This window comes from Sphingomonas sp. Root720 (assembly GCF_001428605.1).
In the GTDB taxonomy this organism is placed as follows: Bacteria; Pseudomonadota; Alphaproteobacteria; order Sphingomonadales; family Sphingomonadaceae; genus Rhizorhabdus.
In genome coordinates, this window is sequence record NZ_LMID01000015.1 from 56,258 (window position 1) to 111,149 (window position 54,892).

Annotated in this window: 52 protein-coding genes, 1 tRNA gene and 1 other RNA gene (1 of these 54 only partly in view); 19 read left to right on the plus strand and 35 right to left on the minus strand. The window is 68.9% G+C overall.

Annotated features, from left to right (window positions below; genetic code table 11):
• From ASE22_RS22430 to mscL, 3 genes are all read right to left on the minus strand, one after another.
• A protein-coding gene (locus ASE22_RS22430) for a DUF885 domain-containing protein (RefSeq protein WP_056364893.1) crosses the window boundary here: on the minus strand, nt 1-1,778 show its 5' portion. 37 nt of this gene lie to the left of the window's left edge; the window shows 1,778 of its 1,815 coding nt (coding positions 1-1,778); it begins with the start codon at nt 1,776-1,778; its stop codon lies beyond the left edge, outside the window.
• 356 nt (nt 1,779-2,134) lie between these two features.
• Nucleotides 2,135-2,476: a transfer-messenger RNA gene (gene ssrA / locus ASE22_RS26370) on the minus strand.
• Nucleotides 2,477-2,519: 43 nt separating this feature from the next.
• Nucleotides 2,520-2,957, minus strand: coding sequence for a large conductance mechanosensitive channel protein MscL (gene mscL, locus ASE22_RS22435; RefSeq protein ID WP_056364896.1), 438 nt, complete (start codon nt 2,955-2,957; stop codon nt 2,520-2,522).
• 135 nt (nt 2,958-3,092) lie between these two features.
• Here mscL and ASE22_RS22440 point away from each other — a divergent pair, with 135 nt between their 5' ends.
• The 4 genes from ASE22_RS22440 to ASE22_RS22455 are packed head-to-tail and all read left to right on the plus strand — an operon-like array spanning nt 3,093 to nt 5,744.
• Nucleotides 3,093-3,686, plus strand: coding sequence for a LemA family protein (locus ASE22_RS22440; protein ID WP_056364900.1), 594 nt, complete (start codon nt 3,093-3,095; stop codon nt 3,684-3,686).
• A gap of 26 nt (nt 3,687-3,712) precedes the next feature.
• Nucleotides 3,713-4,537 carry a TPM domain-containing protein gene (locus tag ASE22_RS22445; protein WP_082545581.1) on the plus strand — a complete coding sequence of 275 codons (825 nt, stop codon included), beginning with the start codon at nt 3,713-3,715 and terminating at the stop codon, nt 4,535-4,537.
• On the plus strand, nt 4,537-5,217 hold the full coding sequence (locus ASE22_RS22450) for a TPM domain-containing protein (RefSeq protein WP_056364907.1): 681 nt from the start codon (nt 4,537-4,539) through the stop codon (nt 5,215-5,217). Before ASE22_RS22445 ends, ASE22_RS22450 begins: the two co-directional genes overlap by 1 nt.
• A 29-nt stretch (nt 5,218-5,246) precedes the next feature.
• Complete coding sequence (locus ASE22_RS22455) at nt 5,247-5,744, plus strand: NUDIX hydrolase (protein WP_056366101.1); 498 nt, start codon at nt 5,247-5,249, stop codon at nt 5,742-5,744.
• Between the two features lie 64 nt (nt 5,745-5,808).
• On the opposite strand, the gene ASE22_RS22460 is transcribed toward ASE22_RS22455, so the two are convergent.
• From ASE22_RS22460 to ASE22_RS22470, 3 genes are all read right to left on the minus strand, one after another.
• A complete protein-coding gene (locus ASE22_RS22460) occupies nt 5,809-6,108 on the minus strand; it encodes an ETC complex I subunit (protein WP_056364910.1) in 300 nt (99 codons plus the stop codon).
• Between the two features lie 85 nt (nt 6,109-6,193).
• Nucleotides 6,194-8,650 (minus strand): ATP-dependent helicase HrpB, encoded by a 2,457-nt coding sequence (hrpB, locus tag ASE22_RS22465; RefSeq protein WP_056364913.1) that lies wholly within the window; start codon nt 8,648-8,650, stop codon nt 6,194-6,196.
• A 399-nt stretch (nt 8,651-9,049) separates the two neighbouring features.
• On the minus strand, nt 9,050-10,063 hold the full coding sequence (locus tag ASE22_RS22470) for a polyprenyl synthetase family protein (protein ID WP_235536330.1): 1,014 nt from the start codon (nt 10,061-10,063) through the stop codon (nt 9,050-9,052).
• A gap of 171 nt (nt 10,064-10,234) precedes the next feature.
• Between ASE22_RS22470 and ASE22_RS22475 the strand changes: the two genes are divergently transcribed.
• Nucleotides 10,235-10,519 (plus strand): chorismate mutase, encoded by a 285-nt coding sequence (locus ASE22_RS22475; protein ID WP_056364919.1) that lies wholly within the window; start codon nt 10,235-10,237, stop codon nt 10,517-10,519.
• Between the two features lie 268 nt (nt 10,520-10,787).
• On the opposite strand, the gene ASE22_RS22480 is transcribed toward ASE22_RS22475, so the two are convergent.
• Complete coding sequence (locus ASE22_RS22480) at nt 10,788-12,566, minus strand: ABC-F family ATP-binding cassette domain-containing protein (protein WP_056364922.1); 1,779 nt, start codon at nt 12,564-12,566, stop codon at nt 10,788-10,790.
• Between the two features lie 95 nt (nt 12,567-12,661).
• On the opposite strand from ASE22_RS22480, the gene ASE22_RS22485 reads away from it, so the two are divergent.
• From ASE22_RS22485 to ASE22_RS26980, 4 genes are all read left to right on the plus strand, one after another.
• Nucleotides 12,662-12,964 (plus strand): PepSY domain-containing protein, encoded by a 303-nt coding sequence (locus ASE22_RS22485; protein ID WP_235536334.1) that lies wholly within the window; start codon nt 12,662-12,664, stop codon nt 12,962-12,964.
• A gap of 37 nt (nt 12,965-13,001) precedes the next feature.
• Entirely contained in the window at nt 13,002-13,664 is a 663-nt protein-coding gene (locus tag ASE22_RS22490) for a response regulator transcription factor (protein ID WP_056366103.1), read from the plus strand.
• An 82-nt stretch (nt 13,665-13,746) separates the two neighbouring features.
• Nucleotides 13,747-15,081 carry a sensor histidine kinase gene (locus tag ASE22_RS22495; RefSeq protein WP_156397287.1) on the plus strand — a complete coding sequence of 445 codons (1,335 nt, stop codon included), beginning with the start codon at nt 13,747-13,749 and terminating at the stop codon, nt 15,079-15,081.
• Nucleotides 15,082-15,212: 131 nt separating this feature from the next.
• Nucleotides 15,213-16,913, plus strand: a complete 1,701-nt coding sequence (locus ASE22_RS26980; RefSeq protein WP_056364930.1) for a M10 family metallopeptidase — start codon at nt 15,213-15,215, stop codon at nt 16,911-16,913.
• Between the two features lie 2 nt (nt 16,914-16,915).
• Here ASE22_RS26980 and ASE22_RS22505 read toward each other — a convergent pair whose 3' ends face one another.
• From ASE22_RS22505 to ASE22_RS22520, 4 genes are all read right to left on the minus strand, one after another.
• The gene (locus ASE22_RS22505; RefSeq protein WP_056364933.1) at nt 16,916-17,740 is read right to left on the minus strand and encodes an ATP-binding protein; all 825 of its coding nucleotides are present in this window, start codon (nt 17,738-17,740) and stop codon (nt 16,916-16,918) included.
• A 141-nt stretch (nt 17,741-17,881) separates the two neighbouring features.
• On the minus strand, nt 17,882-19,249 hold the full coding sequence (gene prsR / locus ASE22_RS22510; RefSeq protein WP_056364936.1) for a PEP-CTERM-box response regulator transcription factor: 1,368 nt from the start codon (nt 19,247-19,249) through the stop codon (nt 17,882-17,884).
• Nucleotides 19,246-21,396 carry an XrtA/PEP-CTERM system histidine kinase PrsK gene (gene prsK, locus ASE22_RS22515; protein WP_235536335.1) on the minus strand — a complete coding sequence of 717 codons (2,151 nt, stop codon included), beginning with the start codon at nt 21,394-21,396 and terminating at the stop codon, nt 19,246-19,248. Before prsK ends, prsR begins: the two co-directional genes overlap by 4 nt.
• Before the next feature lie 4 nt (nt 21,397-21,400).
• Nucleotides 21,401-22,789 (minus strand): TIGR03013 family XrtA/PEP-CTERM system glycosyltransferase, encoded by a 1,389-nt coding sequence (locus tag ASE22_RS22520; protein WP_056364941.1) that lies wholly within the window; start codon nt 22,787-22,789, stop codon nt 21,401-21,403.
• Between the two features lie 97 nt (nt 22,790-22,886).
• Between ASE22_RS22520 and ASE22_RS22525 the strand changes: the two genes are divergently transcribed.
• Nucleotides 22,887-23,972, plus strand: coding sequence for a mannose-1-phosphate guanylyltransferase/mannose-6-phosphate isomerase (locus ASE22_RS22525; RefSeq protein ID WP_056366108.1), 1,086 nt, complete (start codon nt 22,887-22,889; stop codon nt 23,970-23,972).
• A 25-nt stretch (nt 23,973-23,997) separates the two neighbouring features.
• The gene (locus tag ASE22_RS22530; protein WP_056364947.1) at nt 23,998-24,954 is read left to right on the plus strand and encodes an aldo/keto reductase; all 957 of its coding nucleotides are present in this window, start codon (nt 23,998-24,000) and stop codon (nt 24,952-24,954) included.
• A gap of 144 nt (nt 24,955-25,098) precedes the next feature.
• Here the strand turns inward: ASE22_RS22530 and ASE22_RS22535 are convergent, their stop codons facing one another.
• Nucleotides 25,099-26,490, minus strand: a complete 1,392-nt coding sequence (locus tag ASE22_RS22535) for a helix-turn-helix domain-containing protein (RefSeq protein ID WP_056364950.1) — start codon at nt 26,488-26,490, stop codon at nt 25,099-25,101.
• A gap of 356 nt (nt 26,491-26,846) precedes the next feature.
• Between ASE22_RS22535 and ASE22_RS22540 the strand changes: the two genes are divergently transcribed.
• Nucleotides 26,847-27,212, plus strand: coding sequence for a response regulator (locus ASE22_RS22540; RefSeq protein ID WP_056364953.1), 366 nt, complete (start codon nt 26,847-26,849; stop codon nt 27,210-27,212).
• Nucleotides 27,213-27,421: 209 nt separating this feature from the next.
• On the opposite strand, the gene ASE22_RS22545 is transcribed toward ASE22_RS22540, so the two are convergent.
• The 5 genes from ASE22_RS22545 to ASE22_RS22565 form a co-directional block, all read right to left on the minus strand.
• Complete coding sequence (locus ASE22_RS22545) at nt 27,422-28,708, minus strand: amidohydrolase (protein WP_056364956.1); 1,287 nt, start codon at nt 28,706-28,708, stop codon at nt 27,422-27,424.
• Nucleotides 28,709-28,710: 2 nt separating this feature from the next.
• On the minus strand, nt 28,711-29,343 hold the full coding sequence (locus ASE22_RS22550) for a DUF4893 domain-containing protein (RefSeq protein WP_056364959.1): 633 nt from the start codon (nt 29,341-29,343) through the stop codon (nt 28,711-28,713).
• A 78-nt stretch (nt 29,344-29,421) separates the two neighbouring features.
• Nucleotides 29,422-30,207: a 3-hydroxybutyrate dehydrogenase gene (locus ASE22_RS22555; protein WP_056364962.1), complete on the minus strand. Its 786-nt coding sequence runs from the start codon at nt 30,205-30,207 to the stop codon at nt 29,422-29,424.
• A 20-nt stretch (nt 30,208-30,227) separates the two neighbouring features.
• Nucleotides 30,228-31,364, minus strand: coding sequence for a patatin-like phospholipase family protein (locus ASE22_RS22560; protein ID WP_056364965.1), 1,137 nt, complete (start codon nt 31,362-31,364; stop codon nt 30,228-30,230).
• 137 nt (nt 31,365-31,501) lie between these two features.
• Nucleotides 31,502-32,383 (minus strand): DUF2171 domain-containing protein, encoded by an 882-nt coding sequence (locus ASE22_RS22565; protein ID WP_056364968.1) that lies wholly within the window; start codon nt 32,381-32,383, stop codon nt 31,502-31,504.
• Between the two features lie 239 nt (nt 32,384-32,622).
• On the opposite strand from ASE22_RS22565, the gene ASE22_RS22570 reads away from it, so the two are divergent.
• The 3 genes from ASE22_RS22570 (at nt 32,623) to ASE22_RS22580 (ending at nt 35,301) form a co-directional block, all read left to right on the plus strand.
• Nucleotides 32,623-32,698, plus strand: a tRNA-Ala gene (locus tag ASE22_RS22570).
• A 164-nt stretch (nt 32,699-32,862) separates the two neighbouring features.
• Complete coding sequence (locus ASE22_RS22575) at nt 32,863-34,098, plus strand: 2OG-Fe(II) oxygenase family protein (RefSeq protein WP_056364971.1); 1,236 nt, start codon at nt 32,863-32,865, stop codon at nt 34,096-34,098.
• 21 nt (nt 34,099-34,119) lie between these two features.
• Nucleotides 34,120-35,301 carry a sugar-transfer associated ATP-grasp domain-containing protein gene (locus ASE22_RS22580; RefSeq protein ID WP_156397279.1) on the plus strand — a complete coding sequence of 394 codons (1,182 nt, stop codon included), beginning with the start codon at nt 34,120-34,122 and terminating at the stop codon, nt 35,299-35,301.
• Nucleotides 35,302-35,358: 57 nt separating this feature from the next.
• Here the strand turns inward: ASE22_RS22580 and ASE22_RS22585 are convergent, their stop codons facing one another.
• Genes ASE22_RS22585 through ASE22_RS27200 form a run of 4 tightly spaced genes read right to left on the minus strand, consistent with a single transcriptional unit; the run spans nt 35,359 to nt 37,913 of the window.
• Complete coding sequence (locus ASE22_RS22585; RefSeq protein ID WP_056364977.1) at nt 35,359-35,649, minus strand: PqqD family peptide modification chaperone; 291 nt, start codon at nt 35,647-35,649, stop codon at nt 35,359-35,361.
• A gap of 48 nt (nt 35,650-35,697) precedes the next feature.
• On the minus strand, nt 35,698-36,582 hold the full coding sequence (locus tag ASE22_RS22590) for a sulfotransferase domain-containing protein (protein WP_321163642.1): 885 nt from the start codon (nt 36,580-36,582) through the stop codon (nt 35,698-35,700).
• Complete coding sequence (locus tag ASE22_RS27195) at nt 36,579-37,523, minus strand: hypothetical protein (protein ID WP_056364982.1); 945 nt, start codon at nt 37,521-37,523, stop codon at nt 36,579-36,581. The genes ASE22_RS22590 and ASE22_RS27195 overlap by 4 nt, the downstream gene beginning before the upstream one ends.
• 33 nt (nt 37,524-37,556) lie before the next feature.
• Entirely contained in the window at nt 37,557-37,913 is a 357-nt protein-coding gene (locus ASE22_RS27200) for a hypothetical protein (RefSeq protein ID WP_162248241.1), read from the minus strand.
• Nucleotides 37,914-37,964: 51 nt separating this feature from the next.
• Between ASE22_RS27200 and ASE22_RS27205 the strand changes: the two genes are divergently transcribed.
• Nucleotides 37,965-39,842: an asparagine synthase-related protein gene (locus ASE22_RS27205; protein WP_162248242.1), complete on the plus strand. Its 1,878-nt coding sequence runs from the start codon at nt 37,965-37,967 to the stop codon at nt 39,840-39,842.
• A gap of 22 nt (nt 39,843-39,864) precedes the next feature.
• Here the strand turns inward: ASE22_RS27205 and ASE22_RS22605 are convergent, their stop codons facing one another.
• From ASE22_RS22605 to ASE22_RS22635, 7 genes are all read right to left on the minus strand, one after another.
• Entirely contained in the window at nt 39,865-40,866 is a 1,002-nt protein-coding gene (locus ASE22_RS22605) for a methyltransferase domain-containing protein (RefSeq protein WP_156397280.1), read from the minus strand.
• Nucleotides 40,867-41,020: 154 nt separating this feature from the next.
• The gene (locus tag ASE22_RS22610; protein WP_056364991.1) at nt 41,021-41,497 is read right to left on the minus strand and encodes a lasso peptide biosynthesis B2 protein; all 477 of its coding nucleotides are present in this window, start codon (nt 41,495-41,497) and stop codon (nt 41,021-41,023) included.
• Between the two features lie 165 nt (nt 41,498-41,662).
• Entirely contained in the window at nt 41,663-43,243 is a 1,581-nt protein-coding gene (locus ASE22_RS22615; protein WP_056364995.1) for an FAD-dependent oxidoreductase, read from the minus strand.
• The gene (locus ASE22_RS22620) at nt 43,240-43,785 is read right to left on the minus strand and encodes a hypothetical protein (protein ID WP_056364998.1); all 546 of its coding nucleotides are present in this window, start codon (nt 43,783-43,785) and stop codon (nt 43,240-43,242) included. The genes ASE22_RS22615 and ASE22_RS22620 overlap by 4 nt, the downstream gene beginning before the upstream one ends.
• 108 nt (nt 43,786-43,893) lie before the next feature.
• Nucleotides 43,894-46,443 (minus strand): TonB-dependent receptor, encoded by a 2,550-nt coding sequence (locus ASE22_RS22625; RefSeq protein WP_056365000.1) that lies wholly within the window; start codon nt 46,441-46,443, stop codon nt 43,894-43,896.
• Between the two features lie 22 nt (nt 46,444-46,465).
• On the minus strand, nt 46,466-46,867 hold the full coding sequence (locus ASE22_RS22630) for an EthD domain-containing protein (protein WP_156397281.1): 402 nt from the start codon (nt 46,865-46,867) through the stop codon (nt 46,466-46,468).
• A gap of 3 nt (nt 46,868-46,870) precedes the next feature.
• Nucleotides 46,871-47,959: an aromatic ring-hydroxylating dioxygenase subunit alpha gene (locus tag ASE22_RS22635; protein ID WP_056365004.1), complete on the minus strand. Its 1,089-nt coding sequence runs from the start codon at nt 47,957-47,959 to the stop codon at nt 46,871-46,873.
• Nucleotides 47,960-48,079: 120 nt separating this feature from the next.
• On the opposite strand from ASE22_RS22635, the gene ASE22_RS22640 reads away from it, so the two are divergent.
• Entirely contained in the window at nt 48,080-49,030 is a 951-nt protein-coding gene (locus ASE22_RS22640) for a LysR family transcriptional regulator (protein WP_082545583.1), read from the plus strand.
• 34 nt (nt 49,031-49,064) lie between these two features.
• Here ASE22_RS22640 and ASE22_RS22645 read toward each other — a convergent pair whose 3' ends face one another.
• From ASE22_RS22645 to ASE22_RS22665, 6 genes are all read right to left on the minus strand, one after another.
• Entirely contained in the window at nt 49,065-49,376 is a 312-nt protein-coding gene (locus tag ASE22_RS22645) for a hypothetical protein (protein WP_056365009.1), read from the minus strand.
• Between the two features lie 109 nt (nt 49,377-49,485).
• Complete coding sequence (locus ASE22_RS22650; RefSeq protein WP_056365012.1) at nt 49,486-49,761, minus strand: HU family DNA-binding protein; 276 nt, start codon at nt 49,759-49,761, stop codon at nt 49,486-49,488.
• Nucleotides 49,762-49,959: 198 nt separating this feature from the next.
• A complete protein-coding gene (locus tag ASE22_RS22655) occupies nt 49,960-51,300 on the minus strand; it encodes a hemolysin family protein (protein ID WP_056365014.1) in 1,341 nt (446 codons plus the stop codon).
• Nucleotides 51,301-51,355: 55 nt separating this feature from the next.
• Entirely contained in the window at nt 51,356-51,784 is a 429-nt protein-coding gene (locus tag ASE22_RS22660; RefSeq protein WP_235537452.1) for a nucleoside deaminase, read from the minus strand.
• Nucleotides 51,785-51,842: 58 nt separating this feature from the next.
• A complete protein-coding gene (locus tag ASE22_RS26385) occupies nt 51,843-52,049 on the minus strand; it encodes a YqaE/Pmp3 family membrane protein (protein ID WP_156397282.1) in 207 nt (68 codons plus the stop codon).
• A gap of 2 nt (nt 52,050-52,051) precedes the next feature.
• Nucleotides 52,052-52,372, minus strand: coding sequence for a hypothetical protein (locus tag ASE22_RS22665; RefSeq protein ID WP_235536336.1), 321 nt, complete (start codon nt 52,370-52,372; stop codon nt 52,052-52,054).
• A 151-nt stretch (nt 52,373-52,523) separates the two neighbouring features.
• On the opposite strand from ASE22_RS22665, the gene rpmB reads away from it, so the two are divergent.
• The gene (gene rpmB / locus ASE22_RS22670; RefSeq protein WP_056365021.1) at nt 52,524-52,817 is read left to right on the plus strand and encodes a 50S ribosomal protein L28; all 294 of its coding nucleotides are present in this window, start codon (nt 52,524-52,526) and stop codon (nt 52,815-52,817) included.
• A gap of 157 nt (nt 52,818-52,974) precedes the next feature.
• Here the strand turns inward: rpmB and ASE22_RS22675 are convergent, their stop codons facing one another.
• On the minus strand, nt 52,975-53,964 hold the full coding sequence (locus ASE22_RS22675; protein WP_056365024.1) for an esterase-like activity of phytase family protein: 990 nt from the start codon (nt 53,962-53,964) through the stop codon (nt 52,975-52,977).
• A 212-nt stretch (nt 53,965-54,176) separates the two neighbouring features.
• On the opposite strand from ASE22_RS22675, the gene ASE22_RS22680 reads away from it, so the two are divergent.
• Nucleotides 54,177-54,569 carry a YMGG-like glycine zipper-containing protein gene (locus ASE22_RS22680; RefSeq protein ID WP_056365028.1) on the plus strand — a complete coding sequence of 131 codons (393 nt, stop codon included), beginning with the start codon at nt 54,177-54,179 and terminating at the stop codon, nt 54,567-54,569.
• Nucleotides 54,570-54,892 lie beyond the last annotated feature (323 nt).

Consider the following 54,892-nt stretch of genomic DNA (forward strand, 5'->3'; position numbering starts at 1 on the left):
ATGGTCAGCGGCAGCGCGCCTTCGAGCAGGACCTGGTGGAACTGGCGGAGGTCGAACTTCGCGCCCTGGATCGCCTTCGCCTTCTCGCGCGCCTTGATCCAGCTCATATGGCCGACCTTGTAGCTGCACGCCTGGCCCGGCCAGACGCAGTAGCGATCGACCTCGCGCTGGGTGCGGGGCCGCGCGAAGCCGCTGGCGGCGACCATATAGTCGGTCGCCTGCTCGCGGCTCCACCGCTTGTAGTGGATGCCGGTGTCGGTGACGAGGCGGACCGCGCGGAACAGGAAGCTCTGGAGGAAGCCGACCCGGCCGATCGGGTCCCCGGCATAGACGCCCATCTCGTCGGCGAGCTGCTCGGCATAGAGCGCCCAGCCTTCGACATAGGCGCCGAACGGCGCGATCTTGCGCAGCATCGGCAGGTCCTTGGCCTCCTGGGCGAGGCTGATCTGCAGATGATGGCCGGGGGTACCTTCATGATAGGTGAGGCTGGGCAGGCCGTAGCGCGGCCAGTCCGCCGTATCCTTGAGGTTGATATAGTAGATCGCCCCGCGCGAGCCGTCGAGCGCGGCCGAGTTGTAATAGCCGTTGGGGGCGCCGTCCTGGATGAAGGGCGGCACGCGCTTCACCTCGAGCGGCGCCTTGGGCAGCGTCGCGAAGGCCTGGGGCAGCTTCGCGTCCATCGCCTTCACCAGCCCGTTGATATAGTCGATCAGCTCGGCGCGGCCCGCGTCGGTGTTGGCGAAGAGCTGCTTCGGGTCGTTGTTGAGCGCGGTCAGCCGCTCGCCCACGCTGCCCTTGGTCATGCCCTGCGTCCTGAGGATCGCGTCGATCTGGCCGCTGATCTCGGCGACCTGCTCGAGGCCCATCCTGTGGACCTCTTCGGGCGAGAGGGTCGTGGTCGTCGCGTTCATCAGCGCATCGGCATAATATTCGTCGCCCTTGGGCAGGCGCCAGCAGCCCGCGTCGTGCACGGCCGCCTTGCGCAGCCCGGCGACGAGCGCGATCTGGCGGTCGAGTGCGGGGAACACCTCGGCCGCGACGATCTTCCCCGCCTCGGCGCCCCAGTCGCCGGCAATGTTCTTCTCGCCGGTACGGCGGACGATCGATTCGACCAGGACCGTCCCGGCGGCGGGCTGGTCGCGCAGCGCCCGGAGCTGGCCAAGCGCGAGATCGAGGCAGAAATCGGGCGCGAAGACGCCGAAGCGGACATCGTCCTGCTGGAAGCGGGTGCTTTCGTCGAGCACGCGCGCGAATTCGTGCAGGCGGGCGAGATAGGCGTCCGCATCCGCCCTGGTCTCGATCACATGCTGCGAGTCGAGGAAGTCGGGGATGAAGGAATAGGGACCGCTGAGCTGGCTGATCGCATAGGGGGCAAAATAGCCCCCGGTGCTGCCATAGGAATATTTGGCGCCGCCCTTGGTGCGTTGATCGTACATGTAGACAACGACGTCGTAGTTGAGCTGCGCGCCGGGCGACATCGCGGCGCGGTCGAGCTTGCGGAGGGCGGCGAGCGACAGCTTGTCCTCGGCCAGCGACCTGGCTTGGTCGGCCTTGGTATAGATGTCGAGCCGGGTCTTGCGCGCAGCATGCTCGCCCTTGTCGAGGCCGAGGCTGGTGGCGGTTTCGGGGCTGCGGTCGATCTGCTTGCGGAACAGGTCCTCGACCATGGCGGCGAGTTGCCGGTCGGCGGGGTTTCCGGCGGCGGCCTGGGCCAGCCGGGGCATCATCCCGACGAGCAGGGCGAGACCGGCCCAGCCGATGAATTGACGTCTATCCATGAAATGCTTCTCCCGGAGCGGGTTATGCGCGGGAGACTATCGGGGGATTCTGCAGAGGCAAGACTGTATTAGCTGCAAAATACAGTTGTTCGTTGTGCCTCAAGCGCCGGCGGTCGCATCCGCGACCTTGGCTGTCCTCGCATAAGCTCGGGCGGCCGTTCGGCCTTGCGGGGCGCTGACGCGTCCCGTACCGCCGCAAGAGTTGATCGTCGGAGCCCGCAAGGGCTCCGCGAGCGCGAAGGCGCGCCCGAGCTTATGCGAGGAAGCCAAGCAGGACGGATGTCCTGCGCCCGGCATCTGAGGGCAAAATCAAAGGAAGTGGGGAGCTTCTGTTGCCCGGTGCTCCCCGTACCGCTGGATTCCGCTTCTGTTGCCCGGTGCGGACCGAACCGCGCTAAGCCTAAGTAACTTTGTCCGTGAGGACTAGGTTACGCGGCGATCGCGAGTGCTTCGTTATCGTTAGCACTTGTGAGTTTGAACGGTTTTACGGCTCATTCAGGCCGGGCAAAAACATCGCCTTTGAATACACGTCGATCCTAGTTCGGCCCCGTCATGAAGTCCGAAAACCGGGCTTCGTGGTGGAGCCGCCGGGTACCGCCCCCGGGTCCGCTGCATCTATTTCGCGACATCATTTATCACCATAGCCGGGCAAGCCCGGCACGACCGATATAGGGGCGTGCGCAGCGGATTTGAAGAGGGATAGTCGTCCCTCGACGCATGAGGCCGGTCGAGGCCGGCCCGTCAGCCCTTCTTCTTCAGCTCGGCCAGTATCTCGCGCAGCAGGACGACATCCTCGGGCGGGGCCGCGGGCGCCGCCGGCTTGGCCTGCTCCGCCCGGTTCAGCCGCTGCACGAAACGGACCAGCAGGAACACCACGAAGGCGATGATCAGGAAATTAACCGCGACGGTGACGAACTGTCCGAAGCCGATCAGCGGAACCCCCGCCTTCTTCAGGTCCGCATAGCTGGTGACCGATCCGGCAAAGTCGGCGGGGATCGCGCCGAGCCGGACGAAATGGCTCGAAAAGTCGAGCCCGCCGGTGAGATACCCGATCACCGGCATGATGATGTCGTCGGTCAGCGACGACACGATCTTCCCGAAGGCGGCGCCGATGATCACCGCGACGGCGAGATCGACGACATTGCCCTTGTTGATGAAGGCCTTGAAATCCTGAAACATCCCGGGGTTCCCCATATGCTTGGTCGTGGCGCGATCATCGCGTCCATGCAATAAAGGTCAAGCGGGCCATTGAAGTTCGTTACGCCTCGCTTAGCTAGTCCGCTAATACAGTCGATATCAGGGAAAGATCCGCAGATGACCATCGACCGCCGCTTTTCCGTCGCCCTCCTGGCTCCCGTCGCCGCAATCGCGGTCACCGGGTGCGGCATCAACAGCGTGCCGACCGCGCAGGAGGAGGCCAAGGCGAAATGGGCCGACGTCCAGACCCAGTATCAGCGCCGCGCCGACCTGATCCCCAACCTGGTCAACACGGTGAAGGGCTATGCCGCGCAGGAGAAGACCGTCCTGACCGACGTCACCAACGCCCGCGCCCGCGCGACGGGCATCCAGCTGTCGGGCGACGACCTGCAGGACCCGGCCAAGGTCAAGGCCTTCGCCGACGCGCAGGCCCAGCTCAGCGGATCGCTCGGACGGCTGCTCGCGGTTTCCGAAAACTATCCCGAGCTGAAGTCGAGCGAGCAGTTCCTCGCGCTCCAGAGCCAGATCGAGGGCACCGAGAACCGCATCGCCATCGCGCGGCGCGACTATAACGAGTCGGTGCGCGCCTATAATGTGCTGATCCGCACCTTCCCGACCGCGATCGGCGCCAAGGTCTTCCACGGCGCCCAGCCGATGCAGCCGTTCGAGGCCAGCGCGGGATCCGACAAGGCGCCGACGGTGAATTTCTGAGGATAAGAACCGTGGCGAACGCAGCGATGAGCCCCCGCCCCCTGGCAGGGAGGGGGATATCGGGGTTGTGGCCCCTCGTGCTCGCGGCATTCGTCCTGCTGCTCGCCGTCCCGGCCTTCGCGCAGAACTTCCCGCCGTTGACCGGCCGGGTGGTCGACAATGCCAGCCTGCTCTCCCCCGAGCAGCGGGCCGCGCTCGAGGCCAAGCTGACCCAGCTCGAACGGCAGAGCGGCCGCCAGATGGTCGTCGCGACGGTCCCCAGCCTCGAGGACCAACCGATCGAGGATTATGGCTACAAGCTCGGCCGCGCCTGGGGGCTGGGCGACAAGAAGGCCAATGACGGGCTGCTGCTGCTCGTCGCCCCGAACGAGCGCAAAGTGCGGATCGAGGTGGGTTACGGGCTCGAGCCGATCGTCACCGACGCGCTGTCGAGCGTGATCATCAACCGCCAGATCCTGCCGCATTTCAAGCAGGGCGACATGGCGGGCGGCATCGCCGCGGGCGCCGACGCGCTCGTCCAGCTCCTGCAGCTCCCGCCCGACCAGGCCGAGGCGCAGGCGCAGAAGATCGTCGCGAACGACCGCGAGCAGCGCGAGGGCGGCTTTCCGATCGCGCTGATCTTCTGGATCGTCGTCATCCTGTTCATCGCCGGATCGAGCATCGCCAGCCGCTTCGGCGGCGGCCGGCGCTATCGCGGCGGCGGCGGGCCGATCGTCCTCTGGGGTCCCGGCTGGGGCGGCGGCGGGGGCGGCGGCGACCATTGGGGCGGCGGCTGGGGCGGCGGCGGCGGCGGCGGCTTCTCGGGCGGCGGCGGGTCGTTCGGCGGCGGCGGATCGTCGGGGAGCTGGTGATGGCGCGGACCCCGAGGATCGACGAAGCCGACGTGGCCCGCGTGACCGACGCGGTCACCGCCGCCGAGGCGCGCTCCGACGCCGAGATCGCGACGATCGTCGCCGAGCGCTCGGACAATTACAACGACGTGCCGCTGATCTGGGCGGCGCTGGTCGCGCTGCTCGCGCTCGCGGTCTACGCGGCCTTTCCCGATGGCTATATCGGCCTGCTCGATCGCTTTACCGGCGGCTGGCACGCCTGGACGATGCGCGAGTGGATGACCGTGCTGGTCTTCGCGACGGCGATCAAGTTCCTGGCGACCCGCTATATCGTCGGCTGGTGGCCGCTGCGGATGGCCTTCACCCCCGGCCGGACCAAGACCCGGCGGGTGCGCGCGCGGGCCGTGGCGCTGTTCAAGGCGTCGACCGAGAACCGCACCGCGAGCCGCACCGGCGTGCTCGTCTACCTGTCGCTCGACGAGCACCGCGCCGAGATCGTCGCCGATAGCGCGATCGTCGCCAGGGTCTCCCCCGATGCCTGGGGCGCGGCGATGGCGCTGCTGATCGACGGCTGCAAGGCCGGCCGGCCCGCCGACGGCATGGTCGCCGCGGTCGGCGCGATCGGCGACGTGCTGGCCGAGCATTTCCCGCGCACCGGGACCGACCCCGACGAGATGCCCAACCGGATGATCCGCCTGTGAGCGATCCGGCCGAAAGCCCTGTCGAGCTGATGTGGCAGGGCCGTTTCATAGCGGCCAAGCGCGAGGGAAAATGGGAATATGTCGGCCGCGCGCGCAACATCCGCGCCGCGGTGATCCTCGCGGTAGACGACGGCCACGTCATCCTGGTCGAGCAATATCGCGTGCCGCTGAAGCGCTACTGCATCGAGCTGCCGGCCGGCCTGATCGGCGACGAGACCGAGGGCGAGGCGGTCGAGCTCGCCGCGGCACGCGAGCTGGAGGAGGAAACCGGCTACCGCGCCGCGCGGATCGACGATCTCGGCGAGTTCTCCTCCTCGCCCGGCATGGTGTCGGAGACCTTCACCCTGGTCCGCGCGACCGGGCTGGAGAAGGTGCATGACGGCGGCGGGGTCGAAGGCGAGGATATCATCGTCCACCGGGTGCCGCTCGACGGGGTGACCGAGTTCGTCGCGGAGCAGCGGGCGCTCGGCAAGATGATCGACGTCAGGGTGCTGCTGCTGCTGGCGGGGGATATCCTCAACCCCTGACCGTCATGCCGGCGAGACCCCAGCCTTCGCTGGGGTGACGCGATGGGACGAGGGTGCGCCGGGATCAGAGGTTGATCGGGCCGACCATGAAATTGTCGGCATAGGCCTGGAGCTTGAGCTTCTTCTCCGGACCCGCGACGACATGGGCGGTCAGGCCCGCGCTCTCGGCATAGGCCTTGGCGGCTTCCAGGGTCGGGAAGGTCAGCCTGACCTGGTCGCGCGTGTCGCCCGAGCCGGCCCAGCCGGTCAGCGGATCGGGGCGCTTCGCCTCGGTCGGTTCATGCTCGAGCACCCAGCTGCCGGTCCGCGCGCGGCCCGACTGCATCGCATTCTTGATCTGCTGATAGATACGCGCATGCGCCATGATGACTGTCCCGGAGGCTGAACTTCGCGTTTCGCCATGCCGCAGCGCGGCGACGGTCGTCAAGGCCGCAGCGCGGGAGCCGTCGTCAGGAACGCTGCATCGCCTTCTTGGTCCGCAAGGTCGGGTCGGCCGCCGCCGGATCGTCGGGCCAGGGGTGGCGCGGGTAGCGGCCGCGCATTTCCTTGGCGACGGCGGACCAGCTTCCCTTCCAGAAGCCGGGCAGGTCCCTGGTGGTCTGGATCGGCCGGCCGGCGGGCGAGGTCAGCCGCAGCGTCAGCGGCACCCGCCCGCCCGCGACCATCGGGTGCACCGCGAGGCCGAACAGCGCCTGCGGCCGCACATCGACCGCCGGGCCGCCCTCGGCCGCATAGTCGATCGGGTGGCGGCTGCCCGCCGGCGACTGGAGATGCTCGGGGGCGAGCCGGTCGAGCTCCTGCCGCCCGTCCCAGCCGAGCAGGCCGTAGAGCGCATTGGAGAGGTCGGCCGACGAGATGTCCGACAGGCGGCGCTTGCCCTCGACCAGCGGCGCGAACCAGTCGTCGAGGGTCAGCATCAGCGTGGCGTCCGACAGGTCGGGCAGATCGCCATGGCCGGCGGCGAAGGCGGCGCGGGCGCGCAGGGCCGCGACCCCGTCGGGCCAGGCGAGCAGCCCGAAGCCGCGCGTGCGGACGGCATCGATCAGCGCCGCGCCGATCATCGCCGGGGAGGCGGTCTCGTCGCGGCCCGAGGCGAGCACGATCGCGCCCAGCCGCCGTTCGCGCCGCGCCTCGACCGCGCCGGTCGCCGGATCGAAGCGGGCGGTGCGGCGGATCTCGACCTGGTCGGCGAACAACCTTTCGACCTCGTCGAAGGCGATCGGCGCCGCCGACAGGATGCGTGCGCCCGAGGCGGCGCCCTGGATCTCGGCGACCGCGAGCCATTCGTTGCGCGCCAGCGGCGAGGCCGGATCGAGCCGGAAGCCGCGGCCGCCGCGCGAGATCCAGTCCTCGCCCGAGGCCGAGCGCCGCCGCGCCACCCGGTCGGGATAGGCGAGCGCGACGCAGTCGGCGATCATCGCATCGTCGCGGCCGCCCCTGCCCGCCAGCCGCGTCCAGCGCGCGGCCAGCTGGCGCGCGCCCTCGGCCCGCTTGCCGCGCTCGCCGCGCCAGCGCCGCAGCCGCAGTTCGAGGTCGGCGTCCGATCCGCCGAGCCCACGCTCGGACAGCAGCACCGCCACCTCGGCCGCCGTCTCGGCGAAGCCGCCCTCGGCGGCGCGGATCAGCATATGGCCGAGGCGCGGCGGCAGCGGCAGCGCGGCGATCGCGCGGCCATGCGCGGTCGGACGCCCGTCGGCGTCGACCGCGTCGAGCCGCGCCAGACGCTGCCGCGCCTCGCCGATCGCGGCCTCGGGCGGCGGATCGAGCCAGCGCAGGCTGCCCGGATCGGCGACGCCCCACAGCGCGCAATCGAGCGTCAGCGCCGACAGGTCGGTCTCCAATATCTCGGGCGGGTCATATCGGGGCAGGCCGGCGGTCGCCGCCGCCTCCCACAGCCGGTAGACGATGCCGGGCTGCTGGCGCCCCGCGCGGCCGGCGCGCTGGGTGGCCGCCGCCTGGCTGGCCCGTTCGGTGACGAGCCGGGTCATCCCCGCCGCGCGATCGTAGCGCGGCCGGCGCGCGAGCCCCGAATCGACGACGATGCGCAGGCCGTCGATGGTGATGCTGGTCTCGGCGATCGCGGTGGCGAGGACCAGCTTGCGCTTGCCCGGCGGCGCGGGCGCGATCGCGGCGCGCTGCTCGGCCGGTTCGAGCGATCCGTGCAGCCGGTGCAGCACGACGTCGGCGGGCAGGCCGTCTTCCAGGCGCTCGGCGGTCCGCTCGATCTCGGCGACCCCAGGCAGGAAGGCGAGCAGGCTGCCGCCCTCCTCGGCCAGCGCGCGGCGGATCGTCGCGGCCATGTCGTCCTCGATCCGCTTCTCGGCCGAGCGCGGGGCATGGCGGATCTCGATCGGGAAGCCGCGCCCCTCGCTCTCGACCAGCGGCGCGCCCCCATCGGCTTCGGTGGCCATCAGCGCGGCGAAGCGGCCGCCGTCGAGCGTCGCCGACATGGCGACGAGGCGCAGATCGGGCCGCAGCGCCGCCTGCGCGTCGAGCGCGAGCGCGAGGCCGAAATCGCTGTCGAGGCTGCGCTCGTGCACCTCGTCGAACAGCACCGCCGAGACGCCGGGCAGCTCGGGATCGGCCTGGATGCGGTTGACGAAGATCCCCTCGGTCACGACGAGGATGCGGGTCTGCGGCGACTGGCGCGTGTCGAGCCGGGTCGCATAGCCGATCGTCCGGCCGACCGGCTCGCCCGCCAGCTCGGCCATCCGCTCGGCGGCGGCGCGCGCGGCGAGGCGGCGGGGCGACAGCAGCAATATCTGCCCCGCGCACCAGGGCTGCCCGAGCAGCGCGGGCGCCACCGCCGTGGTCTTGCCCGCGCCCGGCGGCGCGACGAGCACGGCGTTGGGCGCCTCGCGAAGCGCGGCGATCAGATCGGGCAGGACGGCATCGATCGGCAGCATGGGGTGGGGTTTATAGCAACGTCATCGCAGCGAAAGCTGGGATCGCATTTTTCTTCCGGGCCGGACAAGGCAGCGAGATCCCAGCTTTGGCGAGACCTTCGCGTAACAGCCCATCTCCACGCTCTTCATCGTCCTCCCGACGGAAGCCGGCATCTCTCTGCCTTTCCGCCCCTCGAAAGAAAGACGGAGGTGAAGGGAGACCCCAGCCTTCGCTGGGGTGACGGAAAGGGATGGCGGCTGGAGTTTGCGGCCCCTAGTCTCACCCTAAATCGTCATCCCAGCGCAGGCTGGGATCTCGGGCGGTTCCTGCCTCCCGCCCTTCGCCTCTCTCGCGAGACCCCAGCCTTCGCTGGGATGACGGGAAGATCGGAAGCTCAGGGTGACGGAAAGATCGAAAGCTCAATAGGCCCGCGCGACCGCGAACTGGGCGGCTTCGACCAGCGCCGCCTTGGCCAGGCCGTTGGGGAAGCCGGCGAGCGCGTCGACCGCGCGCTGGGCATAGTGGCGCGCGCGTTCGGCGGTGTCGGCGAGCGCGCCGGTGCCGCGCAGGATGCCGGTCGCGCGGGCGAAATCCTCGTCCTCGTTGCGCAGGCCCTCGATCGCCTCGCGCAGGAATTCGCGATCGGCGGGGTTGGCGCGGGCATAAGCGAGGATCACCGGCAGGGTGACCTTGCCGTCGCGGAAGTCGTCGCCGGCATCCTTGCCCATCGTCGCGCCGTCCGAGACATAGTCGATCACGTCGTCGACCAGCTGGAAGGCGATGCCGAGATAGCGGCCATAGCGGTCGAGCGCTTCCTCGACCCCCGCCTCGCGCTCGGCGACCACCGCGGCGATCCTGCACGCGGCGGCAAACAGCACCGCGGTCTTGGCGGAGATGATCTCGAGATAGCGTTCCTCGCTGGTCTCGATCCGGCGCTGGGCGGTGAGCTGGTTGACCTCGCCCTCCGCGATCACGGCCGATGCGTTCGACAGGATGCGCAGCACGCGCAGCGAGCCGTCCTCGACCATCAGTTCGAACGAGCGGCTGAACAGGAAGTCGCCGACCAGCACGCTCGCGGCATTGCCCCAGATCATGTTGGCGGTGCTGCGGCCGCGGCGCAGGCCCGACTGGTCGACGACGTCGTCGTGCAGCAGGGTGGCGGTGTGGATGAACTCGACCGTCGCGGCGAGCTTGTGGTGCCGCTCGCCATGATAGTCGAGCAGCTTGGCGCAAGCGAGCGTCAGCATCGGCCGCATCCGCTTGCCGCCGCCGGCGATCAGGTGGCCCGCCAGTTCGGGGATCAGCGGCACGTCCGACTGCATCCGCGCCAGGATCACGCTGTTGACCGCGTTCATGTCGGTGGCGACGAGCGCCATGATCGGATCGAGCGAAGGCTGGGCCTCACGGCGGATCGGGGTGACGGTCGCGGTCATGGGCGTGCCCATGGGCCGCACCGCCGCGAAAGGCAAGACCGGATGCTGCCGTAACGGCCCTGTCCGAGGCCCAAACCCCACGCCGACGGGCGCATCGGCGAACTCGGCGCTTGCCAAGGGCGGAGTCGATCCCCGATAGGCGAAGCGCCGAGGAAAAGGGGGCACCGCCGCATGGCCGACGAGATCCTGAGTCGCTACCGCGAGAGCATCGACAATATCGATGCCGCGCTGATCTTCATGCTGGCCGAGCGGTTCAAGGTCACCAAGGCGGTCGGCGAGCACAAGGCGGCGACCGGCCTCCCCCCCGCCGATCCGGGCCGCGAGCAGGTGCAGATCGACCGCCTCCGCGCGCTGGCCAAGAGCGCCAATCTCGACCCCGATTTCTCGGAGAAATTCCTGCGCTTCATCATCGACGAGGTGATTCACCATCATCGCCGTGCCGGCGCGGATGGCTGAGTTTTTCGTTTAGCCCTCGGGCGCCCGGCGCAGGGCATCCGCCCTGCTTGGCTATCCTCGCATAAGCTCGGGCGGCCGTTCGGCCTTGCGGAGCCTTCGCAGGCTCCGACGACGAGCTTTGCGTCGGAAAGCCGCCCCATCCGTCTTCCCGTCCTTCCAGCGAAGGCTGGAATCTCGCGAGGCCAGGGCGCGCGCTATTCTCCTGAGATCCCAGCCTTCGCTGGGATGACGGGAGGGTCGAAGGCGGCGGGTCAGCCCAGCCCCCGAACTACCCCAGGCCTTCGGCCATCTCGGCGAGTTCGAGCCAGCGCAGCTCGGCCTCTTCCTTCTTCGCCCGCGCGGCGTCGATCGCCTTCATCAGCGCGTCGAACCGCTTCGGGTCCTTCGCGTAGAGATCGGGATCGGCCATCGCCGCCTCGTCGCGCGCGATCGCGGCCTCGATCTTCTCGATCTCGGCCGGCAGCATGTCGAGGTCGCGCTGGTCCTTGTAGCTGAGCTTGGTCCGGGCCCTGGACGGGGCCGGCGCCTCCGCCTTCGGCGCGGAGGACCGCTTCGCCCCGGTCCGGGCGGTGCGCTGCTTCTCCCAATCCTCATAGCCGCCGGCGACGATGTCGACCTTGCCCGAACCGTCGAGGCCGAGCGTCACCGTGACGGTGCGGTCGAGGAAGTCGCGGTCGTGACTGACGATCAGGACGGTGCCCTCATAGTCGGCGATCACCTCCTGCAGCAGATCGAGCGTCTCGAGGTCGAGATCGTTGGTCGGCTCGTCGAGGACGAGCAGGTTCGACGGCCGCGCGAACTCGCGCGCCAGCAGCAGGCGGGAGCGTTCGCCGCCCGAGAGCGTTCCCACCTTCGCGTCGGCGATCGACGGTTCGAACAGGAATTCCTTGAGATAGCCGTGGATATGCTTCCTGACGCCCTGCACGTCGATCCAGTCGCCGCCATCGGCGAGCACGTCGCGCACGGTCTTTTCGGGCGCCATCAGCTTGCGCTGCTGGTCGATGACGATGCCGTCGAGGGTCTTGGCCAGCTTCACCCGGCCCGAATCGGGCGCCAGCTCGCCGGTCAGCAGCTTGAGCAGGGTCGACTTGCCTGCCCCGTTGGCGCCGACCACGCCGATCCGGTCGCCGCGCGTCACCCGGAAGGTGAAGTCGCGAATGATCGTGCGGTCCCCGAAGGTCTTGGTGACGTTCTCGGCGTCGATCACCACCTTGGTCTTCACGTCGTCGGCGGCGATGGCGATGCGGGCGGTGCCGGGCGGGCCGAGCATCGCCTTGCGCTGCGCGCGCATCTCGTAGAGCTTGGTCAGCCGCCCCTGGTTGCGGCGGCGGCGCGCGGTGACGCCGCGCAGCTTCCAATGCTCCTCGATCTTCAGCTTGGCATCGAGCCGCTCGGCGTTGCGGGCCTCCTCCTCATAGACCTTCTCGGTCCATGCCTCGAACCCGCCGAAGCCCACTTCGTGCCGGCGGATGCCGCCGCGGTCGAGCCACAGCGTCTGGCGGGTGAGCCGGGTCAGGAAGGTCCGGTCGTGGCTGATCGCGATGAAGGCGCCCGAATAGCGGCCGAGCCAGGATTCGAGCCATTCGATCGCGGCGAGATCGAGATGGTTGGTCGGCTCGTCGAGCAGCAGCACCTCGGGCTCCATCGCCAGCGCGCGGGCGATCGCGGCGCGGCGGCGCTCGCCCCCGCTGGCGCTGGCCGCGTCGCGCGACAGGTCGATCCCGATCTGGCTGGCGATCGCCTCCACCACATGGACGGCCGGGGCATCCGGGCCGGCGAGCGCGAAATCGAGCAGGGTGGCGTGGCCCGCCATCGACGGCTCCTGCTCCAGCAGCACGACGCGGGTGCCGGGGACGATGGTCCGCAGCCCCTCGTCGGCATCGATCCGGCCGGCCAGCAAGCGGAGCAGGGTGGTCTTGCCCGCCCCGTTCCGGCCGATCAGGGCGAGACGGTCGCGCGGGGCGATGTTGATGTCGAGACCCCGGAACAACCAGCCGCTGCCCTGGACGAGACCGAGATTCTGATAGCCGAGAATAGGAGCGGACATGTGTCTTAGCCGTGCAACAAGTGTGGGAATTCTGCCGAGACACGAACATTCATGCCCTATTCAAGCCCCTGACCCTATGCCAATAGCCCATGTCAATGCGTAAACCTCTTGCCGCCCTGTCGCTGGCGCTGCTCGTCGTTGCCGCTTCCCCCGCCCTGGCGGACCGGAATCGCGTGCCCGAGCAGGACGCCCTGCGCGCCGGTGTCCGTTCGGGGCAGTATCTTCCCTATCAGGAAATGCGCGCCCGCGCGCAGGAGCGGGTCGACGGCCAGATGATCGGATCGGAGTTCGATCCGGGAACCGGACGCTATCGTTTCAAGTTTCAGCGCGGCGGTTCGGTGATATGGATGGACATGGACGGCCGCACCGGCCGTGAACTCGGTCGCGTCGGACAATAAGGCCGCCTGCGAAGGCGTCGGAAAAAAAGGGGAAAGCATGCGCGTCCTGATCGTCGAGGATGAACCCAATCTGGGCCGCCAGTTGCGCGCCACGCTCGAAGGCGCCGGCTATGCGGTCGACCTGGCCACCGATGGCGAGGACGGCCATTTCCTCGGCTCGACCGAAAGCTACGACGCGATCATCCTCGACCTGGGCCTGCCCGAGGTCGACGGGCTGACCGTGCTCGACCGCTGGCGGCGCGAGGGCCGCGACACGCCGGTGCTCGTGCTGACCGCGCGCGACAGCTGGTCGGACAAGGTGGCGGGGCTCGATGCCGGCGCCGACGACTATCTCGCCAAGCCGTTCCAGACCGAGGAGCTGATCGCCCGCCTGCGCGCGCTGATCCGCCGCGCCTCGGGCAACGCCTCGTCCGAGCTGATCGCGGGCGACGTCCGGCTCGACACCCGCAGCGGCAAGGTGACGCTGGCCGGCGAGCCGGTGAAGCTGACCGCCCAGGAATATAAGCTGCTCAGCTACCTGCTCCACCACAAGGGCAAGGTGGTCAGCCGCACCGAGCTGATCGAACATATCTACGACCAGGATTTCGATCGCGATTCGAACACGATCGAGGTGTTCGTGACCCGCATCCGCAAGAAGCTGGGCCAGGATGTCATCACCACGATCCGCGGCCTCGGCTATTCGCTGGATGACCCTGCTTAAGAGACGCCTCGCGGCCGCCCGCGCCTGGTTCTTCAAGCGCTCCGGCGCGCCCGGGGCCTCGACCGGATCGCTCACCCGCCGCATGATCTCGATCGCGGCGCTGTGGATCAGCGTGTTGCTGGTCGGCGGCGGCTTCGCGCTCGACCGGGTGTTGAGCGAGGCGATCACCCGCAATTTCGACGCGCAGCTCGAATATGTGCTGAACGCGATGATCGCCTCGGCCGAGATCGGCCCCGACGGCGAAGTCCGCTTCAACCGGCCGCTCGGCGACCAGCGCTTCCTCGAACCCTATTCGGGCCTCTACTGGCAGGTCTCGGGCCAGCAGCACGAGCCGTTCCGGTCGCGCTCGCTATGGGATCGGGCGCTGCGTCAGGGCGAACTCCACCATGGCCGGTCGCTCCATGTCGCCGACAGCGACGAGTTCGACGGGGAACCGCTGCGCGTGCTCGACCGCGAGGTGCGCCTGCCGGCCTCGAAGACCGAATGGCGCTTCCAGGTCGCCGCCAGCCGGGCCGGGCTCAACGACCAGATCGCGGTGCTGCGGCGGACGCTGGTGCGCTCCTTCGCGATCCTCGGCCTCGGCCTGATCATCCTCGCCGCGCTCCAGGCGACCTACGGCCTGTGGCCGCTGCGCAGCCTGCGCCGCGCGGTCGCGGCGGTGAGCTCGGGCATCAGTTCGCGGATCGAGGCGCAGTTCCCCGACGAGGTCCGGCCGATCGTCGAGGAGCTCAACGAGCTGCTCGACCATAATGAGCGCCAGGCCGAGGAAGCGCGACGCCACGCCGGCAACCTCGCCCACGCGCTCAAGACGCCGCTGACCGTGCTGATGAACGAGGCGACCGCGGGCGGCCCCGAGCTGGCCGAGACGGTGGTCCGGTCGACGACGACGATGCGCCGCCAGGTCGACCACCACCTCGCGCGCGCCCGCGCGGTCGGCCGCCGCGCCAACGCCCAGGCGCGCGCCGAGGTCTGGCCGTCGCTCAAGGCCGTCGAACGGGCGATGGCGCGAATGCACCGGCACGTCACGGTCGACCTCGCCGGCGACCAGAAGGCGGTCGCCCATGTCGAGCGGCAGGATCTCGACGAGATCGTCGGCAACCTGATCGAGAATGCCGCCAAATATGGCCAGGGCCGCGTGTTCGTGACCGTCGCGCGGGTGGCGTCGGATATCGGCAACGGCCGCAAGGCGGACTGGGTCGAGTTGCTGATCGAGGATGACGGCCCCGGCATCCCCGAGGCCGAGCGCGGCAAGCTGTTCGAGCGCGGCGCCCGGCTCGACACCGGCAAGCCCGGCACCGGCCTCGGCCTCGCGATCGTCCGCGACGTGATCGCGATCTACGGCGGCACGATCGCGCTCGAGGAGAGCGAAGACCTGGGCGGGCTGCAGGTGCGCGTACGGCTGCCGGCGGCGGCGTAAGCCGGCTATCTCCCTCCATTACGGTGGTATTCCTGATAGAGCGCCACCCGCCTGTCCGCTAGGAATGGAAGAATTCGGGCCATCGGGGCGATGGCGTCCGCAGCGGGGGTATCGCATTGGCAACACCGACGATGAATTCGGCGCAGCCGGACCGCATCCAGCTTCCCGACAGTGCGATTATCGATCCACTGCTCTTCGGCATCCGCTGGGCAGGGACGCCGACCTCGACGTCGCTGACCTACAGCTTCCCCAATGCCTCCGCGGTCTGGGCCACGCCCTATTCCGCGCTCGGCGAACCCAGTGGTTTCCAGCCCTTCGGCACATCCGAGATCGCGGCGGCGCGCACGGCGCTGCAGACCTGGGGGCGCTATGCCAATATCAACCTCTCCGAAACCTCCGAGACGCCGTCCAACGTCGGCGATATCCGGTTCGGATATACCACGGTCGACGACCCCGATTCCGCGGCGCATGCCTATCTTCCAAGCGGCAATCCGTCGGCCGCCGACATCTGGCTGGACCGGTCGGACGTCGGGCCCGGATTTGCCGCCGGCTCGCCCAACTTCCTCCTGCTGCTCCATGAAATCGGCCATGCCCTCGGGTTGAAGCATCCGTTCGAAGGCACGCCCCTGAACGACCGGACGCTCGATCCGGATCTGGATTCGCTCAGCTACACGATCATGTCCTATAATCTGGCCACGGGCTTCTCGGCCGAGGACTATGCGAGCAGCTATTTTCCGACCACGCCGATGGGGCTGGATATCCTCGCGATGCAGACCCTGTACGGCCCGCGCGCCCATAATGGCGGCGACACCCAATATGTCTTCAACGAAGGCCAGGATTATTTCGAAACGATCTACGACACCGGCGGCAACGACACGATCATCCTGAACTCCACCGGCGAGTTCGGCATCGTCGACCTCTATGGAGGGGCGTGGAGTGCGCTCGGCAACGCGCTCTACCTCTACGACCAGAACGGCGATGTGGCCGATGTCGACATCTTCAACGTCATGATCTTCTACGATTCGGTGATCGAGAATGCGATCACCGGTGCCGGTGACGACGAAATCTATGGCAACGAGGTCGCCAACCGGATCCAGTCCGGGGACGGCCATGACATCGTGATGGGCTATGAGGGCAACGACACCCTGCTCGGCGGAGGCGGGAACGACCACCTCTATGGCCGCGCCTCCTTCGGTGGCGAGGATGGTGCGGACAGCATCTCCGGCGGCGACGGCAGCGATTATATCCAGGGCAATGCCGGCAATGACAGCCTCGACGGCGGGACCGGTTCCGACCGGATCAACGGCGGCAATAACGACGACCATATGCTGGGCGGGACCGGCAACGACACGATGAACGGCAATGTCGGTTCGGATACGATCTTGGGCGGCGGCGGGAACGACTCGCTGCGCGGCGGCCAGGACGGGGATTCGATCGACGGCGGCAGCGGGAACGACATCCTGTCCGGGGATCTCGGCGCGGACACGCTGTGCGGTGGCGAGGGGATCGACATCTTCGTCTTCTCGGGCGCGAGTTCCCCGTCGGCGACCCCGGATCGCATCCTCGACTTCACCGACGGCATCGATCGCATCTGGCTCGGCTTCCTGCCGACGGCGGTCCTGACCGGCGCCGCGCAATCGGGCGCCGCCGCCGCGACCGCCACGGCGCAGCAGCTGTTCGACGGCCGCGCGGGCAATGGCGAAGTGGCCGCGATGATGGTCGGCGGCGACACGTACCTGTTCTACAATTCGACCGGCGGAGCGACAGTCGATTCGGCGCTGCTGGTGACGGGCGTCAATGCGTCGCTCTTCTCGGCAGCGGACTTCGGCTGACGCTAAAGCGTTTTTCCGGCCCGGCCGGCCAGCTCCACGACATATTGCCACGCCACCCGGCCCGAGCGGCTGCCGCGCTGGGTGGCCCAGGCGATCGCGTCGAGGGGCTCGAAGGCGAGGCCGTAGCGATCGGCATAGCCGCGCACCATCGCGACATAGCTGTCCTGGTCGCAGACGTGGAAGCCGAGCGACAGGCCGAAGCGGTCGGCCAGCGCCAGCTTGTCGTCGATCACGTCGCGCGGGTTGATCGGGCTGTCCTGCTCCCTCAGGTCGCGCGAGACGATGTGGCGGCGATTGGCGGTGACGTGGAGCCGGGCATTGGCCGGCCGCGCCTCGGCGCCGCCCTCGAGCATCGAGCGCAGCAGGCGCGGCCCCTGCCCGCCCGACGCATCGTCGAAGCCAAGATCGTCGAGGAACAGGACGAAGGCGCGCGGCACGTCGGCGATCAGCGCGAACAGGCGCGGCAGCTCCTCGATCCGCTCGCCCGCGATCTCGATCAGCGCGACGTCGTGGCCCTCGCCGCGGAGATGGCCGACGGCCGCCTTGACCAGCGCCGACTTGCCCGCGCCGCGCGCGCCCCACAGCAGGACGTCGTGCGCCGCCGCGCCGGTGGCGAGGCGGTGGGTGTTTTCGAGCAGCGCCGCCTTCTGCGCGTCGATCCCGGTCAGCAGGTCGAGCGGCAGCGGCGTGAAGGCACGCGTCGCGGCCAGGCCATGATCGCGCCAGACATAGGCGGGATGCGCGGCCGGATCGGCATGCGGCGCCGGCGGCGGCGCGAGCCGCTCGAGTGTGTCGGCGATGCGGGCGAGGATCGTGGGGTCGGTCATGGGGCGGGGGGATAGAACAACAACAACCGTCATGCCAGCGGTGGCTGGCATCTCCGGCGGCAAGGACACTGAGGCGGTCGCGAGCCTCTCCCGAGACCCCAGCCTTCGCTGGGGTGACGACGTGCGTCGTCGGCAGGAGGGTCAGACCTCGATCGAATATTGCTTGAGCAGATCGTAGAGCGTCGGCCGGCTGATCCCGAGCATCTTGGCGGCGCTGGAGATGTTGCCGTCGCTGCGCGCGATCGCGCGGGTGATGGCGGCGCGGTCTGCGGTTTCGCGGACGGCCTTGAGGTTGAGGTAGCCGCCATCCTCGCGGTCGGGGGTGAGATCGAGATCGTCGGCGGTGACGAGCTTGCCGTCGGCCATGATCACCGCGCGCTTGAGCTTGTTCTCCAGCTCGCGGACATTGCCGGGCCAGCTCCAGCCGTCGATCGCCGCGAGCGCGTCGGGGGCGAAGCCCTTGACCGGCGAGTCCATCTCGCGCGCCAGCTTCTTGAGCAGCGACCTGGCGATCAGCAGCGCATCGCCGGGGCGTTGCGCGAGGGTGGGAATGCGGACGACGATCTCGGCGAGGCGATAATAGAGATCCTCGCGGAAGCGCGTCTCGGCGATCATCGCGTCAAGGTCCTGGTGGGTCGCGCAGACGATCCGCGTGTCGACGGCGATCGCCTTGCGGCTGCCGATCCGCTCGATCACCCGTTCCTGCAGGAAGCGCAGCAGCTTGACCTGCAGCGCGAGCGGGATGTCCCCCACCTCGTCGAGGAACAGCGTGCCGCCCTGCGCCAGCTCGATCTTGCCCTCGGTGGTCTTGATCGCGCCGGTGAAGGCGCCCTTTTCATAACCGAACAGCTCGGCCTCGAGCAGATTCTCCGGGATGGCAGCGCAGTTGATCGCGACGAACGCGCCGTCGCCGCGCTTGCTCGCCTTGTGGAGCATGCGCGCGAGCACCTCCTTGCCGGTGCCGCTGGCGCCGAGCAGCATCACCGAGACGTCGGCCCCGGCGACCCGCTCGATCGTGCGGACCACCTTGAGCATCGCCGGATCGTTGGTCAGCAGGCCGCCCTCGCCGTCGCCGCCCCCCTGCGCCTGGAGCCGGGCATTCTCCTGCTCCAGATCGTGGAGCTGGAAGGCGCGGGCGACGATCAGGCCCAGCTCGTCGATGTCGACGGGCTTGTGGTAATAGTCGTAGGCGCCGGCGGCGACGGCACGGAGAGCCCCTTCGCGCGCGCCGTGGCCCGAGGCGACGATCACCTTGGTGTCGGGCTTGAGCGACAGGATCGCGTCGAGCGTCGCGAACCCCTCGCTGGTGCCGTCGGGATCGGGCGGCAGGCCGAGATCGAGGGTGACGACGGCGGGTTCATAATGGCGCAGCGCGTCGATCGCCGCCTGGCGGTTGGTGGCTGAGACCACCTCATAATCCTCATAGGCCCAGCGCAGCTGCTTCTGGAGCCCCTCGTCGTCCTCGACGATCAGCAGGCGGGGCAGCGGGCGGGGCTTGGCGGTGCTCATGCGGCGGTTCCGATCGGGAGGTCGCCGCCGAGCAGCGCGGTCAGCGGCAGGACGATGGCGAAGCGGCTGCCCTCGCCCTCGCGGCTCTGGACCTCGAGCCGGCCGCCCATGCCGGTGACGATGGCGCGGGCCTCATAGGCGCCGATGCCGAAGCCGCCGTCCTTGGTCGAGGAGAAGGGGTGGAAGAGCCGGGTGCGGATGAACTCGGAGGACATGCCGCAGCCGCGGTCGGCGACCTCGACCACCGCCTCCAGCCCGCGCAGGCCGACGCCGACCTCGACCGGATCGCCGCCGCCGGCGTCGATCGCGTTCTGGACGAGATGGCCGAGCGCCTGTTCGAAGCGGTCGGGATCGACCGTCGCCATCACGTCGTCGCGGCCGGTGATCCGGACCGCGTGGCCGGCGGACCGATCGCGCACCACTTCCTCGACCAGGGCACGCAGCGAATGGGGAGCCGGCGCGTCGGGCTTCGAGCGATGGTGCTGCGACAGCCGGGCGAGCAGGTCGTTCATCTTGCCGACCGAATTGCGGAGGGTATCGACCATGTCCGCGCGGAACTCGGGCTTGTCGGCATGGCGCTCGGCGTTGCGGGCCAGCAGGCTGAGCTGGCTGACGAGATTCTTGATGTCGTGCATGATGAAGGCGAAGCGCCGGTTGAATTCGTCGAAGCGGCGAGCGTCCGACAGCGCCTCCTGTCCCCGCGCCTCGGCCAGGTAGCTGGCGACCTGCCGCCCCGCCACCCTGAGCAGGTCATGGTCCTCGTCGTCGAGCAGCCGGGGCTCGCGCGGGCGTTCGAGCAGCACCGCGCCGACCAGCCGGTCGAAGTGGATCAGCGGCACCAGCACCCAGGCCTGTTCCTCCGCCACCATCCATTCGGGGATCAGGGCCAGGCCCGCGGGCTCCTCGCCGCGGCGGAGCCGCTCGAGTTCGACGACGCCGCCGCCCTGGAGATGCTGTGCCAGGCCCGCCCCGGCCGCCGCGACCGGCGGGTCGAGGTCGCGCCAGTTCCAGCGCGCCGACGCTTCGAGCCCGCCGTCGGGACCGCGCAGCATCAGCAGCCCGCCGGGGCAGTCGAAGATGTCGGCGATCGCCTTCACCGTCCGTTCGGCGAGCGGCGGCGCGGCATCGCCCGGCTGGCCCACCGTCTCGGTGAAGCGGCGCCATTCGAGGCGATAGTCGTAGCGGTGCTGGAAGAGCTGCCGGCCGAGCGTCTTCTTGAGACGCTGGCGATAGCGGGTCGACGGGAAGAGCGAGAGCGCGAAGAGGGCGAAGAAGGCGGCCACCGTCAGCTGCGGCAGCAGATCGATGCTGCCGACCACCGACAGCAAGCGCACCGCCAGCACCATCACCGCCAGATAGGCGCCGCTCAGCACCAGCGTGATCGTCTGGAAGCCGGCGGCGCGCGACACGCGCATCCGATCGAGCGTGGCGAGGCGGCTGACCGTCACCAGCAGCGGCGCGATCAGCACCATGACGATACCGCGCAGGCCGAACAGGCCGGTCGGCCAGCCGTTGATCAGATAGGCGACGGTCGCGAAATTGAGATCGAAGGTCCACATCACCGCCAGCGCCAGCATCGGCGACCCCAGGCCGAAACGCGCTTCGGGGGAGGCGGCGGTGTAGAGATTGTGGAGCAGGCACAGGCCGCCGACCGCGCTGGCGATGCGCAGCGACTGGCCGGTCAGGAACAGGCCGGCCTGGATGCGCGGGCTGCCGAAGAAGGCGAGCGGCAGCAGCTTGATCACGATCGCGGCGACGATCAGCACGACGAGCAGCGCGTAGATCGCCAGGATCACCGGCCGCCGGCGCCCCGCCGCGACGGGCGGCTGCAGCGCGAAGAGGAAACCGAGCCAGGCGATGTCGGCGAGGCTCTTGGCCACGCTCGACGACATGCCGCCCGCGCCATAGCGCGCGACCAGCGCGCACCATGTGGCGGTGAGCGCGCAGGCGAGGGTCAGGGCGACGCGGCGCGCGCCGCCGGTGCGGACGGTCGCCTGCCAGCCGACCAGCGCCGCGAACATGAAGGCGGCGAGCGCGTGACCCCATATGGTCGCGGCCAGGATCAGCGGTTCGGGAAGGGTGACGGCGTAGACGCGGAGAGGCTCCGCCTGCTGCGCCAGCATCGCGGCTTCCAGCCCCCGGGCCATCGCCTTACCTCGCCCCTTCCGCCCAGAGCAGGACGCGCAGCGTCTGGAGGATGATCAGCAGGTCGAGGAAGGGGCTGTAGTTCTTCGTGTAGTAGAGGTCATATTCGAGCTTGTGGCGCGCGTCGTCGAGGCTGGCGCCATAGGGATAGTTGATCTGCGCCCAGCCGGTGATGCCCGGCTTCACCATGTGCCGCTCGGCATAGAAGGGGATCTGCTTTTCGAGCTCGGCGACGAATTCGGGGCGCTCGGGGCGCGGCCCGACGAAGCTCATCTCCCCCTTGAGCACCGTCCAGAGCTGGGGCAGCTCGTCGACCCGGATCAGGCGGATGATCCGCCCGATGCGGGTGACGCGGGGATCGCCCCGCTGCGCCCAGATCGCGGTGCCGCCGGCCTCGGCATCCTGCCGCATCGAGCGCAGCTTGAGGATCTCGAAGGTCTCGCCGAAGCGGCCGACGCGGACCTGCCGGTAGAAGGCCGGACCCGGGCTGTCGAGCTTCACGAGCATCGCGGTGACGAGGACGATCGGCGCGGCGAGGATCAGCAGCGCGGCGCTGAGCAGCAGGTCGAAGCCGCGCTTGAGCACCATCGACAGCTCGCGCCCCGAGGAGAAGCCGTCCGAGAAGATCAGCGAGGACGGGCGCACGGTGTCGAGGTCGATCCGGCCGGTCTCGCGCTCGAGGAAGTCCGAGATGTCGGTGACGTGAACCCCGGTCGTCTTGAGCCGCAGCAGCGCGTCGACCGGCACGGTGTTGCGGCGCTCGTCGAGCGCGAGCACGACCTCGTTCGCCTTGGCCTCGTCGACGAGGCCGGCGAGGCTCTCGACGTCGGTGCGGGCGATCGCCGTCTCGATCTGCGGCGGGGCGTCCTTCATGTCGACGCAGCCGACGATCACGAAGCTGGAACCGGCGCGGCGCTCGAGGTCGGCGACCCGCTTGGCGCGCCGCCCCGCCCCGAGCAGGAGCACGCGGCGCTTGAACATGTCGCCGCTGACGAGGCCGCCCAGCAGGACGCGCACCATCAGCAGCAGCACGACGGCCAGCACCATCGAATAGAGCGAATTGGACCGCCAGAGGGTGAGCTCGGGCGAGATGAAGTGCAGCACCGAGATCATGATCACGCCGAGCGAGATCGCCACCAGCAGCCGCGCCGCCGCGAAGCGGAAGGCCTGCAGCGATTCGGCGGCATAGACCCCGACCCCGATCATCGGCGCCTGGATCGCCAGCGCGAAGGTCAGCAGCTGGGGCAGCCGGTGCCACACCGATCCCGGATCGGCACCGATCTGGCGCAAGCGCAGCACCCAGCCCGCTTCCGCCACCAGCAGCAGCACGGCAAAGTCCGCCACGCACAACACCAGCACCGGATAGGCGATGTAATGTTTGAAGATTCTCAGCATCGCTTACGCCGCGCCACCGGTTTCATTCCCCCGGGCCATGAAACCCCCTTGCCGCTCGACCATGACCTATCCGATAACGGCCCGCCTCTTCTGGACCATGGAGCCCGCCATTTCCACCACCTTGATAACCCCCGTCATCCTGTCGGGCGGTTCCGGAACGCGATTGTGGCCGCTGTCGCGGTCGGGGAAGCCCAAGCAGCTCCTCGCGCTGACCGGCGAACGGACCATGTTGCAGATGACGGCCGAGCGCTGCAGCGACCGGACGTGCTTCGGCGCGGCGATCATCGTCACCAACGCGCTCCACGCCGCCGAGATCGCGACCCAGCTCCAGCATGAGCGGCCCGCCGCGATCATCCTCGAGCCGGCCGGACGCAACACCGCGCCCGCGATCGCGCTCGCCGCGCTCGAATCGGCGCCCGACGCGCCGCTGCTGGTGATGCCGAGCGACCATGTGATCGAGGATGTCCCCGCCCTCCACGCCGCGATCGACGCGGCGATGCCGCTGGTCCGCGACGGCTGGCTGGTGACCTTCGGCATCACCCCCGACAAGCCCGAGACCGGCTATGGCTATATCCGCCGCGGCGAGACGGTGGCGCCCGGCCTGCACAAGGTCGACGCCTTCGTCGAGAAGCCCGACATCGCGCGCGCCCAGGCCTATCTGGCCGAGGGCGATTACAGCTGGAACGGCGGCATCTTCCTGTTCCGCGCCGACGCCTATCTGGCCGCGCTCGAGCGGTTCGAGCCGGAGATGCTGGCGGCGGTGCGCAGCTCGCTCGACGGTGCGGCGCGCGACGGCAGCATGATCATCCCGACCGCCGAGGCCTTCCTCTCGGCGAAATCCGAATCGATCGACTATGCGGTGATGGAGCGGGCCGACCGCGTCGCCGTCGCCCCCGTCGAGATGGGCTGGTCCGATGTCGGAAGCTGGGACGCGCTGCATCTGCTCGGCATTCCCGACGACCAGGGCAACGTCATCCAGGGCGACGTCCTGTCGATCGACACCAGCGGCTGCATGATCCGCAGCGAGGGGCCGGTCGTCACCACCGCCGGCATCCGCGACCTGATCGTGGTCGCGACCCGCGACGCAGTGATGATCCTGCCGCGCGGGAGCAGCCAGGAGGTCAAGCGGATCGTCGATGCGCTCAGGGCGAAGGGGCACGAGACGCTCGATTCCCCCTTCTGATCCGAATCCGAGAGAGAGGAATGCCATGATCGAGAAGCGCCCGCTGGGCACCACCGGCCTGTCGGTGGCCCCGCTGGTCGTCGGCGGCAACGTGTTCGGATGGACCGCCGACGAGCCGACGAGCTTCGCGATCCTCGACGCCTTCGCCGCGGCGGGCATCACCACGATCGACACCGCCGACGTCTATTCGGCCTTCGCCGGGCTCGCCGGCGGCGAATCGGAAACGGTGATCGGCAAGTGGATGCAGGCGCGCGGCAATCGCGACCGCATCCAGGTCGCCACCAAGGTCGGGCTGCTGCCGATCGACGGCGCGAAGGGCCTCGCCCCGAAGACGATCGCCGCCGGCGTCGAGGCGTCGCTGCGCCGGCTGCGGACCGACTATATCGACATCCAGTTCGCCCATGTCGACGACGAGACCGTCCCGCAGGAGGCCGTCGCCGAGGCGTTCGACCGGCTGGTCAGGGCGGGCAAGGTCCGCGCGATCGGCGCGTCGAACTTCCCGCAGGCCCGGCTCGCCTCGGCGCTCGACGCGGCCGAACGCGGCGGCTTCGTCGGCTACGGCGTGATCGAGCCCAATTTCAGCCTGATGGCCGAGGACAAATTCCCCGCCGGCTACCGGCAGTTCTGCATCGACCGGCAGATCGGGGTCATGTCCTATTACGGGCTGGCGGGCGGCTTCCTGACCGGCAAATACCGCAAGGTCGAGGATATCGTCGGTAGCACGCGCGAGCCATGGCTCGGCGGCTATTTCAACCCGCGCGGCGAGGCCGTGCTGGCGGCGCTCGACCAGGTCGCGGCCGAGACCGGCGCCACGGTCGCGCAGGTCGCGATCGCCTGGATCATCGCGACCCCCGGCATCGCCGCACCGATCGCCAGCGCAACGAGCGTGGCGCAGGTCGAGAGCCTGCTGCCGGCGCTGACCCTGACGCTCGGCCCGGCGCAGAAGGCGGCGCTCGACGCGGCGGCGGCGACGCCGGCCTGATCCCCCCTCCTCATCCTGGCGAAAACCGGGATCTTTCTGCCTTCGGTCCGGTGCGAAAGACAAAGGAACGGAGATTCCAGCCTTCGCTGGAATGACGAGAAAGACCGGGGTGACGGGAGACGGAGCGTCCGCGCGCGCGCGCCTTCAATCCCCCACGAAGGAAAAGGGCGCGAGGCCGCGTTCGCGTTCGTTGATGGTGAGCGCGCGGCCGAGCGGCGGCGCGGCGCGCTGGACGCATTCGACGCGCTGGCAATGGGTGCAGCCCAGGCCGATGGGTTCGGCCGGGCCGCCGAGGTCGATGCCCCGCGCCAGCGCCAGCGTGGCGGCATGCTCGGCGGCGAGGCCCAGCGCCACGACATGCTCGGCCGCCGGCACCCCTGCCGCGCCGCCATGGTGGCGGACGCTGCGCGCGATCGTGAACCAGCGCGATCCGTCCTCGAGCTCGGCGAGCTGGCGGACCAGCCGGCCCGGCTGCTCGAAGCCATGGTGGATCGCCCATAGCGGGCAGCGGTGCACCGCGTCGATCAGCGCCGAGCCGCTGGCGCCGGCATAGCCCTTGGAGAGCTGCCCCGCCCGGTCGATCCGCAGCATGAAGAAGGGCAGCCCGCGCGCGCCGACCCGCTGCAGCGTGGTCAGCCGATGGGCGACCTGCTCGAACCCCGCGCCGAAGCGGCGCTGGAGCAGCTGGATGTCATAGCCGGTCGTCTCGCAGGCCCGCAGGAAGCGGCCATAGGGCATCATCAGCGCGGCGGCGAAATAGGAGGTGACGTGGCGGCGGTAGAGCCGTTCGGCCGGGCGGTCGCCGAAGGCGGCGCCGGCGACGAGCGAATCGATTCCGGTCCGCGCCTCGATCTGGGCGAGCTGGAACGCGGCCTGGAAGGTGCGCGCGGCGGGATCAAGCAGTTCGGAGAGCTGGAGCTGCCGCGCGTGGAGGTCGAGCCGGCGAAGCCGATCGGGCATGACGTCGAACGGCAGGATGCGGATGGTGAGCTGGTGCTTGACCCGCAGCCGCTCGGCGATCGCACCGTAGAGGTCGCCCGCGCCGATGCGCAGTTCGTCGGCCAGCTGCTCGGCCTGGGCATCGAGATCGGCGAAATGGTTGCGCCACCGCTCGATCTCGCGCCGCGCCGCCATCACCGGGTTGGGCCCCTGTCCGGCCGCGCCGCTGCCGCCGCCCTCGCGCCAATGGTCGAACAGCCGGGCGAAGGCCTCGATCCCGACCGGCGCATTGTCGATCCAGGCCTCGAGCTCGGCGCGGTCGATCGACAGGTCGGCGAACAGCGGATCGGACAGCCGGCGCCGCATCGCCGCCGCTCCGCCGCCCGGCTCCTCCTGGCTGAGGCTGCGGATGTCGAAGTCGAACAGCTCGGCCAGCTTCAGGATCAGCCCGGCGGTCAGCGGACGGCGATTGCCCTCGATCAGCGCGAGATAGCTGTCCGAGATGCCGAGCATCTCAGCCATCGCCTGCTGGGTATGCCCATGGTCGCGCCGCAACCGCTTGATCCGCGGCCCCGCCAATATGCCCTGCTTGGCCATGCCAACCGTCCCGTCGAAGAGAGTAAGAACCTTACAAGATTACACAGCGATTAGCAGGCGGGGCGACATCCGGACATCAAAATCGCCACGACGGCGATAGGCGGCGGCCGGCCGATCGGGCACCACATCGGCATATCGCCGCGTCCGACAGGGCCTCCAGCTTGTAAGCGCGACGTCCCGTTCTTTTCCTGGGGAGGAAGAGAAACGCCCGCCGGACCTTGCGTCCGGCGGGCGTCATCCTTCCGGCTCCGCGCGCACATGCCGGGCAAAATCGATTCGCCGACGAACGGCAATTGCTTCCATCCGGAATATCCGCCATCAAGACCGCTTCGGGGTGCTGACGAGGATATTTGACTGTGAGCCAACCCCCTGTGGGGACCAGGGTCCTGATCGTCGAAGACGACACGATCATCGCCATGACGGCCGAGGACATGCTCGACGAATGCGGCTGCAAGACCGCCGCCGTCGCGGGCTCGGTCTCCGAAGCTCTGGCCCGTGCGGCCGACACCGACTTCGACATCGCCCTGCTCGACCTCAACCTGAAGGACGAGGACAGCCTGCCCGTCGCGCGGCATCTGCGCGACAACGGCAAGCGCTTCGTCTTCGCGACCGGCTATGACGGCCTGCCCGCCGACAGCGGTTTCGCCGACGCGCCGGTGATCTCCAAGCCCTACCGGATCGAGCAGCTCGCCACGGTGATCGCGCAGACGCTGGCGGCGTAGTTTGTTCGGCCTCAGGCGCCGGGCGGCCGGCATCCGCCGGCCTTGGCTATCCTCGCWTAAGCTCGGGCGCGCGTTCGCGCTTGCGGAGCCCCGACGGGCTCCGTTCCTYCTCGCCCCYCARGCGCCGGGCGGCCGGCATCCGCCGGCCTTGGCTATCCCGCTTTCGTAAAGGTCCTGCCTGGGCCGGGGCGACGCCCCGGCCCAGGCCGCTACTTCTTCAACACCGCCAGCGACGCGCTGGTCATCGCCTCGACCGCGGTCGAGATCACCGCCTCGGCGTCGGGTGCCCAGAAGGGGCTGTGGATCGACGGCAGCTGGGTGATGTCGCCCTTGACCGCGTCCCACTTGTCCTTGCGGACGCCGCCGACCCAGAGGAGCAGCGACTGGATCGAGGTGTCGGCCAGATAATATTCGCTGAAATCCTCGCCGCCCATCTGCGCGCGGGCGGGGACGACGCGGTCCTTGCCGAAGCGCGCCGTGAACAGCGCGCTCATCCGCGCGGTGATATCATGGGTGTTGAAGGTGGCCGGGGTGTTCTGGTCCTGCAGGGTGACAACCGGCAGCTTGTCGTCGGACATGCCCCCGGCGATCGCCTCCCCCTTCGCGATGCGGGCGATGCCGTCGAGCAGATGCTTGCGCACCTCCGGGGTGTAGGAGCGCACGGTGATCTGGAGCTTGGCATCGGGGGGGATGATGTTGTGCTTGGTGCCGCCCTGGAAGCTGCCGACGGTGACGACGCCCGATTCGAGCGGGTCGGTCTCACGCGAGATCAGCGTCTGCAGCGTCGTCACGATCCGCGCGGCGATGACGATCGGATCCTTGGCGAGGTGCGGATAGGCGCCGTGGCCGCCCTCGCCCTTCACCAGCACGTCGACCGAATCGACATTGGCCATCGCATAGCCGTCGACGATGCCGATCGTGCCCGCCGGCAGCGCCGCCGAATCGTGGAAGGCGATCACGGTCGAGGGCTTGGGGAAGCGGGTGTAGAGCCCGTCCTTCAGCATCGCCCGCGCGCCCGAGCCGATCTCCTCGGCGGGCTGGCCGATCATCACCAGCGTGCCCGACCAGCTGTCCTTCATCGCCGCCATGCGGCGCGCGGTGCCGATCCAGCTCGCCATATGGGTGTCGTGGCCGCAGGCGTGCATCACGCCGGGGGTTTTGCTGGCATAGGGCAGGCCGGTCTGTTCGGTGACGGGCAGCGCATCCATGTCGGCGCGCAGCAGCAGCACCGGGCCGGGGCCGTTCTTCAGCACCGCGACGACGCCTGTCCCGCCGACGCCGGTCGTCACCTCGAACCCGGCCTTCTTCGCCTCGGCCGCCATGATCCCGGCGCTGCGCCCTTCCTTGAAGCTGAGTTCGGGATTGGTGTGCAGGTCGCGGTAGATCGCGGTCAGGCTGGGCAGGTCGGCCTTCACCGCCTGCTCGAGCGGATCGGCGTTGGCCGGCATCGAGAGGCCGGCCACGGCCAGGGCCAAGAGGGACGTCAGCTTCTTCATTCTTACCCCTTCGGTAACAGTTCGAGGATGTCGATGGTGGATTCCCAGCGCGGATAGGGAAAGGCGATCCGCCAGCGCTGCGACGCGACGCGTTCGACGATGCCGACCATGTCGCGCTCGCCGTCCCGGCCATAGGGCAGGGGGCGGGTCTCGTCGCCGAGGGTCATCGCGCCCAGGAAGATCATCCGCCGTCCCTCGTCGGGAAAGATGTCGCCCACCGGCCGCTGCGACCCGTTGAGCTTGGCGAGGTGGAGCCGCCCTTCGAGCGTCGATATCCGGCAGGTGAAATAGGGATAGGCGATATAATCCATCAGGCCCTTGGTCTGCGCGCCCATCTTGATCACCCGGCAGCTATAGTCGCCCTCCGGCGGCAGCGGATCGTCGAGCGCGGCGTCGGGCTTGAGCAGCGGGCCCTGGGCCGCGACCTGCGCGCCGCTACCCGCCGCCGTCGCCTTGTCGAGCCCGGCGATCCAGGCGGTGCGCCAGCGTGCCAGCCGGTCGCGATCGTCGGCGGTGACGATCTGTCGCCAGTCGTTCGGGCGTGGCTTCGGGCCCTCGCGATCGATCGATTTCGACCCGCAGGCGGCCAATGTCAGCAGCAGGGCACCGGCCAGGCCGATTCGGGCATGCCGCAAGCGATCGTCTCCTCTCGCCCTTGAAAATGCCAGCCTGCCCGCCCCGTCCCCGCTTGGCAAGCACGCGTTCCGGAACGCTTATTGCGCGGTCCAGCCGCCGTCGATCGACATGTTGGCGCCGGTGATCGACGACGCCTCGTCGCGGCACAGATAGAGCGCCATCGCCGCGACCTGCTCGACCGTCACGAACTGCTTGGTCGGCTGGCCCGCGAGCAGCACGTCGTTCATCACCTGCTCGCGGGTCATGCCGCGCGCCTTCATCGTGTCGGGAATCTGATTCTCGACCAGCGGGGTCCAGACATAGCCCGGGCTGATGCAATTGGCGGTGATGCCGAAGGTCGCCGTCTCCAGCGCGACCGTCTTGGTGAAGCCGGCGAGGCCGTGCTTGGCGGTGACATAGGCCGACTTGAACGGCGAAGCGGCGAGCGAATGCGCCGACGCGGTCTGGATGATCCGGCCCCAGCGCTTCTCCTTCATCCACGGCACCGCCAGCCGGGTGGTGTGGAAGGCGCTGCTGAGGTTGAGCGCGATGATCAGGTTCCACTTGTCGACCGGGAATTCCTCGACCGGCGCGACATGCTGCGTGCCCGCATTGTTGATCAGGACGTCGACCCCGCCGAAGGCGGACGCGGCCTCGGCCATCATCGCCTCGATCTGGTCGACTTTGGTCAGGTCGTGGCCGCTGTAGAGCGCGCCGGCACCGCTCGCCGCCGCGAGCGCCCTACGCTCGGCCTCGATCGCGGCGGGATCGCCGAAGCCGTTGATCACGACATTGGCGCCCTCGGCGGCCAGCGCCTTGGCGTAGGCGAGGCCGATGCCGGAGGTGGAGCCGGTGATCAGCGCGGTCTTGCCCATCAGGAACATGGGGGAAATCTCCGTATCGTCTATCGGTTGGTGAGGTCGAAGGCCGCGGTGCGGCCGTCGTAGATGTTGCGGGCGATCAGTTCGGACCGGGTCATCGTCTCGGCGATCGCGGCGCGGCCGGCGGCGATGTGGTCGCGCATCGAGCGCTGCGAGAATTCATAGTCGCGCGCGCCGCCCTCCCAGACGTTGGCGCGGTAGATGAGCTGGACCAGGCTGAGGCTCGCGCCGCGCGTCCGCGCCCTCAGCGCCTGGACGTCGGGATCGTCGGCCATGCCCGGCGGCAGCTTGTCGAGCAGGCGCGTCACCTGTTCGTGCTCGCGGCGCGTGCGGATCAGCTGATCGGAGATCTGGCGGGTGCGGCTCGAATAGCGGATCTCCTTCTCCCGCGCGAAGACGTCGAGCATCGTCCGCGGGCGATCGGCCGCCGAGGGGAAGAGGTCGACCTGGAAGACGAGCATGTCGCCGTCCTGGTGCTCGACGACGTGGCTGAGCGGGGTGTTCGAGACGAGGCCGCCGTCCCACCACAGCTTGCCGTCGATCTCGACCGGCGGCAGGCCCGGCGGCAGCGCGCCCGACGCCATGATGTGGCGCGCGTCGATCCGGTCGGTCCGGTTGTCGAAGAAGCGGAAATTGCCGCTCTCCAGCTCGACCGCGCCGACCGAGAGCCGCATCGGCCCGTCGTTGAGCAGGTCCCAGTCGACCAGCGCGTCGAGCGTCTCGGCCAGCGGCGCGCTGTCGTAGAAGCTGAGCGCGGAGGCGGTGCCGGCCGGGGCCAGCAGCGGAGGAAGCAGCCGGGGACGGAAGAAGCCGGGAACCCCGAAGGCCGCGACCAGCGCCGCGGCACCCTGGTGCAGCGCCTCGCGGCCATAGTCGCCATCGAACAGGGCGAGCGCGGGTAGGGCCTCGGTGGCGCGATCCCAGAAGGCATGGAGCCGTTCGAGCCGCCGCTCGCAGGGATTGCCGGCGATGATCGCCGCGTTGATCGCACCGATCGAGATGCCGGCGACCCAGTCGATCTCTATCCGGGCGGCGTCGAGCGCCTCGAAGATGCCGACCTGATAGGCGCCGAGCGCCCCGCCGCCCTGCAGCACGAGCGCGACCTGATCCGGCAGCGGCAGGCCGGCGGCGGCGCGCTTGCTGGGTTTTGCATCGGCCATATCCTCATAGTGGGCGCGATGCTGCACCGCATCAAGGGCGCGACTCCGCCGCCCGAACAAAAAAGGGCCGGCCCCGAACCTCGATCCGGGACCGGCCCTTCCCTCCAGCGAGGAGACCGATCAGCGGGTGCCCCGGGTCAGTAGGTGCCCGGGAAGGCCCGGTTGAGATAATGAGGTCCTTCGCCCTTCTCCTCGTCCTTCCAGGCGGCCTGGGCCTGGGCGGCGGTGCGGTTGAGCTTCACCTTGTCGCCGACCTCGGCGATCCACGCGCAGGGCACCGAATGGTGGCGCCCGCCGGCATCCTCGTCGCTCTTCGTCAGCAGGATGCGGTCGCCGCGGATATGATCGACCTTGCCGATATGGGTGCCGTCGGAGCCGACGACCTCCTGATGCTCCTGGACATGTCCCAGCGACTGGCGCTGCGACTGGCGATTGCTGCGCCAGCTGCCGAAGTCGTTGTGGAAGCGGCTCTCATTCTCGCGGCGATAATCTTCATAGTCGCGATCGAGTTCCGCCAGCTGGCGGCGGCGCCAGGCGCGATAATTGGGATCGAGTCCCCAGCCGTCGTGCGACGATCCGCCGCCGAGGCCCCAGGTGCTGGTCGCGCCAGCGCCCCGGCCGGCGCCATAGTCCGCGCCCGACGGGTTGTAGAAGCCCGAGCCGGCGCTCGGCCCGCGCGCGTCGCCCGGGTAGGAGCCGGTGTAGCGGCCGCTGTCATAGACGTCGGCGTCGCGGTAGCGGCGGTCATCCTCGCGGTCGCGGAGCCGTTCGTCCCAGCGGCGGCGGCGTTCGGCTTCCTCGTCGCCGAACCAGGACCGGACCTCGTCGCCGGCCCGGTCGAAGAAGCCGCGATCGTCGTCATAGTCGCGCGGCCGGTCATAACCGCCGGAGCGCGCCCGGTAGTCGCGATCGCGGTAATCGCGGGGGTCACGATCACGATACTCGTCGCGGTCGCGGGCTCCATATCGCCGATCGCCATCGTCGCGATAATAGCGGCCGGTGCTGCGTTCATAACCCATGGCATCCTCCTGCAGTGGATCGAGAAAGGCCGGATCTGTCCGCCGGGGCGGCGTCCGGTTCGAAGACTGCAAAAACGCCGATGCGGCGCGGGCCGTTCCCGTCGTGCGAGGCCAATGGGGGGTGATCGGGGACGGACGGTTCGTCGCAGCCGAAACGCTTCGGCGCAGTTTCCGGCGCGGGCCGATTTTGGCCTGTTGCATCGCGCCCGGGCTGCGGCTAGAGGAAGCGCCCGGCGTGCGGGGCTGTAGCTCAGATGGGAGAGCGCTGCAATCGCACTGCAGAGGTCAGGGGTTCGATTCCCCTCAGCTCCACCACCCCACGCCGTCTCGCCTCTTTGCCACCAATCCCCGCGCGTCGCGCACCGGGAAGCGCGCCGTCGCCGGCCCGGCGTTCGGCCGGCGTCGCGCGATGTTCCTCTGGCTCCGTATATCCTGCATAGTCGCCCGGCAGAGGCGGCGTAGCGAATGGAGCCAATGACGTGAATTCGGGGCGGGAGCTGGTCTGGCGACAACCCGGGAAGCCGCGCGTCCAGGCCGCGCGCGCATTCCTGCCGTTGATGCGGGCGGCCGTCGAATCGAATCCCGACGACATCGAGCTCCTGCTCGATCTCGTGATCGCGCTCCGCAACGCCGGCCGGCAGAGCGAGATCGTCGACCGGCTCGCGCCGAAGGCCGCATCGCACGGCTTGCCGCCCGAGCTCGCGGTCGAGCTGGGGGCCGCCGCGAACCTTTGCGGCGATACGCGCCGCGCACGCATGGCCCTGGAAATGGCGATGGACGACGGCGCGCCGGGCCCGATCCTTCGCGATCCGGCCGGTCGCTCGGCGGCCCGCCAGAGAGCGCGCGTCGAACTGGCATCGGTTCTCACGGCAGCGGGCCAGCACGACGCGGCCCTACGGGCCGTGACGGCGGCGTTGGACCTGAACCCCCATGACGACGCGGCCCTGTCCATGGCGGCGGACCAGATGCTGAAGCAAGGAAGGGCCCCCGCGCTGATCGCCTTGCTGGACGATCTGGAAATGCGGGGCGTGCGATCGGCGATGCTGCTCTCCTGTCGCGCCAACGCGCTCGGAGCCTGTGGCGCGCATGCCGAACTCGAGCGGCTCGTTTCGCCTTCGCAATGGTGTGTCCAGGCCATGATCGGCCCTGACGAGGTCGACAACCGGCGTCTCGCGGAGGTGATCCTGACCCATCCCGCGCTCGTGACCTCGCCCGGCGACCGGCCAACGCGTGGCACCAACCACCGGCTCGACGCGATCGCCAGTCGCGAAGAGCCCGAGATCCGCGCGATCGTCTCGACGATCCGCCGGCACGTCGACGCCTATGTCGCGGCGCGGCGGGACGTGCCGCATCCGCTGATGTCCCACATGCCGGCCGCCGCGGTGCTGCAGGGCTGGGCCCTCGCCACGAACGGGGACGGGCATGAGGCACGGCACATCCATGCCCGGAGCTGGATAACGGCCGTCTATTATGCCCGCGTGCCCGTCGCGCGGCGCCGGGCGGCGGGCCCGCCGCCGGGGTCGATCGTCTTCGGCCCCTGGCCGTCGGAGACCCATCGTTGCGCCGGCGCCTTTCCCGCCTGGCATCTGGAGCCCCGCGAAGGAATGCTGCTGATCTTTCCGTCGTTCATGGCCCACAGCACGGTTCCCTCCGATGTCGACGAGCCACGACTGTGCGTGACGCTGGACACCATGCCGCAGAGCCTTCCGGCATGAGGCGCCCCGGAGGATATCCGGGTGCCTAGGCTTCGCAAGGCATGGGCACGCCTGCTGGCCCTTACCCAATATGGCTTTCCCTTCCTTCCCGGCCGCGCATCGACCCCGGTCGAGCGCCTGCGGCGGCTGACGGGGCCCGGACATCTTCCGAAAGGGCGCCGCCTGTTACGGCACGTGGCGTTCGCGGCAATGCTGTTCGGCTGGCCGGCCGGTGCGCTGCGGACCGCGATGCGGTCGGCGGCGTCGGGCCCGCGGCATGGCCGGCTCCGCCGCATTCTCGACGCCTGGTGGCTGGCCGTTACCCGCAATGTCCCGCCGTTCGAATATCGGGCCTATCGGCTGGACCAGCCCGAAGCCCGGGCCGGGCTGCCCCATTATCTCTTCTGGACCGACCTGCCCGCCATCGCGACGCTCAATGCGCGGCGCGGCGCGGACGTGCGCGACGTCCAGGACAAGGCGCGCTTCTCGGCCATCTGTGAGGCGCATGGGCTTCCCGCCATTCCAACCCTCGCGGCCTTCCGGGACGGCCGTCAAATCCTGCCCGACCTACCCTTCGCGCCCGAAGAGCCCGATCTGTGGGTGAAGGGGCTGACGGGCAGCGGCGGCCAGGGCGCGGCGCACTGGCGGCGGGAGCGGGGATCCTATCGCGACGGAAACGGCGTGCGCGTGGCGGTTGCCGACGTCGCCGACCGGATGGCGAAGGAGGACTGCATCGTGCAGCCCAGGATCGCCAACCATCCGGCCGTGGCGGACATCACCAACGGCGCGCTGGCCAGCCTGCGCGTCGTCACCGGACTCAGCGAGGGCCGTGCCGTCGCGCTTGCCGCGATGCTCTACCTTCCGAGCGGGACCCGGACCACGTCGATTGCCGGGATCGGCTGTGCGATCGACCTCGCCCGCGGCGTCCTGACCCGCGCGCTCGATTTCCGGAACGACGCGAGGGAGATCGAGGTCCATCCCGACACGGGAAACGCCATCGTCGGCCGGACGCTGCCCTTCTGGCAAGAGAGCCTGAGGCTGGCCACCGATGCGCACCAGCGCGCCTTCGATCGCTTCGTCTTCCTGGGCTGGGATGTCGCGCTGGCCGAGGGGGGCCCGTTGCTCCTCGAAGCGAATGCGGGCTGGAGCGCCCTCCATCTGCAACGGTTGAACGGGCCGCTCGGTCTCACCGACTTTTCGCGGATCGTCGATGCCCATATCTGATCGCGGCATGGTGTTCCCGCCGACGCCGCGTCACGGCAGGAAGGGTGGGCTCCGCCGCTAAGCGACGACGACGAGGCCGTCTTCGATCAGGCGCCCGGCGACGCCGCGCACTTCGTCCCGGCAGACCTCCGGTTCGACGTCATATTCCCCGACCAGGCAGGCCACCAGCTCGGACAGGCTGCGCGGCGTCTCGAGAAGTTCCCAGATGCGCCGGGTGACCTGCGAGAATATGAAATAGCTTCCCTGATCCACGCTCAGCATCAGCATCTTGTCTTCCAGGGGGGCGCCGAGCGCGTCGGCCGCTCGTGCCAGCGGCGCAGCCTCATCAAACAGGGGGGACGCCGTCATCAAATTCTCCGCTCTACGCGACAACAGGGTGCCAGCTGCCTATGGCGGTCATGGCGATACCGCAACTCCGTCTTCGCACGTATAATCCAGGCGTTCCATCATGGCGCCGTGCGCCCGCTCGATCGCCTGCCGCAATGGGCGGTCGAGCAACGTGCGGCCTTCGCCGGGCTCCGCGCGGCGAAAGAAGGTCGTTCCGACCCTGAAGCGTTCCGAGAAGCCGTGGGTTTCCTCCTCGCGTCTGAGCCGGTCGAAATCCGTCAGCTCGACGGCGCGGGCAATGTCGGCCGCCGCAACGCGAAGCCCGAGAAATTCCACCGCCCGCGTCAGCCACCGCACCGGCGACGCCCGGAGGTCTTCGTAACGGATGACGAGTATCGGCACGCGCGTCTGATCGAGCCAGCTCGATATGTGCGAACTCCAGTCGAGCGTCTTCTGGAAGATCTGCTGGGAGAAATGCTTCGGGATACCCTGCAGGTCGGCATCGGGATCGTTGATGAAGGCGACGGTCCTGTCGAGCGACCAGCCCCAGAACGGGGCGAGCGACAGCGCGATATCGCGGGGATCCCGAACCAGATACAGGGCCGCCTGGCCGGCGCTCTCTCCATGGATCGGCACGCCGTCACGATTGAAACGGTAGGCGTCGTGGCTCTTGAAGAAGCAGCGCTCGGTTTCGGCGCGAGCCTCGGCGTCGCACAGGCGGGGGCGCAGCAGATCCTGTTCGTCGGCGGTCAGCAACGATGTGTCGAGCAGCGAAGCGCTCTCGATATTCACCCGCGGCAGCGGCCCGGTTCCGACGTCGATCGCGCGATCCGGCGTCCAGCCACCGTCCTTGGGCTTCAACAGATGCATCAGCATCAGCCGCATCCAGGTGTTGCCCGACTTCATGTATGAAGCGATCCATACCGGTCCCTCCACACCGTCCGGCTTCGTCACGCCAACGAGGCCCAATGCTCCTTGAGGAGAGTCACGCTGCGCGGATTGTCGCCCTGCGCCGGCGAGCGGCTGAACAGGTAGACGGGAACGCTGCCCAGCAGTCGCGCCATCTGTTCGAGCTTGCGCGCGCGATCGCCGATCTGAGCGGACAGGTTGCGCCGATAACCGTGGCGATCCAGCGCGAAGGCGGCGTGTCCCAACGGCAGCAGTTCGATCGTCGGATCGCTTCCCGCCGGCAGGGGCGCCAGCATGTAGATGGCGCGAAGCGGTGGAGACTCGCCGCCCTGATGCGCGGGAAACTCGACGTGATATTTGTTGATGGCGCTCCTGACCGGCACGCCCCGACTAATCGTCCCGGGCAACCAGTCGAGCACGTCTTCCCAGAGGCGAAAGCGGCGGCCGTCCGCCTTCAAGGCCGGGTGCGCCCCGTCGAGGTCGATGGCGGCGACGTCGTCGCTCAGCATCTTGCAGTCTCCACCCAGGCAGAGCAGCGCGGCGAGGGTCGACTTGCCTGCCCCCGAAGCACCGCTGAAGGCGAAGGCGCGATCGCCATGCGCGACCGCGGAGGCGTGGAGGATCATCGCGCCGCGTTGATACAGCGCGATGGCGATCCCGCTGCCGACGACGAAGATCGCCGCATCGGCGATCGGAACCCCGGCGGTAGGCGCCACAACGATATCGGATCCGGCGGTAACGAGGAAACGGACGACCCCCGGAACCTCGAGCAGAAATGCCGGGGGCGCCGACTGCCAGTTGGGGCCGATCGCCACGGCGCCGTCCAGCGTCGCCGGAACCTCGCCCAGGCGGATGCGAATATCGTGAGGATGTATCGGGTTATGCAGCGCGATGCTGCCGGCCAGCGGAAAATCCGACCGCACGTGCAGGCCGGAAATGCGATAGGACCAATCGTCGCGGGCAGGCGATGCGGACATTGCGCTCATTCGAGCGGACGCCTTCCGGCGTCCGTCAGATCATCAGGAAGTGGGACCGGTCGTCGAGCTGAATTCAGTGACGGTCGCATATTTGCTCTGGGTTTCGCGGCGGGCGTCATAGCGCTCGAAATCCGGGGTCTCCCAAGTCTTGCGCGAACCCGATGCGTCGTGCGTCGCGATGTCGCTCTTCCGGTCCATCTTGCACTCCTCCAATCGGCGTTGATCGGACCATTGTGTACAGAATTGCGCCATCCGATCAAGGCATTGCTGCCGGAACGCCGTACCCCGCGCCAGCTTCCTGGCGACAAAGCGCTGTTCCTTCGTTTCCGCGCCGATTATCGTACGCAGGATGTCCCGCGCCGCCAGACCGTTGCCAGCATCGCCGCGCGCGGCGGACATCCTTCCGACGGAAGCCGGGACAGGGCGTTCGGTGCCGCCGCAGGACGCGCGATGCGGCTGATCTGCGGCCTGTACCGGTTCGACGGCGCCGCCGCGACCGCCGATAGCGTCTCCGCCATGGCCAGAGGGATGGTGGCTACCCCGCTGAAGCCCGATATCCGCCTGTGGACGGGCGGAGCAGTGGGCCTGGCTGTCGTGGATTTCGCATCCTCCTCCCCTGGCGGCCCCCTCCTCGAGGACGGGGACGGCGTGCTCGCCGCCGATCGGAGACTCGATGCGCCCGCCGACCTCGGCGAACGGCTGGATTGTCGCGGTGCCGACGACGATCGCCTCGTCGCCGCAGCGATCGCGCGGTGGGGCGGCGACGCGCCCGACCATATCCTGGGCGATTTCGCTTTCGCGCACTGGCAGCCCGCCACCGGCCGGCTGCTCTGCGCGCGCGACCTCTTCGGTGTGCGCCCGTTCCACTATATCTGGCGGCCCGGCGAGCTTTTCGCCTTCGCGTCCTTCCCCGCCGGGCTGCATGCCGCCAGCCTGACGCCCCGCATCTTCGATCGGATGGCGCTGGCGCGGCACCTCGTCCAGCGGCAGCAACCCGACGAATCGCTCTTCACAGGCGTCGCCCGGCTTCCCGCGGCGCATGGCCTCGAAGTCTCTCCGTCGGGCCTGTCGGTGCGCCGCTACTGGAACCCGGACGCGGTTGGCGCAGGCGATCGCCGGGTCACGCCCGAGGCGGCCGCGGTGGAGATGCGGTCTCGGCTTGACGAGGCGGTGCGATGCCGGCTGCCGCGATCGGGCAAGGCGGGTGCGCATCTGAGCGGCGGCCTCGACTCCTCGGCGATCACCGTGCTGGCGGCCCGCGAGCTGCGCGAACGCGGGGAGCAGCTTCACGCCTGGTCGTTCCTCGACGTCCAGCGCAACGATGTCGTGCTCGAGGACGAGGCGGCCTTCGTCCAGTCGGTGCTGGACCAGGAGCCCGGCATCGCCTGGGCGCCGGTCCGCCTGCCGCGCGACGACATCGACCCGGGACCCTATCACTCCGATCTTCCCCTGCCCCTCGGCCCGGACAATCCCGACTGCGCGGTATGCGCGGAGGCGGCCGCCGCGGGCGTCACGGTCATCCTGTCCGGCTGGGGCGGGGACGAGGGCGCCACGTTCAACGGGCGCGGCGTGCTGGCGGAGCATGTCGTGCGCGGACGATGGCGTACGCTTGCCCGCGAACTGTCCGCGATCCGGCGCGCGCGCGGGACGGCGATAGCCACCACGATCCGGACCGAGATACTGCCTTATCTACTGCCTGCCTTCGTGAGCGGGGCGCGTGCGCGCAATCGGGCGGATGGGCTGCCGGAGCGGTTGATGGCCTGCCTTTCCCCTGCCGTTTCCGCCGAGCTGGAGGCGGACGGCCACGGCGGGCCGAGCCTCTATGCGGATGCCAGGAAGAATCGCGCCAACCTGATCGGTTCGCCCCATATCGCGCAACGCTGCGAAAACTGGGCGGCGCTGGGCGCGCAGCATGGCGTCGCCTTCGCCTTTCCAATGCTGGATCGCCGGCTCGTGGAATATACGCTGTCGCTACCCGGCGGCGTTTTTCTGCGCGACGGCTGGAAAAGGCGGGTGTTCCGGGACGCGATGCGGGGAATCCTGCCCGACCTGGTCCGGGAGCGACACGGCAAGGCCACGCCCTTCCCCGCCATGCCCCTGATCTTCGCCGAGCAAAGGGCGATGCTGGCCGCGCGGATCGAGGCCGCCGCGGGCGACGCGACCGTCAGCGGCCTTTTCGACATCGACCAGCTGCGCGATCAGGCAGAGGCGCTGCCGGACCCGGAGACGCTGAAGGCGGGCCTGACCGGCAATGCCACGCCGGACGCAGCCATTCCCGCGCTCCGCCACCCGCTGCGCATGGCGGCCTTCGTCGCGCAGGACCCATGACGGGGCGGCGGCCCCGCTCGATTCACGCGCCGGTCTCCCCGGCCGCCGCGACCCGGATGAAGAGCGAGACGCGGTCATGCGTTCCGAGGATATGGACCGTTTCGCCCGCCCGGCGCTCGAGAATTTCGGGCAGGGGATAGAACAGCGCGGCCCAACAGGATTCCGTGCCGGGCGCGGGGCGGTTCTCGTACAGGATCGAATCGTCGATGTTCAGGCGAATCCACTGGATGACGCCGTTGGCCGGGCGTCCGTCCGCGACGACCGCGGCCCGCGCCTCATGCGCGCGGAACGGCCCGCCCGACCGGAAATCGAAGTGCATCAGGTCGGCGCTCGAGCTGCGGATATCGATCTTCGGATCACCGACCCGGTACCGCCGCGCCGCAGCCGCCAGCATGTTGAACGCGGACAGGTCGAATCCTTCGACCATTCCCATTGCTTCCCTTTCCGCGGTGTCGCTCCAGACGAGGGCGACGCGGACGGTGCCCGCCCGGGGAATCATCTGGCCGTCGGGCTTGAGCCACCGCGCCGCCTCTTCCATGACCGGCAGGCACCCCTCGCCGATCAGGTTGTTGCTGACGATCTCGGAGACCAGCACGTCGACGGGGCCTCCCAGATCGCGGTCGAGATCGAGCTCGGAGGAATGCTTGCCGATCAGCCGGATGCGGTCGGCGAAGCCATTGGCTTCCAGCACCCGTCTGGCGGCTGCGGCGACGGCCGCATTCTGTTCGCAGGTGAAGACCTCGCCCGCGCCGGCGCGCGCGGCCATCATCGCCAGCAACCCGGTGCCCGAACCGATGTCCAGCACCCGGGACTGCGGCGTCACGGCACGACGCAGAGCCCGATCATAGGCGCTGTTCCGCGCATCGTCCCGGACGATGACAAAATGCCAGCCCGGCACCATGTCCTTCAGCAGGGCCGCGGCCGCGGCCGCGATCGACGGCGGCGGGGTCATCGCCAATATCTCGATCGCCAGCGCCACCGCGCGCTGGGGCCGGGTCTCGACCATCTCCTGCGCAACGTGCATCAGGGCGGCCGGATTCTTCCCCGCCTGGCCGGCGATGATTTCCAGCGCTTCGTGCCTAACCGCCCTATCCAAAAGCCTGTCTCCCCGGAAAACCGAATCTCGGCCTCGCGCGCCTCGCCGCACGCCGCGATCGTCGGACCGGCATCCCGACCACTCAGACGAAACATCCCAGTTCGGTAATATGCGGCGATACCGGATAGCCGGTCACCTTCACCCCCGCGGCATCGAGCCAGGCGTGCGCGTCGAGCGGCTTGGCATCCCCCCTGCCCGCGCCGAAATGCATCACGGCGGGAATACCGCGCCGGCGCAGCATCGCATGGGCGGCCATCGCCTGTTGCAGGCACACCGATCTGAACGGCATCCACGGCGCGATCGCCCGCACCGCCCAGCCGATCGACCGCGCGACCTCTGCCCGTTCGGCGCCCATGTCCTGCGCCTGCGCGGCGACGCGCGGGTCGGTCGGCGGCACGAAAATGCCGATCCCCCGGGCGACGCGACGGAACGGGAACAGCGCCAAAGACAGGCGCGCGACGAGCATGCTCGCCGCAGCCTCGGCTACCAGCAGCTGGCGGCGCGGCCCGAGCCCGAGCGCGAAACCGATCTTACGGACGATCGATCGCGACGGCACCATGCTTCTCCATGTTCCATAAGGAAGTCACGGACTTCCATACCCATCCCCGGTCGACGCCGCGCACCCGCGCCGGTTGCCCCGGGGCGGGCGGGAGCTCGTCGTGCCATGCACCTGATACGCCGGACCGCGAGAATCCGCCACCCGGCTTCGCACCGGCTGCTCCGCTCAGGCGAACAGCGCCGTCCGGTCGCGGAGGATCTGCTCCGCCGCGCGGTCGGCGAGGGCGTGGACGGTGAAGGTCGGGTTGGCGCCGCCCTCGGTCGGGAACAGGCCGGGCCCGGCGATGTAGAGATTGTCGATATCGTGCACCCGGCCATGGCCATCGGTCACCGAGGTCGCGGCGTCGCGCCCCATGATCGTGCCGCCGGCGAGATGCGCCGAGTTCATCGGGGTATGCCAGACGTCGGTCGCGCCGCCGGCCTTGAAGATCGCCACGCCCTCGTCGCGCATCGCCGCCCATAGCCGCTTCGCGTCGTCGGAGAAGCCGTGGACCAGCCGCGCGCCGCGCACGCCCCAGCCGTTCACGCCATCGACCAGCTCGACCCGGTTGTCGGCGCTCGGCTCCTCCTCGCACATGCCGATCATGTTGGCGCCGTGGCGGACCGCGCGGCGCATGAAGGCATCGAGGGCGGCGCCGTTGAGGTCCGTCCGCGCCGCCGCCAGCCCCGCCAGGTCGTTCGGCTTGATCGCCGCCGCCACGAGCCATTGCCGGCTGCCGAAGGCGCCCGCGGTGCTGGTCTTGCCATAATCGTCATGGCTGATCAGGTGCGCGCCGGTGACGCCGCGATGGGGTTCGGTCTCCTCGGGGAACAGGCCGAGGACCTGGATCAGGCCATGCGTCATCACATAGCGGCCGACCAGCCCATGGGCGTTGCCGACCCCGTGCGGATGGAGCGCGCTCGCCGAGTTGAGCAGCAGCGCGGGATTGCCGACCACCGACCCGGCGAGGATGACGAGCCGTGCCGGCTGGACCCTGCGCGCGCCCGATCGGTCGCGATACTCGACCCCGTCGATCCGGCCGGGCCGGCTCGCGACCAGCCGCGTGACCGGCGTTTCGGCGAGGATCCTCGCCCCCGCGAGCTCGGCGCGCGGCAGGAAGATGGCGAGCGGGTTGGCCAGCGCCATGATCGGGCAGCCGGCGTCGCACCAGCCGTCGTAGAGACAGGCCGGGCGATTGCCATAGTCGACGCTGTTGATCGCCATCGGTGCCGGCGCGATCCGCTTGCCGGCCGCCGCGAAGGCGCGCGCGAGCACCTCCCCCTGCCTGAGCGGATCGAGCGGGGGCATCGGATAGGGATCGCCGGCGGGACGCCAGGGTTCGGCGGCGGCATCGCCCGAAATGCCCACCTCGCGCTGGATGCGGTCATAATGGGGCCGCAGCTCGTCATAGCCGAGCGGCCAGTCGAGCCCGCGACCATGGTCGCTGCGCATCGAGAAGTCGGCGGGGTGGAGCCGGGGCCAGGTGCCATAATGGTGGAGCGCCGCGCCGCCGACGCCCCAGCCGGCGTTGAAGCCGAAGCCGATCGGCTCGCCGCCGGTCGTCGCGACGTGCGGGCCGCCCCAGCGCAGCCGGCGGCTCCAGATCTGCGAGCTGATCATCGACCCGGCGTCCCAGCGCGGGCCGGCCTCGAACAGCGTCACCGACCGGCCGGCCTCGGCGAGGCGCGCCGCGAGCAGCGCCCCGGCGGCGCCGGCCCCGACGATCGCGACGTCTATGGTCGCGGACACGGTCCTGGAATCGCTCACCAGTCGGTCTCCGGTTCGATATGGCCGAGATAGTCGACGCCGAGCCGGGCGAAGCCCGCCTTCGTCCCATAGGCGATGTCGATCGCGTCGAGCCGCAGCGCGAACAGGAAGAAGCCGGCCGGGGGCCCCTGCCAGCCCGCCGGATCGGGGCCCGCCAGCCCGGCGAGGATCGCCGCCCAGCGCGGATCGCCGGCCGGGGGCGGCGCGGCGCCGTTCAGCCGGGCGAGCGACGCCAGCGCCGGACGGTAGAAATCGAGATAGGGCGGCGCGACGTCGAGATAGCGCAGCACCAGCAGGCTATCGGCCGGGGGCACCGCGAGATGATGATCGAGATAATGGACCAGCCCGGCGGCGCGGGCGGGCGGCGCGATCGCCTCGCCCAGCCCGCCGATCCAGGCGGCCTCGCCCGCGGTCAGCGTCCGCGGGGCCGCGCCGCGCGCCTGCGCCTCGGCGGCGCTCATCCAGGACAGCCCGCCGCCGGCGCTCGCCAGCACCAGCCCCGCGGCCGAGCGGCCCAAAACGTCCCTGCGTGTGATCGCCAACCAAGCCTCCTGTAGCGAAATGCCGGCCTCGGCCCGGGAGCCGTTCCGAGGATGGCATTTCGCGCAGCAGAGAAACATATCCGAGCGGCAGGAAACAGCCCGATATCGCTAGAATTTCGCCGCCAGTTCGAGGCCGAGCTGCTGCCGGCTGCCCGGCGACACGAAGGAACCGCCGAGTTCGGGCGCCGGCACGACCTCGTTGATCCATTTCTTGTCGGTCAGATTGTTGGCGAAGGCGGTGAGCGACCAGTGGTCGGTGGCGATCCCCGCCCGGACATTGACGATGCCATAGGCGTCGCGCCGGCTCTTCGAGAGATCGGCGAGACCGTTGAGCGAGGGCCGGGTCTGCGCCTGGACCGAATGGAACCAGGTCGGCCCGGTCAGGCGATAGTCGACGCGGCCGATGGCGCGCAACGCGCCGGTCACCGGCACATCGAGCTGGCTGCCGAGGTTCAGCGTATAGTCCGACGCATAGGGCACCTTGTTCCCGACGGTGTCGGGCCGCGAGCTGTTCTTGCGGATCTTGCTGTCGGTGACGTTGCCCGATCCGAACAGGGTCCAGCCGCGCACCGGCCGGACGCTCACCGAAAGCTCGCCGCCGTAGAGGCGCGCCTTGTCGATGTTCGAGACGACGCGGAGCAGGCCGAAGGAGCCGACGTAGAATTCGAAGAACTGCATGTCCTTGATGTCGGTATAGTAGACCGCGCCCTCGATGCTGAGCCGGCCGCCCATCAGCGCCGACTTGAAGCCCGCCTCGAACGCGCTCGACACCTCCTTCTTGTAATCGTCGCGGACGGTGATGTTCGCGTTGAGCGGCGGCGCGTTGAAGGTGTTGACGATCGCGGCGCTACCGCCGCTGTTGAAACCGCCCGACTTGAAGCCGATGCCCCAGTTGCCGAACAGGGTCAGGGCTTCCGATGGCTTGTAGGTCAGGCTCAGCTTGGGCTCGACCTGCTCGAACGCCTTCGATCGCGGCGGCAGGACGCCGCTGGGATTGTAGATCGGATCGAGGCCGGGGTTGAGATAATAGCCGCCCTGCCCGTTGCCCTGCGGATTGACGTAGAGCGTGCGGACGTCGGTCGGGATCTGGTTGCGGACGGCCCGCTCCTCCCGGTCGTAGCGCAGCGCGAGCGACGCGGTGAACGCTTCCGAGAATTTGTTCTGCACCGATCCGAAGACCGCATAGACGTTGGTCTTGAACTTGTCGTCGCTGAGCGCCTCGGTCCGGCTGCGCGGGTCGAGCGTGAAGCATTCGCGGATCGCCCCCTGCCCGGTGTCGGTGGCGAGGTTCACGCAGATGTGGCGATCGATGTGCAGATAATAGGCGCCGGCGAGCCAGGACAGGTCGGTGCCGGGCAGCGACGATATCCGGAATTCTGCGCTGAAGTCGGTCTGGTTCCGCTTGTTGAACTGATAGCCGTCGCAGGTCGTCGGCGAATAGGGCGCGAAGAAGGAGGTTTCGGGGGTGCCGCCGATGAAGGTCGGCGGCGGGGTCGGGAAACCGGCGAGCGCGGCGGTGGTCGCGCGGCACTGCGCCTGCGGGAAGAAATAGCCGTTGGAGCCGCTGGTGCCTTCGCCGGTATAACTGTTGGCGATGTCGCTATAGGCGGCCCAGGCTTGGAGGCTCGCCCAGTCGGTGTCGTGGGTGAGCTTGACCGAGACCTCCTTCGTCACCTGGACCTGGCGCGATTCCAGATTGCCCTGGAAGGCGTTGGTGAAATCATAGTCGTTGACGTCGAGATAGGCGGCGGGGCCGACGAAGGGGACGAGCCCCGGGATCGCATAGGCCGCGCCGAACACGACCGTGCCGCCGGCGACCCGGCCATATTTCGCCTTGATGTCGACCGAGGTCCTGTCGCCGAGATCGGCGGTCAGCCGCGCATTGACGTTCCAGCGCAGGAAATTGTCGACCGAGTGGCGGCCGAAGCCGGGCACGTCGACGCCGGGGGTCGCCGCCAGGATCGCCGTCTTGTAGGCGTCGAACGCCGGCGTCCCCTGGAAGACGTTCCTGTAGAAGCCGTTGCCCTTCTCATAGTCGCCCGAGACGAGCAGGCCGATGCCGCCGCCGAGCGGGCCGGAGAGATAGCCCGCCGCGCGCTTGTGATCATATTCGGCGTAGCTCACCGTGGCCTGCCCCTCGAGCCGGTCGCCCGGCTTGCGGGTCGACAGGATCACCGCGCCGGCCGCCGCGTTGCGGCCGTAGATCGCGCCCTGCGGTCCTTTCAGCACCTCGATCTGGCTGAGCGTGCCGGCATTCTGGTTGAGCGCGGCGGTGTTGGTCTTGAGGATGCCGTCGACGATGAGCGCGACATTGCTCTCCGCGTCGCGGGTGCCGTTCAGGCCGCGCACGCTGATTTGCACGTCGCCGGCCTCGACATTGCCGGTGACGATGGTGACGCCGGGCACGAGCTGGACGAAGTCGGTGGCGACGGTGACGCCCGAGGCGCGGATCGCGCTCTCGGTCAGCACGCTGATGGTGGCGGGCACGTCGCGGACCTTTTCCTCGACGCGGCGCGCGGTAACGAGGATCTCGCCATCGTCGGCGACGGCCCGGTCCGCTGCCTCCCGGTTCACGGCCTCTGCGAAAGCGGGCGCCGCCGTGCCCCATATCAGCGGCGAAAGACAAAGCGAGGCGAGCAGCCTCCTATGTGCGGTCATGTCTTCTACTCCCTGTTTGATTTTAGGTCGTTTTACTGACCTCCCCCTCGTAGAAGCGCTCGATCATCGCATCGATGTCGGTCACTTCCTTGATTTCCGAAATGAGAATGGCGGGCGGACCGGCCGTATAATTGGGGAAGTCCGCCGACAGCCGGCGCGCGGCCTCCTCGAACTCGAACAAGGTCGCCAAGCGCTCGGCGCCCTCCCGGTCGTCGAAGACCACCGCCGCCATCGCCGCGAACGGCGCGCTGTCGGCCTGGAGGTCGCCGCCCCGCGCCGGCCCGAACAGCAGGATCTTGCGCGGGCGGATGCCGAGATGCTTGTCGGTCAGCCCGAGGCCGAGCGGAAGGTGAACGTCCTTCCAATGGCCGACGTCGAAGACATGGCCGGGCGCGGACGGATAGAGGAACGCCAGCATGTGCATCGCTCAGACTCCCTGTTCGGCGGCTTCGGCGGCGAGGAGGCGCGCCAATATCCGCCGGCCTTCGAGCTGGAGCCGGTCGCCGGCGAAGGAGACGGGCTCGGCATCGAGCAGGTCGCGCGCGCCGAGGACCGCCTGCTGCCCCTCGAGGATCGGCTTGTCCTGGTTGAAGACGAAGTTGGCCGCGTCGATGAACATCGCGTCCATCGAGGCGTCGCCATAGTTGCGGATCGAGCGGTAGAAATAATGCGAGCTGGTCTCGCCCTCGGGCACCGCCGCGTGGAGATTGTAGATCTCGACCGGTTCGGCGTCGGGCTCGTCGGCGGGCCGCACGCTGATGTGGAAACTGGTATAGACCGGCGCCCACCAGATGACCTCCATGCGGAAATCGACCGGCGTGTTCCATTCGGCGACCCCGCGGCTCTGCGCGACCATCGACCGCCACAGCGGCCCGCCCTCCAGGCCCAGCCGCGCGGCGTGGGTGCGGAAGCGGATCGAGGTCTCGCCGATCTCGAAGGTCATCCCCCGGTCGACGAAATCGGTGCCGGGCCGCGCATTGCGATAATATTGCACCTCCGCGCCGCCGAAGGATTCGGGATGGACGAACTCGGCATGGGTGATGTCGAACAGATTGTCGTTGATGAGCCGGTAGTCGCTGCGGATCGACTCGATATGGCCGTAGCCGCCGATCCAGGCCGGGTCGCCGCTGACGCGGAAGCCGTCGGGTATGCTGCTCTCGTCCGCCGCGCCCGCCGGATCGCCGAGCCAGATCCAGACATAGCCGTGCCGCTCGACGACCGGATAGGTCCGCACCCTGGCGCGCGACGGGACCGCCTTCTGGCCCGGGACCCGGACGCAGGCGCCGTTCGCGGCGAACTCGGCACCATGATAGGCGCAGCGAATGCCGTCGCCGACGACCGTCCCCAGCGACAACGGCACCAGGCGATGCGGGCAGGCATCCTCCAGGCCGACCAGCGCCCCGGACGCGCCCCGATAGACCGCCACCCGCCGGCCGAGCAGCGTGCGGGCGACGATCCGGCCTTCGGCGACCTCGTCGGGCTCGGCGACGATATACCAGGCATTGAACAGAAACATCGGCCCTCGCATCCTCAGGGGGCGGGAACCCGACCCCAACTGTCGAGGCCGATTGTATTTGTTGCGTCAGCCCAGCTTTAGTAGGGTAGTTCACAAAACACTGTTGTGAGGGGCACAACAATGCGGCGGTGGGAATCCTACGAAGCCTTTATCGCGGTCGTCGAGTGCGGGAGCTTCACCGCGGCGGCGGAGCGGCTGCGCCTGTCGAAGTCGGCGATCAGCCGGTCGATCAGCTCGCTCGAGGCGCGGCTCGGTAGCCAGCTCCTGTTCCGGACCACGCGGCGCCTCGCCCCGACCGACCTCGGCCGGTCGGTCTATCGCCGCTGCGTCGAGCTGTTCGACGTGCTGGCGGAGATCGATTCCGAGGCGATGGAGCATGACGCCTCGCTGCGCGGCAAGCTGCGCATCGTCGCATCGGACAGCTTCGGCGAATATTATATCGCGCCGCTGGCGGCCAAGATGATGCATCTCCACGAACAGCTCGAGATCGAGCTGCTCGTCACCGACCGGACGATCGACATCGTCGCCGACGGCTATGACATGGCGATCCGCTACAGCGCGCTGGTCGATTCCAGCCTGCGGGTGCAGAAGCTCTACGAACTCCCGCACATCTGCACCGCGTCGCCCGACTATCTGGCGCGCGCGGGCACCCCCGCGACGGTCGCGCAACTCGCCCGCCACAATTGCCTGGTCTCGACCTTCGAAGCCTGCAACGCGTGGCGCTTCGGCACCGGCCGGAGCCAGAAGGCGCCCAATCTGTCGGGCAACTGGTGCAGCAACAACGGGCCCGCGCTGCTGACGGCGGCGCTCAACGGCATCGGCATCGCGTGGCTGCCCGAACTCTATGTCCGGCCACATATCGGCGCCGGGACGCTGGTCGAGCTGCTCGCCGACCAGCGCGCGGAGCCGATGCCGGTCTGGGCGGTCTATCCGGCACGGCGACAGACCGCCAAGGTCCGCGCCTTCATCGACTATGTGAAGGCCAATCTTCCCGGGGCGGAAGAGCAGAAGACCCCCGGGTCGGCGGCGCTCCCGGCCGACGGGACGCGGCTGGCCGCGCTGGCATCGTGAGGCCCGGCCGGCCCCCCGGGCCCGGGCCGGCGCATCATGCCGGAGGTGGCGACAGGCCGAGCCGCCCGGCGACCTCCTCGACCGGCGTGCCGGGCTTCACCAGCATCCACCGGCCGGGCTCGGCGCCGTCGATCAGGACGACCCTCCCCTTTGGACAGAGCTTGAGGCAGCGCGTCTCGATCACGCCGAAATCGGCCTTGCGGCCCTTCCTGCCGTTGGAAAGCGCGCGCAGCGCACGGGCGAGCGGGGTGCGGCCGTTCTTGCCGAAGCCGCCCTTCACCTTCTTGCTGCACTTGGCGCAGACCAGCACCGCCTTGCGCCATTCGGCCGGAACATCGTCGCGCATCGCCAGCTCCCTTGGGCCAGCTTCCCGGGATGAGGCCCAAATGAAAAGGGGCGGCATCGCTGCCGCCCCTCGCATAACGTCGGCCAGGGGATGATCCCCCGGGACGGGATCAGCCGTTCAGCGCATCCTTCAGCGCCTTGGCGGCGGTGAAGGAGACCTTCTTCGAAGCAGCGATCGTCAGGGTCGCGCCGGTCGCCGGGTTGCGGCCTTCGCGCGCCGGGCGGTCAGCGACCTTGAACTTGCCGAAGCCCGGCAGCGAAACTTCATCACCCTTCTTGGCGGCGTCCGTGATCGCCTTCAGGGCGCCGTCGATGACGCGCTTGGCTGCGGCCTTGTCGATACCCTGTTCGGCGGCGACGACGCCTGCGATGTCGGCAGTGTTCATGATCACTCCTGGTCTTGCTTGTGTAAAAAACCCTATTGCACCGCCTTAACGGCGCAAGGCGCCCCTTGTGCTCGGCTCTTTCGGCGGGAGCAATTGGAAAGTCGCCTGAAAGCGCGAAAAATTACATCCGCAGACGATTTGGGGGGAATTTTTTCGATGGGACGCCCCTTCGACGGGCTGTTTCGAGGCGCGCGACCGCTATTCCGAGCCCAAAATCGGGCCCGCGAGCAGTTTGTCGATGCGGCGGCCATCCATGTCCACCACCTCGAAACGCCACCCGCGATGGTCGAACGATTCGCCGGTGGCGGGCAGATGCTTGAGCCGCCACAGAGCGAAGCCGGCGGCGGTGGCGAAGTCGCGATCCTCGGGCAGGCTGATCCCCAGCCGGTCGGCCATCGTGTCGGCCGCGAGCGTCCCCGAGATCAGCCAGCTGCCGTCCTCGCGCTCGACGAGCGGCGGATCATGATACTCGTCCTGGTCCGACGCGAACTCGCCGGCGATCGCCGCGAGCAGGTTGGCAGGCGCGACCAGCCCTTCGAAATGGCCATATTCATCGTGGATGAAGGCCATCGGCACCTCGGCCTCGCGCAGCGCCTTCAGCGCGTCCATCGCCTCGACATGGTCGGGCATGACGATGCCCTTGCGGAGCATCGCGCGCAGGTCGATCGTCTCGCCCTTCAACAGGCAGCGGACCAGGTCGCGCGCGTGGATGACGCCCAGCATCTGGTCGACCGAGCCGTCGGCCACCGGCATGCGGGTGTGCGGGATCTCCGCCAGCTGCGCCAGGATCTGCTCGGGCGTGGCGTTGATGTCGATCCATTCGACCTCGGTGCGCGGGGTCATCACCTCGCGCACCGGCCGGTCGGCCAGCCGCACGACCCCCGAGATGATCGCGCGCTCGCTTTCCTCGATCACCCCAGCCGAAGACGCCTCGGCGACGATCAGGTGGAGTTCCTCGGCGGTAACGTGATGTTCGGACTCGCGGGTCAGTCCGATCACGCGGAAGATGAGCGCGCTGGTCTTGTCGAGCAGCCAGACGAAGGGCGCGGTCAGCCGCGACAGCCACAGCATCGGCACCGCGACCAGCGCCGCGATCGGCTCGGGCGAGCGCAGCGCGAACTGCTTGGGTACCAGTTCGCCGACGATCAGCGACAGGAAGGTGGTGACCGCGATGACCAGGGCGAACCCGACCTCCGGCGCGCTGGCGGACGGGACGCCGAGCTGGGCCAGCCGGGCGCCCACCGGTCCGCCCAGGCTGGAGCCCGAATAGGCGCCGGCGAGGATGCCGATCAGGGTGATGCCGATCTGGACCGTCGACAGGAACTTGCCGGGATCGGCGGCGAGCTCGATCGCGGTCCGGGCGCCCCTGCGCCCGGCGCGGGCCATCGCCTCCATCCGCGCCTTGCGAGCGGACACGATCGCGAGCTCGGACATCGCGAACACACCGTTCAACGCGACCAGGGCGAGGATCATCACCAGGTCGAACCACGGAAAAGGGGCCAGGGGAACAGGGTGCGGCATGGCGCTGGCGACGTTCATGCCGTGGATTTTGCCTTTGCACAACTGTCATCGACGGCCGGGCCCGGCGAGAGCGTCAGCGGCGGGCCGCGAAGAAATCCCTGAGCAGCAGCGCGGCCTCCGCCTCCCCGATCCCGCCATAGACGTCGGGGCGGTGGTGGCAGGTCGGCTGGGCAAAGACCCGCGGCCCGTTCGCGACCGCCCCGCCCTTGGGATCGTCGGCGCCATAATAGAGCCGGCGCAGCCGCGCGTGGGAGATCGCACCCGCGCACATCGCGCAGGGTTCGAGGGTCACATAGAGATCGCAATCGTCGAGGCGCTGCGCCTGCAGCCTGGCGCTCGCGGCGCGGATCGCCTCCATCTCGGCATGGGCGGTGGGATCGGTGCCGGCGCGCATCGCGTTCGCGGCGGTGGCGACCACCTCGTCGCCGCGCATGATCACCGCACCGACCGGCACCTCGCCGGCTCCGGCCGCGCGCGCGGCGAGATCGAGCGCGAGGCGCATAGGATAAGGCAAGGGAAAGCTCATCGCCCTTCCGATTAGGGGGCGACGGGCGCAAAATCTAGCGGATGGGGATCCGCTCGGGAACGAGCAGCAGCGCGAGGGCGCACAGCATCCCCGGAATCCAGCCGATCACGGTCAGCACGACCGTCAGCCAGAAGGCCGGCGTGATCCCGCGCGCCAGGAACACGCCGAGGGGCGGCAGCAGGACCGCCGCGACCACCGCCCAGGGGGTGACGGGGTGCGATCGTTCCTGCTGCCGAATCACGATCAGTTGGCCTTGTCGACGTCGACCGTCGGAACCTTGACCTGTTCGGTGGTGGTGCCGACATCGACCTTCGGGACGGTGACGTCGGTGGTCTTGGAGCCGACGTTCACCTTGGCGGTGTCGACATCGAAGGCGGGAGCCTGTCCGCCGGTGACGCTGACGTCGGGCGCCTTGGCCTCGCGGGTCTGGCTGACGTCGATCAGTCCGAAGGCGAAGGCGGCGATGATCGCGAGAACGGCGATGACGCCGATGATGATGGCGGTCCGGGCGCCTCTGCCGCCGCGCGCGGGGTATTCCTTATAATGTTCGTGCGTCGTATTCACCTTCGGCACTCCTCGCTGATTCGATGGAGCACCAACAACGATCAGTGTGGACAACAGTTGCATCATGCGGGTCCGTCCAGCTTGACGAATCTGTGGAACGGGGCTATCGGCCGCGACTTTCCGGGCAACCCGAACATCAGGACGAAGAATAATGTCGCGCATCTGCGAGCTGACCGGCAAGGGCCGCCAAGTGGGCCACAACGTGTCCCACGCCAACAACAAGACCAAGCGGACCTTTCTGCCGAACCTGCAGAACGTCACGCTGATTTCCGATTCGCTGGGCAAGGGCGTGAAGCTGCGGGTCTCGACCCACGGCCTGCGCTCGGTCGAGCATGTCGGCGGCCTCGACAACTGGCTGCTCAAGACCTCGGACGAGCGGCTCTCGCTGCGCGCCCGTCGCCTGAAGCGCGACGTCGCCAAGAAGCAGCAGGCCGTCGCGGCCTGATTCGCCGCGCCCGCCACGCGGCGGGCCAGCTCGACCAAAAGCCGGATCGCCCGCGCGGTCCGGCTTTGTCGTGCCCGGCGAAGGTGATGCGGGCGAACCAGAAGCTGCCCGAGAAGCCGGCCTGCGCCGGCATGGCGGAGCGGACGACCGGGCCCAGCTACCGGTCCCGGTCGGCATGGCGGCCCTTGCCCCGCCCCTCCATCAGCTCGAACTTGAGCAGCAGCGTCCGCTCGATCGGCATCTGATTGTCGTCGGAGATGATCCACAGGATGGTGCGCCCCTCCTCCTGCGTGACGGCGATTCCCTCCATATTGTCGATGTTGAGCGGCGGCTTGAGTTCGGCGACGAGCGCGCTGGTCAGGGTCCGGCCGGGCGCTATGCTCGCCGGGTCGGCGATACCGACCGCCGCCGAGAAGCCGTCCAGCATGCCGAATCGCCGATGCAGGATCACGAGCCGTCCGTCCGGAAGCTGCGCCGCGTCGGTCGGGACATAGCGGTCGAGCGGCGCGCGATAGCCGAACTGATAGGGTGTGTTGCGGGCCTTGGTCGGATCGCCGGGAAACATCAGCGCGGCATGGACGTGGGGCGCGATGGCGCGGCCTTCCGCGAACACGACGAAGCGCCCGCCCGCAAGCCGGACCATCGCCTCGGGTCCCGAATTCTCCGACCAGTCCTTCATCGCCGGCGGGAAGGCGACCGACTGGAGCATGGTCAGGTCGGGCGAATAGCGCAGGATCGCATTGTGATATTCGAAGCCGACCCAGATGTCGCCTTCGGGGCCGACCGTCATCGATTCCGAATCGCGATCCGACCGGCCCCCATCATACGCCGGGAAGGCGGGCAGCTTGCCGAACCGGCTGTCGTCGATCGTCCCGGGAGAGGTCATGCGGAAGCGCAGATAATGGCCCGTGTCGGCCAGCGCGAAGAAGCGGTCGCCGTCGACCCGCAAAGCCGAATAGCCGCCGAAGTCGGGTTGCCGGCTGGTCAGCTGCCAACCGCCGAGATAGCGCAGCCCGCCGATCGCGGTCCGCGCCGGATCGGCCGGGTCGAGCGGGATGGACGTCGCCACCACGCTGATGCCGGACTGCGGAAAGCCCGCCGATCCCGGCACCAGGCAGAACAACAATGCGGCCAGTACCTTCTTCATGCGCCGCCGATACCCCTCGCCCGAGCGATTCCAAAGGCTTTTGCGTGCCCGCGCGACGGATCGGCCCCGCCCCCAAGCTGAACGCCGGCCAACAAGCGCGTTCAGCATCGGCTCACGCGAATCATGGAATAAGCGTCTCATCGATCGGGCCCATCCGGCCCTGCAAAGGGGTTCCGCTCAGCGGGACGCACGGTTGAGACGAGGAGGTTGTCATGTTGCGCAAGTTTATCGCGGCCGCGGCCGCTTCCGCCGCCGTCCTGATGACGGTGGCCCCCGTTGCGGCCCAGGCCCAATATTATGGCGGCCGCTACGAGCAGGTTCGCGACTGGCGCGGCGACCGCGGCCATTATCGCGGCGACCGGGGCTATCGCGGCGACCGCGGCTATTACCGGGATCGCGGCTATTATCGCGGCGACCGGGGCTATCGCGGCGGCCGCTGCCGCGACAAGGGCACCGGCGGCACCATCATCGGCGCGATCGCCGGCGGCCTGCTCGGCAACGAGATCGGCAATGGCCGCTACGATCGCGGCGACGGCACCACCGGCGCCATCATCGGCGCGGGCGTCGGCGCCCTCGCCGGCCGGGCGATCGACCGCAACTGCTAAGACGCGCGTCGCGCGCTTTCCCACCTGAACCAGTTCCCCGCGTGGCGTTGTGGGGAGGAGGGTCGCCGGTCTCGCTGGAGGAGTCGGCGGCCCTCCACTTTTTGCGGGCATAGCCCGCGAAACGTGGAGGGGTTTGTTTGTTTTGCCTCAGGCGCCGGCGTGCGCATCCGCGCACTTGGCTTTCCTCGCATAAGCTCGGGCGGCCGTTCGGCCTTGCGGGACGCTGACGCGTCCCGTTTCACCGTGCCTCTCGAACCTGGAGATGGGCGTCGGAGCCCGACGGGCTCCGCAAGCGCGAACGCGCGCCCGAGCTTATGCGAGGA

What these genes read in the sequence shown, in the direction of transcription:
- ASE22_RS22470 (WP_235536330.1), bottom strand. Translation starts at nt 10,063, where the DNA reads ATGACCGCGACCGTCACCCCGATCCGCCGTGAGGCCCAGCCTTCGCTC.
- hrpB (WP_056364913.1), bottom strand. Translation starts at nt 8,650, where the DNA reads ATGCTGCCGATCGATGCCGTCCTGCCCGATCTGATCGCCGCGCTTCGC.
- ASE22_RS22545 (WP_056364956.1), bottom strand. Translation starts at nt 28,708, where the DNA reads ATGAAGAAGCTGACGTCCCTCTTGGCCCTGGCCGTGGCCGGCCTCTCG.
- ASE22_RS27195 (WP_056364982.1), bottom strand. Translation starts at nt 37,523, where the DNA reads ATGAGCGCAATGTCCGCATCGCCTGCCCGCGACGATTGGTCCTATCGC.
- ASE22_RS22675 (WP_056365024.1), bottom strand. Translation starts at nt 53,964, where the DNA reads ATGAAGAAGGTACTGGCCGCATTGTTGTTCTGCCTGGTGCCGGGATCG.
- ASE22_RS27200 (WP_162248241.1), bottom strand. Translation starts at nt 37,913, where the DNA reads ATGTCCGCCGCGCGCGGCGATGCTGGCAACGGTCTGGCGGCGCGGGAC.
- mscL (WP_056364896.1), bottom strand. Translation starts at nt 2,957, where the DNA reads ATGTTTCAGGATTTCAAGGCCTTCATCAACAAGGGCAATGTCGTCGAT.
- ASE22_RS22480 (WP_056364922.1), bottom strand. Translation starts at nt 12,566, where the DNA reads ATGTCCGCTCCTATTCTCGGCTATCAGAATCTCGGTCTCGTCCAGGGC.
- ASE22_RS22450 (WP_056364907.1), top strand. Translation starts at nt 4,537, where the DNA reads ATGGCGCGGACCCCGAGGATCGACGAAGCCGACGTGGCCCGCGTGACC.
- ASE22_RS26980 (WP_056364930.1), top strand. Translation starts at nt 15,213, where the DNA reads ATGAATTCGGCGCAGCCGGACCGCATCCAGCTTCCCGACAGTGCGATT.
- ASE22_RS22630 (WP_156397281.1), bottom strand. Translation starts at nt 46,867, where the DNA reads ATGCACATGCTGGCGTTCCTCTATCCGTCCGCGCCCGGCCATGTCTTC.
- ASE22_RS22645 (WP_056365009.1), bottom strand. Translation starts at nt 49,376, where the DNA reads ATGCGCGACGATGTTCCGGCCGAATGGCGCAAGGCGGTGCTGGTCTGC.
- ASE22_RS22610 (WP_056364991.1), bottom strand. Translation starts at nt 41,497, where the DNA reads ATGGTGCCGTCGCGATCGATCGTCCGTAAGATCGGTTTCGCGCTCGGG.
- ASE22_RS22525 (WP_056366108.1), top strand. Translation starts at nt 22,887, where the DNA reads ATGGAGCCCGCCATTTCCACCACCTTGATAACCCCCGTCATCCTGTCG.
- prsR (WP_056364936.1), bottom strand. Translation starts at nt 19,249, where the DNA reads ATGAGCACCGCCAAGCCCCGCCCGCTGCCCCGCCTGCTGATCGTCGAG.
- ASE22_RS22455 (WP_056366101.1), top strand. Translation starts at nt 5,247, where the DNA reads ATGTGGCAGGGCCGTTTCATAGCGGCCAAGCGCGAGGGAAAATGGGAA.
- ASE22_RS22565 (WP_056364968.1), bottom strand. Translation starts at nt 32,383, where the DNA reads ATGGGTTATGAACGCAGCACCGGCCGCTATTATCGCGACGATGGCGAT.
- ASE22_RS22640 (WP_082545583.1), top strand. Translation starts at nt 48,080, where the DNA reads ATGCGGCGGTGGGAATCCTACGAAGCCTTTATCGCGGTCGTCGAGTGC.
- ASE22_RS22680 (WP_056365028.1), top strand. Translation starts at nt 54,177, where the DNA reads ATGTTGCGCAAGTTTATCGCGGCCGCGGCCGCTTCCGCCGCCGTCCTG.
- ASE22_RS22520 (WP_056364941.1), bottom strand. Translation starts at nt 22,789, where the DNA reads ATGCTGAGAATCTTCAAACATTACATCGCCTATCCGGTGCTGGTGTTG.
- ASE22_RS22440 (WP_056364900.1), top strand. Translation starts at nt 3,093, where the DNA reads ATGACCATCGACCGCCGCTTTTCCGTCGCCCTCCTGGCTCCCGTCGCC.
- ASE22_RS22625 (WP_056365000.1), bottom strand. Translation starts at nt 46,443, where the DNA reads ATGACCGCACATAGGAGGCTGCTCGCCTCGCTTTGTCTTTCGCCGCTG.
- ASE22_RS22605 (WP_156397280.1), bottom strand. Translation starts at nt 40,866, where the DNA reads ATGCACGTTGCGCAGGAGATGGTCGAGACCCGGCCCCAGCGCGCGGTG.
- ASE22_RS22445 (WP_082545581.1), top strand. Translation starts at nt 3,713, where the DNA reads ATGAGCCCCCGCCCCCTGGCAGGGAGGGGGATATCGGGGTTGTGGCCC.
- ASE22_RS22530 (WP_056364947.1), top strand. Translation starts at nt 23,998, where the DNA reads ATGATCGAGAAGCGCCCGCTGGGCACCACCGGCCTGTCGGTGGCCCCG.
- ASE22_RS22660 (WP_235537452.1), bottom strand. Translation starts at nt 51,784, where the DNA reads ATGCGCCTCGCGCTCGATCTCGCCGCGCGCGCGGCCGGAGCCGGCGAG.
- ASE22_RS22535 (WP_056364950.1), bottom strand. Translation starts at nt 26,490, where the DNA reads ATGGCCAAGCAGGGCATATTGGCGGGGCCGCGGATCAAGCGGTTGCGG.
- ASE22_RS22635 (WP_056365004.1), bottom strand. Translation starts at nt 47,959, where the DNA reads ATGTTTCTGTTCAATGCCTGGTATATCGTCGCCGAGCCCGACGAGGTC.
- ASE22_RS22655 (WP_056365014.1), bottom strand. Translation starts at nt 51,300, where the DNA reads ATGAACGTCGCCAGCGCCATGCCGCACCCTGTTCCCCTGGCCCCTTTT.
- ASE22_RS22650 (WP_056365012.1), bottom strand. Translation starts at nt 49,761, where the DNA reads ATGAACACTGCCGACATCGCAGGCGTCGTCGCCGCCGAACAGGGTATC.
- ASE22_RS22495 (WP_156397287.1), top strand. Translation starts at nt 13,747, where the DNA reads ATGATCTCGATCGCGGCGCTGTGGATCAGCGTGTTGCTGGTCGGCGGC.
- ASE22_RS22490 (WP_056366103.1), top strand. Translation starts at nt 13,002, where the DNA reads ATGCGCGTCCTGATCGTCGAGGATGAACCCAATCTGGGCCGCCAGTTG.
- ASE22_RS22505 (WP_056364933.1), bottom strand. Translation starts at nt 17,740, where the DNA reads ATGACCGACCCCACGATCCTCGCCCGCATCGCCGACACACTCGAGCGG.
- ASE22_RS22555 (WP_056364962.1), bottom strand. Translation starts at nt 30,207, where the DNA reads ATGTTCCTGATGGGCAAGACCGCGCTGATCACCGGCTCCACCTCCGGC.
- ASE22_RS22475 (WP_056364919.1), top strand. Translation starts at nt 10,235, where the DNA reads ATGGCCGACGAGATCCTGAGTCGCTACCGCGAGAGCATCGACAATATC.
- ASE22_RS22560 (WP_056364965.1), bottom strand. Translation starts at nt 31,364, where the DNA reads ATGGCCGATGCAAAACCCAGCAAGCGCGCCGCCGCCGGCCTGCCGCTG.
- ASE22_RS27205 (WP_162248242.1), top strand. Translation starts at nt 37,965, where the DNA reads ATGCGGCTGATCTGCGGCCTGTACCGGTTCGACGGCGCCGCCGCGACC.
- prsK (WP_235536335.1), bottom strand. Translation starts at nt 21,396, where the DNA reads ATGGCCCGGGGGCTGGAAGCCGCGATGCTGGCGCAGCAGGCGGAGCCT.
- ASE22_RS22585 (WP_056364977.1), bottom strand. Translation starts at nt 35,649, where the DNA reads ATGACGGCGTCCCCCCTGTTTGATGAGGCTGCGCCGCTGGCACGAGCG.
- ASE22_RS22485 (WP_235536334.1), top strand. Translation starts at nt 12,662, where the DNA reads ATGCGTAAACCTCTTGCCGCCCTGTCGCTGGCGCTGCTCGTCGTTGCC.
- ASE22_RS22460 (WP_056364910.1), bottom strand. Translation starts at nt 6,108, where the DNA reads ATGGCGCATGCGCGTATCTATCAGCAGATCAAGAATGCGATGCAGTCG.
- rpmB (WP_056365021.1), top strand. Translation starts at nt 52,524, where the DNA reads ATGTCGCGCATCTGCGAGCTGACCGGCAAGGGCCGCCAAGTGGGCCAC.